The organism is Hymenobacter sp. R533113 (assembly GCF_056835965.1).
Genome location: NZ_JAKWBD010000013.1, coordinates 166,828 through 223,087, shown reverse-complemented (window position 1 = coordinate 223,087; position 56,260 = coordinate 166,828). Strand labels below are relative to the sequence as shown.

Sequence of the window (56,260 nt, the reverse complement as noted above, 5' to 3'; positions counted from 1 at the left end):
AAGACGAGCTAAGCGGTGTCATCTTCTATGGTCGGGTAAAGCTGTTTCTGGGCGATTTATATAAAATCGCACGGGGCCGGCAGAAGCTTTTATCGCAGGAAGCTTTGCGCCGGGAGGAGTGGGAAAAGTAGCTGCCTCAACCCCTAGCCCCTTCTCCGGGGGAGAAGGGGAACTAGCTCTAATTCTAAAGGACTAAAATGAATTAGCAGTTAGAGATGCTAAAGACTAGTTCCCCTTCTCCCCTAGGACTTCGCGCATCAAGCGAACCGGGGTTAAGGGTTGAGGCCACTCGTTGAAGAAGCCCGCATGGTGCCGCGCCGGTCCAGCTTGCCGGAGGCCGTCGTCTTGAATTGAGGCACGTATACCAGCTCACGGGGTCGCTCGTAGCGGCCCAGCCGCTCAGCGAGGAGGGCCAGCAGCTGCTCTTCCTGCGTTGCAGATAGCGGTTCACCTTCCAGAAAAGCCGTTACCTGCTCGCCCAGCCGCTCATCGGGCCGGGCGGCCACGAAGGTGCGTCTGGGGGGCAAATTGAGTTCGGCCAAGGCTACTTCCAGCACCAGCTCTACCTTTTCGGCCTGCACCTTCACGCCCCCGGAGTTAATTACGAAATCGACGCGCCCCAGCCACTCAAACGCGTGCTCTTCGGGCAGCAGGCGCACCTGGTCATTGGTCGTGATGAGCTGGTCGTTGGTAATGTCGGCGCGCACGGTGAGGCAGCCGCGCTCGTCCTGGTCTATGTGAATGCCGGGCAGCACCTTGTATGTTGATGAAGCGTCAGGGCCGTTTAAGCGACGTAGCGCAATGTGCGAGGCCGTTTCGGTCATGCCGTAGGTGTGGTACACGGGCACCGTGAGGGCCTGAGTAGCCTGTTGCAAACTGCTTTCCACAGCCGCGCCGCCTACCAGAATAGCCTTCATGGTATTCAGCCGCGCCGCGTGCCCGTTGTCCAGCACCGTGCGTAGCTGCAACGGCACGAACGAAGCGAAGTCAAACGCCGCCTCAGCCGGCACCAAGGCCAGCGGGTCGGCGTGGGGCTCCACGATAGTCAGATGCAGATTCAGCTCCAGGCCGCGCACCAGCATCATCAGCCCGCCCACGTACTCGCAGTTCAAACACACCAGCACTCGGTCGCCGGGGCCCAGGTCGAAGTAGTCACCAGTACGGTGGGCACTAGCCGCAAGCTGCTGCCGCCGCAGTGTTATCCGCTGGGGCTCCCCCGTCGAGCCGGAAGTTTGCAGACCAAATTCCAACGTCCCATTCAGCCACTGCCGGCAGAAATCCAGCACCTTGGCCTCGTAGCCATTCAGGTCCACAGGACTGTTGGCGGGGTATTGCTTGATGTCGGCGTAGCGAAACTCGCGGCCGTTGAGCAGGAGGGAATCGGGGAGGAGAGGGGAAGCAGCCATGCAGACGGAACAGGTGAGTGGGCCAGGATTCTACGCAGTCGCTCGGCTGCGCCGAGTGACTGTTGCGCTCAAGTAGCTATGCTACGTGCGTCTGCGTCGTTGGGCTGTGTTAGTGCAGACGGCGCGCACGGTTCGCAGCACAGCTGCTCAGGCATAAGCGTCACTCGGCACAGCCGAGCGACTGCGGGGGAAGCTCGCATTAGCAGAATTTGTGTAGCTGCTAGTCTACCTTAAACATAAAAACTAGCTTATTATCTATTTGCTCCTCGGTGTGCCCTTTCACGGATTCTCCTCTTTTGTGTGAGGGGATAGCCAGATACACATCCTTGTTACCATCTGATACATTAAATCGATACTCAATTGAGGAAAGCGGAAAGCCGGTAATCCGGTTCGGGCAGGCGCTAACTTCTCTTGGAAAAGGTAAATCAAGACTGTAGACACCTTTGATCTTCGGCACTACCCCAATTTTGAAGCTGTAGCTGTTGTGTATGCTACACCCAAATTCCAGAAAAGTCCCTGTACCGAAATGACTGGTATAACCAGTAATACTCTCTCCTTTTGCCGTAACAAAATCGCAAAAACCACCTACTGGACTAACAGGTGCATCATATCTACTATTATAAGAAAGTTGAAACTGAACGGATACCGAATCTACCGCAATCGGTTGGTTTGTCCGTTGGTCTAACAACGTTTTGTTTGGGTTTCGATATTCTAACCAAATTGTGTCTCCTACAGTGTAGCTCTTTTGCGCCGGAAATAGATTCACCTGTTCCTTAAAATTGTATTCATAATTTATCTCTACGTCCTCACCACATTGAAAGGCGGTACACAGTAAAAACAAATACAAAGAGGCTATTGGTATAGAAAGTCTAGTTCTCATAAAAGTGGCACAGAACAGATTACAACTTTGTAGTGTGGTGTCTTTCCACGTTTTGTTAGTCAAGATATGACTACAAAACTCAATAAAATTTCGTAGCCAAGAGAATATAAATGATTTTTAGTGAAGTAATCTCTCACCCAATCAGCCACCGCTGATACGTCTTCGCCGACGGTGCCATCACCATGCAAAGCGTTAGTAGCAAGCACCCAAAAAACACCAGATCAACCGGGCTTTTGGTAACCGTATACGTGACCAGCGGCGGCAGCCCCGCCAAGCCCAGCAGGCTATTACGCAGAAAAACACGGCTCTTATACAGTCGAAAATTCTCGGCTTCTGGCCGGCGCAGGTTCGGTTTTATCTGCGAAGAAACCAGGTAAACGAGTACGCCAACCAGCAGCAATAAGCCCCCCAGCAACAGGAGCGCCGGCCACGTAGCCAACTGCGGATTCACGGCTCCCGATCCGGCGGTGCGGCGGCCAGCGGCCAGCACCAGCGCGGCCATTACCGCCGCCTGTATGGGGTAGTGCAGCCAGTGCAGGCGCCGAATTTGCCGGATAGCTTCTTCGTATGTGGGGTCTGCCATGCGGTAGGCTACGTGGCAATTTTTGGTTAGTGTATCAACTGCTACTACTTGCTAGCTACCGATACGGGTTTATATAAAAGCAGTTGTTTTATGATTATACAAATAATTAATTGTATATTTTATATGTATTAATAGTGGTATACATATATGAAAAAACTACTACTACTACTACTACTACTGCTACTGTTATTAATAACTTCAAGGGCTCTGCTGGCACAGGAGCGCCCACATGAGGTTTATACTGCTTATGGCTTGGGTTCGCCACTGGCTTTTGAGTTCGATAGTGATCTTGGGTGGGGCAGTGGTGGTAGCCCCAGCCTCAAGCCCGATAAATCGGTGCTAGGACCCATCAGTGTAGGATACCGCTACTTCTTTAGTCGGGTTATTGCTGTTAGCGGACAAGCTTCCTACACTAAAGTGACTTGGGACTATCGGGCTACTTCAGCTATGTCGCCAGCTTATCGCAGAGAGACTCAAGGAATGGCGCTGCTCCTGCGGACCGATATATACTATGTGCGCCGCCCAACCGTAAAAGTTTATTCCGGCCTCGGGGCTGGTTGGCGGTGGGAAAAGAATTCACATTCGCAGTATCCACCTAGTCAGGAGCGAGGCCCAACCTTCCATGTGACGGTTATAGGAGCACGGGTTGGTGAACGAGTAGCTGGTTTTGCTGAATTAGGTGTGAGTATAAATGGCTTGTTGCAAGTTGGATTAGTCATCAGGCCTTGAATAGATAATTATTGCCGTTTAGCAGGCTCCGGCAGAAGCTTAAAATAAGTTGCCTTGAAGCGGTTATTTACTACTTCGCCCTGCACCTCCGCCTTGCGGATAGAATTGCAGAAGCCGTCTTTGGCGTGGGCGTCGCCGTGGGCGTCGATGTGTGATCCATCCACGTAATACGATTTGCCATCCATTCGAACCGCCAAATCACATTCCTTGCCCGGCAGCCCCAACTTGCACTGCCCGCACGCGGCATCTACGATCATCACTTCCTTCGCTTTGTCGGGAGTGGCGGCCACATCGGCAACCGCTTTGGTCGTCTGGGCTTGGGCAGTCGAGGCTGCGAAAAAGCTGAAAGCAAGGAGCACAAACAAATATTTCATAGAGCTGCTGGTTATAGAGCGAGAAGCATCGGCGGTGATAAGTTGCTAGGTGTAAGTAACAAAAAAACTGCCTGCTCTACTATGAACAGGCAGTTTTGCATTAGGCAAAATAGACGGCCATGCCCTATGGAAACTTCGGAAACTTGTCGAAGTCGGGTTTGCGCTTCTCGACAAAGGCGTTGCGGCCTTCTTTGGCTTCTTCACTCAGGTAATAGAGCAACGTGGCATTGCCGGCCAGCTCCTGAATACCGGCCTGCCCGTCGAGCTCGGCGTTGAAGCTGGACTTGAGCATCCGTAGTGCCAGGGGGCTTTTTTCGAGAATTTTGCGGCACCAGGCAACGGTCGTTTCTTCGAGCTGCTCCAGCGGCACTACTTTATTTACGAGGCCCATGTCGAGGGCTTCCTGGGCGTCGTACTGGTCGCAGAGAAACCAGATTTCGCGGGCTTTTTTCTGGCCTACTACGCGGGCCAAATAGCTTGCGCCAAAGCCACCGTCGAAGGAGCCTACTTTGGGGCCAGTCTGGCCGAAGCGGGCATTTTCGGCGGCAATGCTCAGGTCGCAGACGACGTGCAGGACGTGGCCGCCGCCGATGGCCCAACCGGCCACCATGGCAATAACGGGCTTGGGAATGGAGCGGATCTGCTTCTGCAAATCGAGCACGTTGAGGCGGGGCACGGTGTCCTCGCCCACGTAGCCGCCGTGGCCGCGCACGCTCTGGTCGCCGCCCGAGCAAAAGGCCTTGCCGCCCTCGCCAGTGATGATAATGACACCAATATCCGTGCGGTTGCGGCAGATATCCATGGCCTCAATCATCTCCTGCACCGTAAGCGGCGTGAAGGCATTGTGCACGTGCGGGCGGTTGATGCTGATTTTGGCGATACCCTCGTGAAAAGTGAAGAGAATCTCGCGGAATTCCTTAATCGGAGTCCAAGTAATAGCCATAGTGCGAATGATTTTTCTGCGAACCTCAGCGAACCCTCTGCGTGCCTCTGCGGGAAATGCCATTGTTAGGTTCCCGCAGAGGCACGCAGAGGGTTCGCTGAGGTTCGCAGTGTTTTAAGAAAAAGATGTTCTGACGGAAGTACGATACTGCTCGAAGAAGGCGGCGTTGGTGGCGCTGTCGGTGGTGATTTCCAGCAGGGCCGCGCCGCCTTCGGGTGCAAAGAAAACCGGTAAAGCCGATTCTAGTTCGGCGAAAGTGTTAGCCGTGAAATAACGCAGATTGAAATCGCGCGCCGTATTCTCAGCCGTAAGGGCTTGGTGGGTTTCAAAAAACTCCTCTAGCTCCGGTTGCTGGCGTGGCCCGTCGATCAGCCGAAAAATGCCCCCCGCGTGATTATTGAACAACACAATACGCAGATTTGGCAATGGGTAATTGTGCCAGAGCGCGTTGCGGTCGTAGAAAAACGCCACGTCGCCGGTGAGCAAAACCACGGGCCGCTCGGGTTGCGCCAGCGCCGCGCCAACCGCAGTGGAGGTGCAGCCATCGATGCCGCTGGTGCCGCGGTTGGCAAAAACCTCCGTAAAGCGGTTGGCCAGGCCCAGAATATTAGCGTAGCGCACAGCCATGCTATTGGCGAGGTGCAGAGCGGTGTTTTTAGGAAGAAGCCGCAGGGTGTGATGAAAGGCCGAAAACTCGTTGAAAGGCTGATTTGTAGCAGTAAAAAAATCAGTTAAGAAGTCATTAGCCCACTGCTCAGCCCGCTGCCAATGCGAGACATAAGAAGCATCGGCCGCACCAGCATCTTCGGATTCTGACGCGTTGGCGTGCGTCGAAATACCTAATGGCACGGGAGCGGAAACAACTCGGGTAGCATCCGCCACTGCTATAAGCCTACTTGCTTCGGCTGCTATCAGCTCGGAGCTAGCAACCGGCTGTTCATCAAGCAGAAGCAACTGCTCGAAAAAGGTGGTCGGTTCCAGCCGAATAATGCGCGTCAGAGATTTAAACGTATCGGCTACCGAACCGGCGGCTTGCACGTGCCAGTGCTGCTGGGGGGCAAATTCGCGCAGGTACAGCTTTAGGGCCTTGGAAATAAGCGACTGACCAAAAGTAATGAGCAGTCCCGGCCGCAGGTCGGTTTTAAGCTCTGAATCCGGCACGGCCAAAAACACGTCCTGATGGCCTATAAGCACGGCGGCCTCAGAATTACCCCCTACCGGCTGATGCAAATTGGCAATCACATCGCCCACCACCGGCACCTGATAGACTGCCGCAAACTCCCGAAGACTTCGCACCAGCTGCTCATCAAAAGTGTGTTGTCCGGCTACCACGAGCACCCGCGAAGTTTGGCGCAGTGCTTGGGCCAAGCTCGCCAGCTCGCTGGGGGGCAAATTTGGCGTGCCCGCTTGCTCACGGATTATTTTCACTTCCTCAAACCGCAACTCCTGGCCAGCTTTCGGGTAAAAAGGCTCCCGCAAGGGAATATTTACCTGCACCGGTCCAGCCGGAAACTGCTGAGCCGTATTGATTGCCTCCGACACGATGCGGGCCGAATGCCACTTGGCATCAGCGTGGCTGGTATCGGCGGGGAAGGTGAACGTGCCTTTGGCGTGCGCGCCGTAGAGGTCGGTTTGGCGAATGGTCTGGCCGTCGAGCTGGTCGATCCACTCCGGGGGACGGTCGGCAGTAAAGATAACGAGCGGAATCTGCTGAAAATAGGCCTCCGCCACGGCCGGCGCGTAGTTCAGGCCCGCCGTGCCGGAGGTGCACACCAGCGCTACCGCCCGCCGTTGGCTTTGCGCCAGTCCCAGCCCAATAAAGGCGGCTGCCCGCTCATCGGGCACCGTGCGCACCCGAATCTCCGGGTGGCGGGCAAAGGCAATAGTCAGGGGCGCACACCGCGAGCCCGGCGACAGCACCACATCCGTAATGCCGTGGCGGGCGCAAATTTCCGCGATGTTATAAACTGCCTGCATGATATTGAGTGAGAATTATTTTGAAAGCTAGACTACGAAAAAAGGCGGTCATGCAGAGGCGGAGCCGAAGCATGACCGCCTTTTGATATGACTACCATTATTGTTGTTTAAGCGGATTCACCCATCTAAAACTGCTCCCGCGGTCTGGAGTTTCAGCTCCGTTTCCTCCCACTCACGTTCTGGGTCAGAATCGATGGTGAGTCCGGTGCCAGCGTACAGAATTGCTTCAGTAGGGCGGAGCTGCATGCAGCGCAGATTGACAAACAAGCGCGCGACGCCCGCCTGCGGCAGATTTACCGGGCCCAGAAACCCGCTGTAATACGCCCGGTCGTAGCCCTCATATTGCTGTAAAAAGTTGAGGGCAGCTTGCCGGGGCATCCCGCCCACCGCCGAAGTTGGGTGCAGCAGGCGGAGCATATCGGTGCCCAACGACGGAAACGGCACCTGCCGCAAATGCACCGCAAAATCGGTACGCAAGTGTAGCAGCTCGCCCGCAACGACGGTGCGGGGGCCAATTTCGTCGTATTCGCGGAGGCGCAACTGCTTAAAGCAGCTCACGATGTAGCGGGCCACCAACGCCTGCTCCTCTATTTCCTTCTGCCGCCAAATAGCTTTTTGGGGCGTCAGGCCGGGCGTGAGCGGCTGCGTACCGGCCAGCGCCATCGTCCGAAAAGTGCCTTCTGGCGTAACCTCCGCCAATACCTCGGGGGTGGCGCCCAGCCAGGTGCCCGCGCCCGGCGCACTCACCAGCGACACAAATGCCTGCGGATACCGGGCTTGCAATTCCTCAAAAGCCAGCAGCGCATCAAAGCCGGGGGGCAAAAGCTGGCGCATGGCTCGCGACGACACTACCTTTTGTACCTCCCCTTGCTCAATAGCCGCCACACCCCGCCGTACCAGCGCGGTGTACTCAGCGAATGAAGCAGTTGCGGGAGCCGGTTGCGGACTCTGGTGCCAACGCAACGAAGTAGTGTCCGGGGTGGCTTCCAGAAACTGCCGCAGCTCGGTCAGGCGGAAGTCAGCTGTGCCGGTTTTATTTACCCAAAACTGGCCAGCATGCTTCGTGTCAAAAAAAACGTTGGCGGGCAGAAATAAGGCCGGATTGTGGTCGGAGTCGCGAAAGGGAAAGAATGCGAAGCCCGCCGGGGCGCTTGCTTCGAGGTTGGGGGGCAAACCCGTCAGCGCTTCTTCCCAAGAGAAGCTTAAGCAAAGCTGTGCGTGGGTCATGCCGGGCAGCCGCCACAATGCTACCGGCAAATCTGCCTGGAGGGCATACGCCACCAGCTGCCGCAGCTGCTCCGTAGGCGCTAGCTGCTCACTGCCGGGGTACGGTACTAGCGTAGGCCGGGAGCGCTGGCTCATGCGGCCTCGCCCGCTCTGGGGGGCAAATCAATGACGGCCATGGTAATGCGGCTGACACAAACCAGGGCCTCCGTTTCTTCGTGCGTGATGCGGATTTCCCACACTTGCGTAGTGCGCCCCACATGCAAGGCCACCGCCCGACCCACCACAAAGCCCGAGCGGACTCCTTTCAGGTGGTTCGCGTTGATTTCTAACCCTACACAAGCTTTTTTGGTTCTATCAACCTGTAAGGCGGCGCCTATGCTACCCAGGGTTTCGGCCAGCGCCACAGAAGCGCCACCGTGCAACAGGCCCATAGGCTGGTGCGTACGGTGATCAACGGGCATGCGGCCAACCAACAGTTTATCACCGATTTCGATCAGTTCCATGCCGAGGTGTTCGCCCATCGTATTGCGGCACCAGGCATTGAGCTGCGCGAGGGTAGGGGCGGGTGGTATCATAGAGGGAAATGAAAAAGCTGGGTCAGCGGCCTGAAAAACCACTACTTTCGGACCCGTCACAACAAAGCTAGGGGTAAAGTGAGCGTCAAAAAAATATACCTCATTCGGCACGGGCAAACCGATTTTAACGTGCAGGGCATTGTGCAGGGCAGCGGCGTCGACTCTTCCCTGAACGCGGCCGGCTACGAACAGGCTAGCCGTTTCTTCGCCGCTTATAAACATCTGGCTTTCGATAAAGTCTACACTTCTACTTTGCAGCGCACCCACCAGTCGGTGCAGAGCTTCCTCGACTTGGGCTTGCCTCACGAAGCGCATCCGGGCCTGAATGAGATTAGCTGGGGCGTGCGCGAGGGCACCCGCATCACGCCTGAAGAAGATGCTGAGTATCAGGGTGTGCTGCACCAGTGGGAGCGGGGCGAAACTCATGCTCGGCTCAGTGGCGGCGAAAGCCCGGATGAGGTAGCGGCTCGCCAGCGGGCCTTTATTGAGCTTATAATCAGCCGCCCAGAGGAAGAAACCATCTTGGTGTGCATGCACGGCCGGGCCATGCGGGTGCTGTTGTGCCAGCTGCTCAACTATAATTTAAGCCACATGGATGCTTTTGAGCACCGCAACCTGTGTCTATACAAGTTGCACTACACGGGCTCCATGTTTTCGGTGCGTAATTTTCTGGATACAGCTCATTTGCAGTAACGCCAAATTCCAGCTTCGCTTTCCTGGGGCCTGAGAATCGTTGGGCGATGTACGCATCAGCTGGGGGTATTTTTGCTGCCCCTGCCAAACGGGAGCTTAGAATTATATACCCGGTTTTGCTCTGGCTAGCTGCCACTTATCAGCGTCCATCACCACCGTAACCAGCAGCGCGTGGGGTAGCGTGACCACGGCCGCCACCACCAAGCCCAGGCTCAACAGCGCCAGACCATCGGGCAGATAAGGCGTCAGATACCAATAGAGTGCCCCCAGCGCCACTAGGCTTACCAGCAACAAGGGCAAGGAGCGAAGGGTAAAAAAGCGGGTTTCGCGCAAAAGCTGCCGCCACCCGGCCGGTGCGCCCTCGTAGCCCATCAGCCGGTTCATGCGCAACACGTGGCGCAGGCTATGCCAGAACACGAAGTACACCCCGCTCGACAACACAGGGGGCAGGGCCGCAAACAGGGCGCCGAGTAAACTCAATTCCAGCAGCTCCGTACGCAGCAGGCCCCACTGCTTTTGGCTAATAAAAATGCCCCCCAGCGCCACGTGCCCAAGGGCAACTACCCAGCCCAGGCAAGTAGCTGCCCAAGTGAAAGCCGGTGCCGTAACCAGCTCAGCGCCCACAAACTCCAGTAAGGCATTCACTATCTGACGGGTTTCGAGGGGCCAGCATAAGGCAGGAATGGCAAAAATTAGCCCCCACGAAGTACGCTGTGCAGTAGCCATTGGCCCCGATCCTGACTGCTGCGGGGCTCGGCGGCGTCGGCGGAGCCCCAGTGCCACACGGTAAGCATAAAAAACAGCGCCACCATTGCGGCCGGAAACAAGCGCCACAAAACAAGGACCACGGCCGCCAGTCCTAAATAACCTGCCAAAAACCGAAGCATATAGCCTATAGATTGGCTTTGGGGGTGGGCGGCGGGCACTACCCAATGGTCGCAGGCACCGTGGGCTATGCCAAACAGCACGAGGCCCAACACCAGCGGCATCCTTAGCACCGTGGGTGCGGCCGTCGGAAACAGGGCTCCCAGCAGAGCCGCGCTGGCCACAATAGCGTAAGAATAGCTGGCGGAGCGGAGCTGCACAGTGATATGTGGTTAGTGTACAGACAGAGGAATGAGGTGAGCGCGCACAGGATCGAATACGTATTTATCTACCTCCATTAACTTAACACCTAGGGTCGTTTTGCTATGGAATAACATATTGACGTACAAGTCAATTAATCAGATTACTAAGGCCGCCTTGCAGCAATATTTTCTGATGATTTGCCGTGCGGCTTAGCTCATCGTTATCAACCCGCAGAACACAGGATAGTTTGCCGCGTTAAGAAGAGCTGCACTTCCAGCTGCGCAAGTACATTTGCCAGCGCGGAATTTCAGGCTAATTTTGACCCTTCACAACCCAAGCCCAAAAAGCAGATGGCCGAAATCATAAAAATGCCCAAAATGAGCGACACGATGACCGAAGGCGTCATTGCGGCTTGGCTCAAAAAGGTAGGCGATAAAGTGAAGTCCGGGGACATCCTGGCCGAAGTGGAAACCGACAAAGCCACAATGGAGCTGGAAAACTATGAGGATGGCACTCTGCTCTACATTGGTCCCAAAGAAAAAGAAGCCGTGCCCGTGGATGGCGTACTGGCGATTGTAGGCAAAGAGGGCGAGGATATTTCGGCTTTGCTGGCCGGAATAGAAAGTGGCAATGGCGCCGCTGCCCCCGCTCCCGAAGCACCCAAAGCCGAAGCTGCTCCTGTCGCGGAGGCACCCAAGGAAGCACCGAAGCCCGCTCCTGCTCCTGCACCTGCTGCCCCGGCCGCCGCGCCGCAAGCCGCCGCGCCCGCTGCTGCTGGCAACGGCAAAAAAGCCACCGTGGTGCGTATGCCCAAAATGAGCGACACGATGACGGAAGGCGTCATTGCTGGCTGGCTCAAGAAAGTAGGCGACAAAGTAAAATCAGGCGATGTGCTGGCTGAAGTGGAAACCGATAAGGCGACCATGGAGCTGGAAAACTACGAGGATGGCACCCTGCTGTATATCGGCCCAAAAGACGGCGAAGCAGTAGCTGTTGATGGCGTACTGGCCATCATCGGGGAAGAAGGCGCTGACATAGAAGCCCTGCTGGGGGGCAAATCTGGTGGCGCTGCGGCCGCGCCAGAAGCTGCTGCACCTGCTGCTGAAACCCCGGCTGCTCCGGCCACCGCTGAAGCTGCCGCACCTGCCTCGGCAACTACTTCAGCTCCGACTGAAGCTGCCGCGCCAAGTGGCGGCCGTGTGCTGGCCTCGCCCCTGGCTAAGCGCATCGCGCAGGAAAAAGGCATCGACATCAGCCAAGTAAAAGGCTCCGGCGACAATGGCCGCATCGTGCAGCGCGACGTGGAAAACTTCCAGCCCGGTGTTGCCCCGGCTGTCCCGGCCGCAAAGCCCGTTGCCGCACCGCTTCCCGAATACCTCGCGCCGGTCGAAGCGCCCCAAGCAGCGCCCACCGCGCAGCCGAGCACTCCGGCTGCCGCGCCCACCAGCGCCCAGCCCGAAGGCACCTACACCGACACCCCCGTTTCGCAGATGCGCCGCGTCATTGCGCGCCGCCTCGCGGAAAGCAAGTTCTCGGCTCCGCATTTCTATCTGACGATGGAAATCACGATGGACCGCGCCATGGAAGTTCGCACCCAGCTCAATGCGCTGTCACCCATCAAGCTGTCGTTCAACGATCTGGTAATTAAGGCTGCCGCCGTGGCGCTGAAGCAGCACCCGACTATCAATTCCTCGTGGCTTGGCGACAAAATTCGCCAAAACCACATGGTAAACATTGGGGTAGCAGTAGCCGTGGATGAAGGCCTGCTGGTGCCCGTAGTGCGCAACGCCGACGGCAAAGGCCTGTCTACCATCGCTACCGAAGTGAAAGAGCTGGCTGGCAAAGCCAAGAGTAAGAAGCTGCAGCCGGCTGAGTGGGAGGGTAGCACCTTCACCATCTCGAACCTGGGCATGTTCGGCATCGAGGAATTTACCGCCATCATCAACCCGCCGGATGCCTGTATTCTGGCCGTGGGGGGCATTAAGCAGACTGCCGTGGTACGCGACGGGCAGCTGGCCGTGGGTAACCTCATGAAAGTGACCCTAAGCTGCGACCACCGCGTGGTAGACGGTGCTTCCGGCGCCGCCTTCCTCCAGACCTTGAAAGCCTTGCTGGAAGACCCCATGCGTATGCTGATTTAATAATCAGATTTGCCCCCCAGCTTCAAAAAGCCAGCCTTCACGGGCTGGTTTTTTTATTTATTCGCTTTATTGTAAAATCAATATGTTTTTGCCCCGCCCATCTAGCCCCAAGCATCCATTCACTTTTCTTTCTAAGTCATGAAACAGCTAGTACCGATTACAATTATGTGCCTGACAAGTGTCATGGCTATGGGTCAGGATCAAACGCTGACGGGCCAGGTTTTGGATGCGGCGGGTCGGCCGGTAGTGGGAGCCACGGTGCTGGAAAAAGGAACCAACAACGGGACCGGTACCGACGGCGGTGGCCGGTTTACGCTGCGCGCGCGCTCCCAGTCGCCCACGCTGGTTATTAGCTCCATTGGGTTTGCCCCCCAGGAAGTAAGTGCAGGCGCAGGGCCCATAAGCGTGCGCTTGGCGGAAGCTACTACCAGCCTGGATGCGGTGCAGGTTGTCGGCTCGCGCAGCCAGAACCGCTCTGTCACCGATTCGCCCTCGCCGGTTGATATAATTGACATCCGGGAAGTAACGGCCAAAACCGGGCAGCTGGACGTGAATCAGCTCCTGCAATTTGTGGCCCCGTCGTTCAACTCCAACCGCCAGACAGGCTCCGACGGTGCCGACCACGTAGACCCCGCCTCGTTGCGCGGCCTCGGCCCCGACCAGACGCTGGTGTTGGTGAACGGAAAGCGGCAGCATCAGTCAGCGCTGGTCAACTTGTTCGGCTCGCGCGGCCGGGGCAATACGGGCACCGATCTGAACGTGATTCCGGCGGCTTCTATCCAGCGAATTGAGATTCTGCGCGATGGCGCGGCCGCCCAGTACGGCTCCGACGCTATTGCCGGCGTGATCAACATTGTACTGAAAAACAGCGTGGATGAGCTGACGGTAAGCGCCAACTACGGTGCCTACGACGCGAAATACCGCTTCGACAATGAGACGTTTGACGGCGGTAACTTCAATGCCAATGTCAACTACGGTATAGGAGTGGGAAGCAAAGGCGGCTTCGTGAATGCCACGCTCGATTATAATAAGCGCGAGCACACGCAGCGCGCCAACGTGCCCTCACCCGATGGCATAGCCCGGCGGCAGTACGGCGACCCGGAAGTGTCGAACGCGGCGGCTTACGTCAACGCCAAATTTCCGCTCAGCGACAAAGCCCATATCTATACGTTTGGGGGCATGAACAAGCGCGGCGGCGACGCCTACGCCTGGACGCGCTTCCCCGATGATGAGCGCAACGTGCCCGCCATCTACCCCAACGGCTTCGACCCAATCATTACCAGCGACATTGTGGACGGCTCGGCCGTGGTTGGCGCGCGGGTGCTGGCCGGCGGGTGGGACCTGGACCTGAGCAACAATTTCGGCTCCAACCGTTTTGAGTACGGTCTGCGCAACACGCTCAACGCGACGCTGGGCGCAAGCTCGCCCACTACTTTTGATGCGGGGGGCTTTCAGCTCCAACAGAACGTCGTGGGTTTGAGCGCCACGCGTAACTACAAAACGGTACTGCAAGGCTTCAACCTGGCGGCCGGGGCCGAATATCGGCGCGAGTGGTATTCGCTCTTTGCCGGCGAAGAAGCCTCTTACCGCAACTATGCCCCCGGCTCCGACATAGCGGGCGGCTCGCAGGGCTTTCCTGGCTATCAGCCCAGCGACGCCATCAAGGCCGACCGCGACAACGTGGGGGCGTATGTAGATGCCGAGCTGAACGTGACCCAGCGCTGGCTGCTGGCCGCCGCCCTGCGCTACGAGAACTACAGCGACTTCGGCAGCACCCTCAACTACAAAGCCGCCACGCGCTACAACCTGACTGAGTTCCTGACCCTGCGCGGCACGTTTAGCACGGGCTTCCGGGCGCCCTCGCTGGCTCAGATCAACTTCAATTCCACGTTTACCAACTTCATTGGCGGCGAGGCCGTGGAAGTGCTGCTGGCCCGCAACAACAGCGCCGTCACCCAGAAGCTGGGCATTCCGAGTCTGAAGCAGGAAACCTCTACCAGCGCCAACGTGGGGCTGACCAGCCGGCTGGGCTCATCACTGAGCCTGACCCTGGACGGCTACTACATCAAAGTAAACGACCGGGTAGTGCTTACCAGCCAGTTTTCCGCCGATGACCCGGTTATCGGGGCCGATTTGCAGGCCTTGAACGTAGGTCAGGCGCAGTTCTTTGCCAATGCTGCTTCTACCTCCTCGCTGGGCCTTGATGCCGTGCTTAGCCATACGCTGACGCTGAGCGGCGGCCGCCTGAACTCCACGCTGGCCGCCAACTTCAACCGCCTGCGCATTGACCGGGTGACGACCTCCGGCCGGCTGGCCGGGCGCGAAGACGAATTCTTTGGCCCCCGCGAGCAGGCTTTTGTGAAGGCCTCGGCACCGCCCTCCAAAATCAACCTCACCTTCGATTACCAGCTGGGCCGCCTTGGGGCGCTGCTGCGCTTTGTGCGCTTCGCGGAGATTGAGCTGATTGATTACGACGATAACACGCAGGTGTACGAGCCGCGCACCACCACCGATCTGTCGCTCAGCTACGCCCTCACCGACCACTTGCAGCTCTCAGTGGGCAGCTCCAACCTGTTTAACGTCTACCCCAACCGCTTCGATCCGCAGCTCACCGAAACCGGTGGTGCCTGGGACCCGGTGCAGATGGGTTCGAACGGCCGGTTTTACTTTGCTAAATTGCAGGCCCGTTTCTAATTCATTTAACAATCAACATTTACCATTTAACAATGGGCTGGTACTAGGCTTATCCTGTGCCAGCCCGACTTTTGTTAGCTGATACTTGCTTGTTAAGTGGTAAATGTTAATTGATACAATGACCAAAATAAGATCAACTACTGTCCTGGGCGTGCGCCACAACGGGCAGATTGCCGTTGGCGCCGATGGGCAGGCCACCATGGATAAGCATGTGGCCAAGAGCAACGTGCGCAAGATCCGTAAGCTGCACGATGGTAAAATAGTAACCGGGTTTGCTGGCTCCACCGCCGACGCCTTTATGCTGCTCGATAAGTTTGAGGAGAAGCTAGGTAGCTACAACGGGCAGCTGCGCCGCGCCGCCATTGAGTTGGCCAAAGAGTGGCGCAAAGACCAGTATCTGCGCAAGCTCGAAGCCATGATGGTGGTAGCCGACAAAGACGAGCTGCTCATCGTGGCCGGCACCGGCGACGTGCTGGAGCCTGACTCCGACGTAGCTGCCATTGGTTCGGGTGCCATGTACGCTCAGGCCGCCGCCTTAGCTTTGAAGAAGCACGCGCCCCATCTCACAGCCCGCCAAATGGTAGAAGATGCCCTGCACATTGCCGCCGATATCTGCATCTATACCAATCATAACCTCATGATTGAGGAACCGGTATAGATTCTTCTGGGGGGGCATTTGATAAGCAAAAAGTCCCCGCCGCGAAAAACTGCCGTCATTAGCTGAGCACTAAACAATAACTCTATGGAAGCACAGGTATCATTCACGGCCGTATTCGAGGCAGCACCGGAGGGCGGCTACGTGGCGTACATCGAGGAGATTCCGGGGGCGAATACCCAGGGCGAAACGCTGGAAGAAGCGCGCCGGAATCTGCGTGAGGCACTGGAACTGGTACTGGACGTGCGCCGTGAGCTGGCGGAGGAGCAACTAGCCGGCCGAACAGTTATTCGGGAAGCTATACGTTTAGTGGCTTAACTATCCGGGCTAATGAAGCGGCGTGATTTGGTGCGGCATCTCGAACAAAATGGCTGCGTATTGAAGCGGGAGGGCGGCAATCATTCCGTCTTTATGCATCCGGAAAAGAAAACCCTAACGGCCGTGCCGCGCCACAACGAAATCAAAGATTTTCTGGTTGTTAAAATCTGCCGCGACCTGGAGATTACGGGGCCTTTCGGCCGGTAACGCCGCAAACGAATAACAAAAAACTAACTACGAACAACAAACAATGCAAGTCACTAATTTCCTTAAGCACCACTACCGCCATTTCAACGCTGCTGCCCTGATTGATGCCGCCGAAGGCTACAACAAGCATCTCGCGGAAGGTGGTAAAATGATGATTACGCTGGCCGGCGCCATGAGCACGGCCGAAATGGGCATCCAACTGGCTGAGCTTATTCGCCAGGATAAGGTGCAGATCATCAGCTGTACCGGTGCCAACCTGGAGGAGGATATCTTCAACCTGGTAGCCCACGACTTCTACGAGCGGGTGCCCAATTACCGCGACCTAACGGCGGCCGACGAGCAGGCTCTGCTGGAGCGCCACATGAACCGCGTAACCGATACCTGCATTCCCGAGGAGGAGGCCATGCGCCGCCTCGAGCACTCAGTATTGAAGTTCTGGGAGCAGGCCGATAAGGCCGGCGAGCGGTATTTCCCTCATGAGTTCTTCTACCAAATCCTGAAGTCGGGCGAGCTGGAGCAGTACTACCAGATTGACCCCAAAGACTCCTGGATGCTGGCCGCTGCTGAGAAAAACCTGCCCATCATCTGCCCCGGTTGGGAAGATTCCACCCTGGGCAACATCTTCGCTGGCCACGTTATTAGCGGTGATATCCAGAATGTACATACCGTGCGCACCGGCATCGAGTACATGATTTATCTGGCTGAGTGGTACACCAAGCAGGCCACGGACGAGAGCAAAGTAGGCTTCTTTCAGATTGGCGGCGGCATTGCCGGCGACTTCCCCATCTGCGTGGTGCCGATGCTGCACCAGGACCTGGGCCGCACCAGCGTGCCGCTGTGGGGCTACTTCTGCCAGATTTCGGACTCCACTACTTCCTACGGTTCGTACTCCGGTGCTGTGCCCAACGAGAAAATTACCTGGGGCAAGCTGGGCCAGGACACGCCTAAGTTCATCATCGAGTCGGATGCTACGATTGTGGCACCGCTGGTGTTTGCCATGGTGCTGGGGCAGTAGTTGTCCTCCTATGTTATTCATATAAAAAGCCCCTCGCTGTATTCAGCGGGGGGCTTTTTTACGTCGGTTGATGAGCATGCAAGCCTAGCGGGGTCGGGGCGCAACGGCTGGCTTAGTAGTACTGGCCTGCTTAGCAGCCCTGGCCTGTTGCTCCATCTGCTGCTTCAGGGCTTCCTTGAAAGTAGACCAGTTTACGGCGTAGGTAGTAATCACAATCACCAGCACGCAGACTATGTAGCCCAGCATGTAGGTCATGAAGCCGCACCACAGGCGGCGGGCCAGGCTTAGGGTAGTGTGCTTGAGCAAGCTGCCATAAGCCCAGGTGGCGTAGGCAACCACCGGCAGCATGAACAACATACTGGCGGTACCAATCTGTGGCGTGCCGCTATACGTGTACGTAACCGGCAGGTACAGCAAGGCAAAGAAGTTGATGATGGCCGTGATGAAGGCCGCAATGATCAGGCACTCGGCATAGTTGTAGCCGCCGCGCCGCAGAAACCACCGTGCAAACAGCGCCCATACCGGTACCATGGCCACGTAGCACCAGCTCATGTACTTCATGAGGAAGCCAGTGGAGGCTTGCTGCATCTTCCACACGGCCTCGGGCATAGTGGGGTCGCGGGGCGGCAGCATCTGAATGTGCAGCACCGACGACAGCAGCGCGTAAAGCCCCGTTATCATAAACAGCAGCGACAGCGGCCGGAAATGGTCGACACGCTTACCAGCTAGATACGCCCGAATGGTAAGCCCAGGGCGCCGTACCATCGTTTTCAGCGTGTACAGGATGCCCTTATCGACGTGCCAGATGGAGTGCAGGATGTCGTGCGGCATGTCGGTCATGGTGAGGCGGTGCGTATGGTGCGCATCCTGGCTGCAGCGGCCGCAGAACCTATCGGGTACCTCGTGGCCGCAGTTGAGGCAGTCCTTCGAGTGCTGGGTGGCAGTCGAAACGGTAGAAGCGGGGCTAATAGTAACTGTGGAGTGCATAGACAGAGTGTATGTATCTTGGAATAAGCGACATCAGAAATGAAATATATATAGTTAACCTGAGAATTTCTGCTTTTTCAGGTTGATTTGTTTCGTAAGCGCGCTACCTGTTTTCTGCTTAATTTGAATTTATGCTAACCACGCCCCTTCCCAAGAAAGTCCTGGCTCGCCAGCACGAGATAACCGCCGACTTGCTGCGTCTGATCGATGTGCACCTGGCCGATGTAGTAGCGGGGCGGGCTACTGAAATGCTGGAAATCAGAGACTTTGCCGATCAGCTGCACATTCATCCCACGCACCTGAGCAATACCATTAAGCTCACTACCGGCCACTCGCCTTGCTACTACTTCGAGGCACGTATCATGGACGTGGCCCGTGAGCAGCTCCGCGACCCTGGCCGCTCCGTGGCCGACATTGCCGCCGGCCTGACCTTTGATGCCTCCAACTTCACCAAGTTCTTTAAGCGCTTCGAGGGCTGCACGCCTAAGCAGTACCGGGAGCAAGTGTGGGCCGAGCAGCGCGCCGAAAAAACGGAAACACTCACCATTTAAACTGAAACTGTCACCATACTTCCGGCCGCAAGACAGGTCACCTTTGTGTTATTAACCTAGCAACACAAAGTAATGAGCACAAATAAGATAGCCCTCGTAACCGGCGGCAGCCGGGGCCTCGGCCGCAATACCGCCCTCCAACTCGCCCACGCCGGCCACGACCTGATCCTTACTTATCGTAGCAAAGAAACGGAAGCTAGCGAAGTAGTAAGCCAAATAGAAGCCCTGGGCCGTAAGGCCGTTGCCCTACAACTCGACACCAGCATTACCGCTTCTTTTCCAGCATTTACTCAGGCCATCACCCAGCACCTACAGCAGCACTGGAACCGCAGTAACTTCGATTTTCTGATTAACAACGCCGGCATCGATGCTTCGTCGCTCTTCGCCGAAACAACCGAGGAAGACTTTGATAACCTGCTGAATGTGCACTTCAAAGGCGTATACTTCCTTACGCAAAAGCTCCTGCCGCTCCTGGCGGATGGGGGCGGTATCGTGAATTTTTCGACGGGCTTAGCGCGCTTCACTACACGGGGCTACGCGGCCTATGCCTCCATGAAAGGCGCCGTCGAAACCCTGACCAAGTACATGGCCAAAGAGCTGGGCAGCCGCGGCATCCGGGCCAACGTGGTGGCGCCCGGCATCATCAAAACCGACTTTACGGCTGCCGTTCGGGAGGCATACCCGCAGCTGGAGCAGTACATGTCGGCTAACACAGCTCTGGGTCGCATTGGGGAGCCCGACGATGTCGGCGGCGTAGTAGCCTTTCTGTGCTCCGACGCAGCCCGCTGGGTGAATGCCCAACGCATTGAAGCCTCGGGCGGCTACTCGCTGTAACTCATAAAACCACGTAAAAAAGCCCCCCAGAATATTTCTGGGGGGCTTTTTTGTTGGTAGTATCTTGTCTGGACATGGGTTGACACTTTCTCTGAAGTCATCATGTAAGTATCCGAGGAAAAACGAGTTGGGCATAGTTAGCGCGACTACAGCCTGGCCTTTAAGTTAGCCGTGATGGGTGGGCGAAGTCGGCCGTGAGGAGTGGAGTTGCAAGCAAACTCAGCGGCGCTACGGTATTTAGGGCCACAGCATGGTCGCGACCTGGTGCCGCAAACACGCCACGCACTTTCTTACCTTGCAGCCGGCGGAGCACATTTTCCTGGGCCTACCCGCCGCCGTGGAGCAGGCCCCAGCACTACGTATCAAGGAATTGAAATTGAGTTGCGCGACCTCAAACGCCAGGACGAAACTCGGTTAAAAGACGAGCAGGAGAAGAAGTTCTTGTTGCATACGATGCGGTAGGTGGGGGGAGGATCAGAAGGACCTCTCATTGCCAAAAAAGCATTGCCCACGGCCGTCCAAAATGTGGTAGATGCCTATTTGAACAAAAGCAGAACCCCAGCCAAGTACATTCCTACGCCCCCGTATACTATGTTGCTCCCCGATTTGCCAGTGCCTGCCGAAGAACTTGATTTTTTCACAGCTCACGCCCATCAACTCGTACTCAAGAAGGGCGAATTTTTTCTGCAGCCTGGCACTGTGTGCGACAAAATTGGGTGGATCGAGGCCGGGCTGCTGCGCTCCTACGTCGCGGCTGATGCCAAGGAGTACAACGTCGAATTTTACTCCGAAGCCCAGTTCGCCTCGGCCTTCACGAGCTTTCTCACTCAACTACCTACCGAATGGGCCATTCAGGCGCTGGAGGATACGCACGTACGGGTAATTTCGGCCCGCTTGCTGGCGCAACTGTACCAGCGGCATCCGGGTTGGGTGGAGTTTGGCAAACACATCTTCGAGCTGCAAACCCTTAAGAAATGCCAGCGCGAAAAGTCGCTGATCCGCGACAACGCCACCGTGCGCTATGCGCTGTTCCGGGAAGAGTACGCCGCTGTCGAGAACCGCTTGCCGCTGCTGCACGTGGCCTCTTACCTCGGCATCGAGCCCGAAACACTGAGCCGCCTCCGCAAAAAGTACTTTCTTGATGTACATCAAGGTGCGGGCAGATAAGGTAGCGGACCTTTGGCTCAACGAAAGCACCCAAGGGGTGCTGCCATTCTTAGCCTGTCAATTATGACCCCACTCTCCGTCCCCACGCGCGACCAGGTGTCCGCGCCCAATCAAGCCTTATTCGATACGCTGCAGCAAGGAATGGGTTTTGTGCCCAACATGTACGCGTTCATGGCTCACTCCCCCACCGCCCTGGCCGATTATCTGGCTCTGCAAAACCGCAAAAGCTCCCTGCGCGGCAAAGAGCGGGAAGTCATCAACCTAGTGGTAAGCCAGCTGAACGGGTGCCGCTACTGTCAGGCAGCCCACACCGTGGTAGGCAAGATGCAGGGATTTACCGACGCGCAAATCCTGGAAATCCGCACCGGGACAGCGGCTTTCGATGGGAAGTTGGACGCGCTGCTTCAGTTGGTGAAAGCCACCGTGGTCAGCCACGGCCACCCCAATGCAGCCGTGGTGGAAACCTTTTTCGCGGTGGGGTATACAGCGGAAAGCCTGGTGGACGTCGTCATGGTCATCGGCGACAAAACCATCACGAACTACTTGCACGGCCTTGCCAACGTGCCCATCGATTTCCCGCTGGTTTCAGAAATTACCGCCTAGCATCATGCAGCCGATTACGATTCCCATCACCGGCACAGAAACCTCGGCTACCCTGGCCCAAGAAGAGCTGCAAGCCTTGGTGCGCTTTTACAAAGCTTTCAACGAGCGTAGCCTGCCGCTGATGCAGGATGTCTGGCTCACGACCGAGGGATGCTCCATGGATAACCCCATCGGCGGTATTCGCCGGGGCTGGGCCGACATTGCCAGTGGCTACGAGAAAATATTTCATGGCTCGGCGGAGATGTACGTAGAGTTCTACGATTACTCCCTGCACGTCACCGAGCAGATGTTTTTCGCCACCGGGCGCGAACGGGGCCACTTCCGACTCGGCGCCACCCAACTCGACTTGGCCATCCGAACCTCGCGCGTCTTTATCCGGCACGCCGGCCACTGGAAGCAGATTCACCACCACGGCTCCATCGATGACCCAGCGCTGCTACAGGCGTACCAGTCCGCCGTATATCGTTAGAGAAGCCCGTGGCTCCCAACCTCAAGCCCACGATCCTGACGGCCGCCGTAGTGACGTCCTACATTACGTTTGTGCTGATTAGCGTGAATATTGGCTGGACGGAGCATTTCTGGTGGCTCTGGCTGCGCTCCTGGCTGATAGCTTGTACCTTGGCCGTACCGTCGTTGCGGTACGTAGCCCCACTCATTCGCAAATACATGAAATAGCTATGCCGTACGTCAATATCAAAATCACCAAAGACGGCGCTACTGCCGAACAAAAAAGCGCCCTAATAGTCGGGGTGACGAAGCTGCTCCAGGAAGTACTTAATAAAAACCCAGCAACAACATTCGTCATCATCGACGAGGTGGAAACCGACAACTGGGGCATCGCCGGCGAATCGGTGACGAGGCGCCGGAGCAAAGCGCAGTAGCATAAAGGGCTGCGCGGTAGTTAATGCTTTCTACCGAATACGCATGGCGGCAAACGCGGCGGTGCGGTAGCGAAATAAGGTAGGCTGCCATTGTCCGGTGCGTCGCTTGGGCAGGTTCGCCTTTCTCTTATGATCAATCAAAAACCACAAGTCCCCGACTACATCAATAGCCGGGGACTTGTGGTTTTAGAGGCGGCCACATTAGATGCGGAACAGTGGCCGCTCGGGGTTCCAGATGCCCCACGGAATCATGAGCAGTACGAGCACCAGGGCCACAGCAAACCAGATGAACGCCTTCTTATGCTTGGATACCGGATTGATAGTCTTTTTGGAAAGTGAGCGACCTACTTGCGCAATAATGACCGCCAGAATCATGGTAGTGATGTGCTCGACGCCCCAAAAGCGCAGCTCCGGATTCTTCATGGCAGCGCCCATATTCTGGGTAGCGGCTTGGGCTACCGGGCTCAGTCCGAAGTATAGAATCAGGCCCAGCAGCAGCTGCAAGTGCATGGAGCCCACGAAGGCGGCAGCCATGCCATTATCGGCACCAAGGTAAGGGCGACGGTTCTGCCAGCCCACGAAGGCCCGATACAGGGCAATGAGTCCGAAAATAACCACCAGCCAGCGCGACCAGGAGTGCAGTGCAAGTACAGCAGGATACATAGCGAAAAGGGAATGTGAAGCGGTAAAGGTCGGCAGTGGGAGCGAAAATGCCGCGCTGGGGGGCAAATTGTTGGTTGGTGCTCTTTCTTAAATGGTTGCTAAAAAGCACAAGCTAAAAAAGCAGAGGTGCTTTCTCATTTTTATGCCCCTCAAATCCGAAGACTTTTTCCTGCACGAACTGCTCGCCTTCCTGCCGCAGAATAGCGATGTTGTTGATATTGAGACGTAGGTTAAACGTCTCTTCGTTGAGGTGTTGCAGCACCGGCCCGAGTAAGTCCGGCGAGGTATCGTGCAAGGCCAGGGAAATATGCGGCATCCAGCAGTCGGGGCCGCTGAACTTGTCGGTGCGCAGGCAAAGCGGGGCGGTGGCGTTCACGATGCGCATATGCAGCTGGTTGAGGGCATCGGAGCGCAGCACCGGAATGTAGATAACCGGATTGGGGCCCGGAAACACGCCCAGGCCCGTGGTAAAGGCCGGAAACGGCTTGGTAGTACGGGCCACATCGCGCAGCACGGCCTTGAGCAACGACAGCTTGCGCACCCCCGCCAGCTGGTAGGTGATGTGCGGATCGGCGGTGGCCTGCACGTCGTCGAGGCCAAATTCCGTTTCCAGCCCTTTAATGATGCGGTTGATGCGCGCCGCGTTGGGCGGACTGAGCAGGGTAGTTATTGCGAGCATACGTCCCTAAACTAGAGAATCTTGCGTAGGGTTTGCACGGGCCCGCACTTGCTGCGTGAAGTTTTCGCTTTGCCCGCGTGGCACACTCAAGTTTTGCCACTCTGTTCCCCGAATTATCTTGGCTAACTGCACCAGCTGACCCACGTGCGAGCTATAGTGCGCCACCTGCCGCTGCAAAGCCGCCAGCACTGAGTGCGCCTCCCCCGAATAGTAACGGTGCGCAGCAAATCGCTGGGCTGCAAGGTAGTCAGCAGATCAAGCAGGAGTTGCCAGGCCTCGTCCCATTGCTGCCGCAGAGCCGGAACATAGATGGCTGCGGGCGTGGTTGGCTCCTCAAATTCCTGGTCTCGGCTCCGGAAAGGCTTTTCGCCATCGGTAGTCAGGAAGTCGGTGAAGCGGGAGCGCAGGTTGCCTACCATGTGCTGCACAATGACGGCGGCACTATTGGAGCCGGGAGCGGGGCAGTAAAGCCATTCAGCAGGCGTAAGCTGCGCCAAAGCGCGGTCAGCCAGCGTTTTATACTGAACAAAGTTGTGGCGCATATTGGCCAGCACAGCTTGGCCCAGCGTATCATTTGGCAGCAGCGACATAGTGGTAGAAGTCAGAGTATAATGACTACTAGATTACAAAAAAGGCAGCCTATAAGCACGGCAAGCCTTTTAGTTTTTTGTTGGAAAAGGAGAAGTAGCTAAATATTGTTGCCGAGGCGAGTGAGAGCGGGGGTGAGAAGCCTGCTAAGGGCTGAAATGCCCCCTATAGCCTTTGATTGCGCTGGTCCGCCTTTAACTATTCAGTTGGCTTCGGTGTTGCTTCACCACATTTTACTTTCATCTCATGCTGCCGGCCAAACTTACCAAAGGCAATCTGCCTACGAAGATCTGTGCCACCTGTGGGCGGCCTTTCGAGTACCGCAAAAAGTGGCGCAACTGCTGGGACGAAGTGAAATACTGTGGTGAGAAATGCCAGCGCAATAAGCACAGGAACTAGGCGTAGAAAGAAAGCCAAACCCGCAGGCGCTATTATTTGTGCTTGTGGCCGGGCTCGTAGATGAGGCGCACAAAGGAGCTGAGTCGTTGCTCCTCCCGCCGTACCGGAATGCCCCCCACAATACCTATGAGCAGATTATCGGCAATACCCACGCGCATCTGGGGCCGGATGGTCATGTCAAAGTCGCCGTGCCGCCATTCTTTGTTAACCTCGACGCCCAGAAAGTTGCGGGTGCCTGGTATCATGTAATGAAAGCTGGAGTTGAGCTGATACGACCATTCGGTGCGGCCCGTGGCAAAGTGCTGGTCGGCGATGGGGCCGGTATAAATCAGGGAGTGATAATTGTCGCCCCAGCGCTTAGCCGCGACAAAAAAGGGACTGTACACATTGCCCGTGATAAACTTACGATTCAGCTCCCGAAACTCATTCATGGTCAGCTCATTAATATAGCCCACTGCCATCGACGTCTTCAGCTTCTCCGACACGAAAAATGAGTACTGAAAAGCGGTTTTCAGACCATTGATTCTGTTGCGGGGCTGCCCCACATCAGCCTCTTGAGTGCCGGAGTAGAAAGTCATGGGCACTTCTACTTCCAGCCCTAAGCGGTTGAGAGGCGCCCACTCGTATTCTACCAACAATTCGTAGCTGTCATAACGCAGGTTATCGGTCAGGCCCGCGCCCACATTCCACTCACTTTCCCCTTTTCTGGCGCCCAGGTCGCGGATAAGGTCAACGAACAGAGGCTCGGCGTGCAGCACTTTGTCTGGCTCCTGCGCATCTTCTATTTCCTGCACGTAGAGGCTGTCGAGCGAGTTGCTGGTAGGTTCGATGGGCTCGATTTGCTGAGCCAAAGCCGAAGGCGCAATCAGGAAGAAAACCGACAAAAGCAGACAAAGGAATTTCATAAGAGTAGTAGATTGACAAAGCCGCCGGCGCACAAAAACGTTGCCGCTGACCTGACAAGCCACTATTTTTAATCGCCTTTTAACAAGAAGCTGCCATAACCATTTCTACTCAAGTACGAGCTGACGGCGAAAGTAGCGTGCGCCTTAATAGCTAATGAGTCAAGACTTACTCTATACCAGCAGCGATACTTATTCCCACCCTTATTCCTTTGAAAAATAACCGCCGCGCCGTGGCGCTTTTGTTTACGGCCAACGCTATTTCCGGCTTTGCCCAAGGCATCACGATGCTGGCCGTGCCTTGGTTTTTTGCTCGCCAGGGCGCTTCCAGCACCTTCAACTTATTGTACGGCCTGGTCACGTTTGCCTCCTTGTTCTGGGGCATGTACGCCGGCGCTTTAGTGGACCGTTTCGACCGTAAGCGGGTTTTTCTGGCCTCGAACGTGGTGGAAGGAGTTGTGCTGCTGTCCGTGGCCAGCTATGGCTTTGCCACGGGTGGGGTGCCGCTGGGGGGCATTTTGCTGGCTTTTACTACCACCGTTTTTGGCTACGGTATTCACTACCCCAACCTCTACGCTTTTGCCCAGGAAATCAGTCTGCCCAAAGACTACCCGCGCATTACTTCCGTCATCGAAATTGTGGGACAGTCTACGTCGGTGGTGAGTGGCGCGTTGGCGGCCCTGTTGCTGGAGGGCTTGCCCGTGGGCCAGACGTACAATCTGTTTGGGATGCAGTTGGCCTTGCCTTTCTCCCTGGAAGCCTGGCCTTTGCACCAGATATTTCTGCTCGATGGCATTACCTACGCCGTGGCCGTTGGGCTCATTGCCTTCATTCGCCACCAGCCCGTTATTCACACCCAGGTAGAATTGGGCACACTCTGGAAACGCTTGCGCACCGGCGTTACCTATTTGCGGGAGCACCGCGCCGTGTGGGTTTTCGGCTTGTTCTCCTTTTCAGTATTCGTGGGGTTGCTGGTAAGCCTGAACGCGCTGATGCCCTTGTATGTACACAACCATCTGAAAGCCGGCGCGGCCGTGTTTGGCGCCGCCGAGGTGGCTTATGCCGCCGGTGCCCTGAGCGCGGGTCTTTTCGTACGGCGGGTGTTCCTGCGCCACCCCACGCTGCGCTCCGTCATCGTGCTGATGCTGATAGCTGGCGTTAGCTTCGGCGTGGCCGCGGCTACGCGGTCGGTGGGACTGTTTTTGGCGTTTTCGCTGGTTCTGGGCTTTACCAATGCCGGCACGCGTATTCTGCGGGTGAGCTACCTATTCGTGCATGTACCCAATGAGGTAATCGGGCGGGTAAACAGCATTTTCAACGTCGTGAACGTGCTGCTGCGGACCGGTTTTATCCTGCTATTTTCTCTGCGGTTTTTCACGCTGGGCTCCAATATAGCCTGGGGCTATGCCTTGCTGGGGGGCTTTATTGTGGCTTCCGCTGCCGTGCTGCTGGTGCGCTACCGCGAACTGATTTAACGTTTATCAATTAACATTTAACAATGAGCACAATGCCCCCCAAGATGCTTCATAAGCGTCTAGGAGCATTTCGCGTAATTGCTCATTGTTAAATGGTGGTTGTTAATTGATAAATGTTCTTTATGCCGCTTACCCAGGGTGCCCGCTATCTGTTGCTCTCCACACTGTTTTTCGCGCTCATGAATGTGTGCGTGAAGCTGCTGCCCCACTTGCCCGCCCTCGAAATCATCTTGTTTCGGTCGGTTATCTCTATTGTTATCAGCTATACAACCCTCCGCCTGCTGCATGTTTCGCCCTGGGGTTCCAACCACTTCTTTCTCATTGCGCGAGGTACTACCGGGGCGCTGGCCCTCATTCTTTACTTTTGTACACTCCAGCAAATGCCCCTGGCTACGGCCGTCACCATTCAGTATCTGGCGCCCATTTTTACCACGATGCTGGGCATTTTCATTGTGAAGGAGAAGGTGAAGGCCTGGCAGTGGGCGTTCTTCCTGCTGTCGTTTGCCGGCGTGCTGGTAGTGGAGGGAGTGGATACGCGCGTCGATCCGCTGTACTTGGCGCTAGGCGTAGCCTCGGCGATTTTCTCGGGCTTTTCCTACAACTCTATTCGGCGCTTGAAAGGCCGGGAGCATCCGTTGGTCGTGGTATTCTACTTCCCTATGGTGGCTTTGCCCATTGCCGCCGTGTACTGCCTGTTCAATTGGGTGCCGCCCCAGGGCCTCGACTGGCTGTGGCTGGGTCTCACCGGTGTATTGACCCAGGGCGCCCAGGTATTTATGACCAAAGCCTACCAGGCCGAAAAGCTCTCCAACGTAGCCAATCTCAACTACATAGGTATTCTGTATGCGTTGGGCTTAGGCTTCGTGTTCTTTGGCGAGGCATTCCGCCCTGAAGTTTACCTGGGCATGGGCCTGGTACTGTTGGGCGTGGTACTCAATACGTGGTACGTCCGTCGCCATCGTTCCGTGCTGGAAGCTCCGGTAGCCGAACCTGTGGTCTGAAGCTTGCTGGGGGGCATTTTTCAGGTTATAGTACAGGTCGACACGTTATAGAATTGTAAGTCAATCGCTTAGGCTGTTTATAAAATCAGTTTTCTGAAATAAGGCAATTGGTTTTATACTATCTGTGGTATTATACCGTAGCGTACACCGGGCTCTTGTTGGCGTGTAGCAGCATATATCAGGAGCCAAGGAAAGTAATAGGTTGGCTTTTACACATACACTTTTTTTAAACTAAGTTTTGCACACTTAGAATGCAAACGTTATAGAAATAGTATCATGTTTTAACGTAATAAATACTTATTTGAATGATATTAGTACGCATTATTAGGATTTGCTAAATACGAATGCAATCTTGACTACGTATAGAGATAATCAAAACTTTTCACCCATTAATCCAAAACACTATGTCCAAACTCACCCACAAGACCCCCGAAGCAGAAAATGCTCAGGAGGAAGTAATGGTGCCTTTGCAGCGCCGTTCATTTTTGCGTTATTCTGGGGCTGGCTTAGCCTTGACTGGTCTTGTGCTGGCCGGTTGCGACGACGACAGACTCAATGACATTTTCAAGCAGGTTGACAAACGGAGTGGCCTTGTCAATGTAGGCACTGGCGATTTTGGTATTTTAAACTATGCCTACGCTCTGGAGCAGCTAGAAGCTGCTTTCTACGCTAAAGTATTGGAGGGGTATTACTATCTCAACACATCGAAAGGCGAAAGAGTAATTCTTAAGGACATAGCTGACCACGAAAGAATTCATAAGGATTTTTTCAAAGCCGCTATCAAAGCTGCTGGTGGCATGCCCATCAAAGATCTGACTCCTAACTTTTCTTCTGTCAACTTTTCTAGCCGGGCTAGTGTGCTAGGCACTGCCAAGGCTTTCGAAGATCTAGGCGTATCGGCTTACAATGGCGCTGGTAAGCTCATCAGCAACCCTGCCTATCTGACTATTGCCGGTAAAATTGTTTCGGTTGAAGCTCGCCACGCGGCCCTCATTCGTGATATGATACAGAATGGCACCTTCGTTGGTCCCGATGTAGTAGACCCTTCCAATGGCCTGGAAAGATCGAAGTCGCCTGCTGAAGTTGCGGCCATCGCCAATACTTTCTTGGTGGAAGGCTCGAAGATCGACGTTAGCAATCTGCCCAAAGACTAAGCTGGGCTAAGCTGAGTCTACACATCCATTCTTTGTATCGCCAAAAAATCTTACTCCATGAATATTCTTAAAATCATTACCGAAATCGAGAAAGTAGATCCAGAAGTCTACGAGCGCCTCGACCAACGCCGCCAAATGTTCAAGCATTTTGCTGGTTTCGGCAAAAAGCTCGCCGTGGCCGCCGTGCCGCTGGCTATGGGCTCCATGTTCCAGAAGGCTTACGGCCAATCTGGTGGGCTCAGCACGCAAGTTCGGGACGTTCTGAACTTCGCTCTTAGCCTGGAGTATCTGGAATTCTACTTCTACGATATGGGCCTGAAATCAGCGGGTCTGAACGCTGGTCTCACCGGACAGAACCGGGCCGACATCAACACCATTCTTGTTGACGAGCGTGCTCACGTCAATTTCCTGCGCACCGTACTCGGTAGCTCGGCCATTGCCGACCCAACTGCCAATGCTTACGACTTTACTGGAGCTAAGGGTGGCACACGCGCTGCGCTGTTTCCTGATGTATTCAGCAATGTTGGTACCTTCTTAGCGGTATCGCAGGCGCTTGAAGACACGGGCGTACGCGCTTACAAAGGCGGTGCTCCGCTGCTGATGAGCAACAATACGGTACTGGAAGCCGCACTGAACATTCACTCCGTAGAAGCCCGTCACGCATCTCATCTGCGCACCATGCGGCGCGGCGGCCCACAGGCCGAGCCCGGAATAGGAACTCTCAATGCTATGCCCGCCAGCTGGATTGAAGGCACTGACAACGGCGGTCCGGCACCCGCGGCAACGGCGGCCGTCTACGGAGCCGGCAACCCAGCCAGCTTATACCCCAGCGAAGCCAACGTTGTTCACGCCGGCATCAATGTTCAGGGGCTTAGCCAGGTATCACCATCGGAAGCCTCTGAGGCCTTCGACGAGCCTCTGGATATGGGAACAGTACTTGCCATTGCTGGCAACTTTATCAAATAAGCGAGAATATATTTCGCTTACTTTAGCAAAGGACAGCCCATTGGGCTGTCCTTTTTTGTTTTAAACGAGGCAAACTTTAGCGAAACCATACCCTACTCCGGTGGATTGTAAAAGCTCTGGGCAACCTTATTACTCCAGAATCTATCTACCTTGACGAAGTCTGAACTATTCGCCCAATGCGCCCCTATCTACTTTTTGCTGTAGTCTTATGTAAGGCTATCCTGTTAACTTCAATAAGCAGCTACGCCGGTATCATCCGGGGCCGGGTGACGGATGCGCAGGGAAGCGCGCTGGCGTATGCCAACGTGGCGGTACGCACCACCGCTACCAGCACCGCCACCAACGAGCAGGGCGATTATCAGCTAAAATTGCCCCCCGGTCGCTATGAGCTAGTGTTTCAGTACGTGGGCTACAAGCCCCGCACTGAAGCCGTGCAGGTAGCCGGCGGCGACACGCTGACGGTGCTCAACGTGAGCTTGCAAACCGAGACGTATAAAGTGGGCGAAGTGCTGGTGCGCTCCACCGACCGCGACCCGGCGTATGCGCTGGTGCAGCACGCCATTCAGTGGCGGCGCTACCACCGCTCGGAGGTGGCTGCTTTTTCGGCTCGCACGTACATTAAAGCCATCATTCGGCTTACCGATGTGCCCGGTAAAATTTTGGGCATTATCAAGACTGATCCTAGCCTGAAGCCAGGCGTGGTGTACTTGTCGGAGTCGGTGTCGGAGCTGTCGTTTCGCCAGCCGGGCCAGGTTCGGGAGCGCATGATTTCCTCGCGGGTGAGCGGGAGCAGCAAGGGCTTTAGCTTCAACCGAGCGTCGGGGCGCAGCTTTAATTTCTACGATAATCTCATTCAGTCGGGATTTTCAGAGCGGGGCTTTGTATCGCCTATTGCCCAGAATGCTATGCTATTCTACCGCTACGAGCTAGTGGGCACCAGCACCCAGGATGGGCGGCAAATTCACAAAATCCGCGTTACGCCCCGGCGCCGAAACGATCCGGCTTTCTCGGGCTTTATGTATCTGGTCGATGGTACTTGGCGTTTGCATAGCCTGGAGTTAAGCTTAAGCCAAAACTCGGGCATTGAGTACGTGGAGAGCATTCGCATCGCTCAGCAGTTTGCGCCCGCACCGGGGCCATCGGATGTGTGGGTAATGCAGTCGCAAAAAGTAAACTTGGTGGGGGAGGGCTTCGGGTTTAAAGGCAACGGCTCCTTCAACGCCATCCTGTCCAACTACCGCGTTACGCCTACTTACCCCAACCGCCCGGATGAGAAAGTAGTAGCCGCCGCGCCCGCGGCGCCCGACGCCACGCCCGCGCCCGTGGGCCGCGAAACCGTAGCCGAGGTCAAGAAGCAGCGCCCCGAATTGGGGGGCATTTCGCGCCAGTTGCGCAAGCAAACCAAGCTGGCCGACCAGCAACTGGAGCAGCAGGCCCGCGAAGCCGGTATTGAGCCGTTGGCCAAAGGAGAGGTGATGCGCGTGGAAGAAGGAGCCAACGAGCGCGACTCAGCCTATTGGGCCCAAATCAGACCCATTCCGCTCACCGACGAAGAATCCCGCGACTACCAGGTAAAGGACAGCACGGAAGTCATAAAAAGGTCGCGGCCCTACCAGGATTCGCTGGACCGCAAGCGCAATGAAATAGAGCCGGCCGAAATACTCCTGACGGGCTACGAGTATTCCAACTCGTTCCGGCGGCGCACCGTGCGCCTGGAGCCTATCTTCAACACCTTGCAGTACAGCACCGTGGAGGGCGTTATTGTGAATGCGCAAGCCACCTACACCCAGCGCTTCGAGGACCGCCGCAATTACTCTTTCACGCCAACCTTGCGCTATGGCTTCGCGGCCAAGTTGTTCAGTCCGAGCCTATCGGGCGGCTATACCTATAAGCCGCTTTCGTTTAGCCGCATAGGCTTTATCGTCGGCCGCACCATTGAGAATTTTGACCCCGCCAGCCAACTTACCCCGTTCATTAACACCCAGTACACGCTGGTGCGCAACACCAACTACGCCAAATACTACCAGCGCGACGGGGGCGAAATCAACTTCCGCACCGAGCTGGTCAATGGCCTCACATTGCGCACCGCCCTCGGCTACGCCGACCGCCACGAGCTGCAAAACGCCACCATAAAAACCATCGTGGACGTGCCCGGCCGCGCCTTCACGCCCAATGATCCGATAAACGAAGAATTGTCCAGCGGCACCAGCTTCGGCCGCAACCAGTCGCTAACGGCCTTTGCCGAGCTGCTCTGGCAGCCGGGGCAGCAGTACATTGTTCGGCCGACGGGCAAGTTCAACCTGGGCTCCAAGTACCCAACCTTCCGGCTGGGGCTACGTCAGGGTTTCAGTGGCATACTTGGCTCCGATGTGCGCTACTCGCGCCTGGAAGGCGGCCTGCGCAAGACCCTGGAGCTGGGGCTTTTTGGCGAAAGCAACCTCGACCTGACCGTGGGGGGCTTTTTGGGTCGGCCCCAGCTCTCGTTTATGGACTACCGCCACTTCGCCGGCAACCAAACCATTTTCGCCGCCGACTTCAGCCAGTTTCAGCTGCTCGACTACTACAATTTCAGCACGCGCCGCAGCTACATTGAGGGCCACTACAACCACCATTTCAACGGCTTCTTCCTCAACAAAATACCCCTGCTGCGTCGCCTGAGATGGCAGGAGGTTGCTACGTTAAACTACCTGCGTACGCCCAACGTGGGCCACTACGTAGAGCTCGGCGCGGGCATCGAGCACATCTTTAAACTGTTCCGGGTGGATGTGTATACCGCCCTACGCTCGGGCCAGAAGCTCGATACCGGCATTCGGATTGGGGCTGGTTTTTAGAGCTCTTCATGTTAATATAGCCGGTCATGCAGCGCGCAGCGCAGCATATCGCTCGCGGTCATTGCCACAACTATATGTCATGCTGAGCTTGTCGAAGCATCTCTACTGCTTCGTTGCTGCATCATTGATTACTAACCAGTAGAGATGCTTCGACAAGCTCAGCATGACATATAGTGTGGAGGAGATATATGGGTATTGGCCAATTCAGTGCAGATAGTAGGCTAATTACTTTCGCGACCACCGCTGGCGAGATGCTTTGCTTTGCTCTGCATGACGTGTCAACATCCAAAGCACAAATGATTCACGCCTTTCCACCTACGTCGGGCTAGCTACACACGTCAACTCATCTTATCTTGACAAGAAAAAAGATAAGATGAACCGAAGAGTATTTCTGCGTAATAGCACCTTAGCTGGCGTCGCCCTTTCCACGCTTTCCCTCGACGCCTGCACCGCCGATACGACAACTGCCAAAACTGCTGCCGCTACCGCTGCTGATACCGATGATACCTTTGCCCTCAATGAAGTTACCGTAGCCGAGCTTCAGGAGAAAATGAGCGGTGGCCAGTACACCTCCCGCAGCATTACGGAGCTGTACCTGCGGCGCATTGCGGGCATAGACAAAAAAGGCCCCCAGCTGCATTCTATTATCGAACTGAATCCTGATGCGCTCAGCATTGCGGAGGAGATGGACAACGAGCGCAGAGCAGGCAAGGTGCGCGGCCCGTTGCACGGTATTCCCGTCCTTATCAAAGACAACATCAACTCCGCCGACCAGATGCAAACCACTGCCGGCGCACTGGCGCTGGCCGGCAACAAAGCCTCGCAGGATGCATTTATTGTCAAGAAGCTGCGCGAGGCCGGGGCGGTGCTGCTGGGCAAAACCAACCTGAGCGAGTGGGCCAATTTCCGCTCTACGCGCTCGACCAGCGGCTGGAGCAGTCGTGGGGGGCAAACCAAGAACGCCTACATCCTCGACCGCACACCCAGCGGTTCCAGCTCCGGATCGGGTACGGCGGTGGCGGCCAACCTCTGCGCCCTGGCCATCGGTACTGAAACAGATGGCTCCATCGTGTCGCCGGCCTCGTGCAATGGGCTGGTAGGCTTCAAGCCGACCGTAGGCCTGCTCAGCCGAACCGGTATTATCCCCATTTCGGCTTCTCAGGACACAGCCGGCCCCATGACGCGCACCGTCCGCGACGCGGCCATCCTGCTCTCCGCCCTCGCCGGCCCCGATCCCGCCGACCCCGTGACCCAGCAAAGCGCCGGCAAAACGGCTCCCGATTACACCAAATTCCTGTATCCACAGGCGCTGGGGGGCAAAATTATCGGCGTGGAAAAGTCGCACCTGGAAGGAACTTCCGATGCTATTCCGCTTTTCAAAAAAGCCATCGAAGTGCTCAAAGCCCAGGGCGCGACCATCGTAGAAGTAGAGGTGCTCAAACAGATCAACCCATTGGGCGAAGCCGAGTACGAGGTGCTGCTCTATGAGTTCAAGGACGGCGTGAACAAGTACCTGGCCACGGCCAACGCCCAGGTGAAAACCCTGGCCGACGTTATTGCCTTCAACAAGCAAAACGAACCGAAAGCCATGCCCTTCTTCAAGCAGGAAATTCTGGAAGCCTCCGAGAAGCTAGGCGACCTGAGCAGCCCCAAATACCTGGCGGCCCTGCGCAAATCGCAAGCCGGCGCCCGCAAGACCCTCGACTCGACGCTGCGCAACAACAAGCTCGCCGCCATTATCGGCATCACCAACAGCCCCGCCCCCGGCATCGACCTGATCAACGGCGACTCCTGGCCCGGCCCCGGCTTCTCGTCGCCCGCCGCCATGGCCGGCTACCCGCATATCACGGTGCCCATGGGCCAGGCCCACGGCCTGCCTGTGGGCTTGTCCTTCGTCGGCCCGGCGTACGGGGAAGCAGGGTTACTAAGCGTGGCCTACGCCTACGAGCAAGCCTCGAAGCAGCGTAAGGCCCCGGAGTTTCGGGGGCCTTTTGTGGGGTAAGGTTATTACTCTTAAATTTTGACTCATAGTTTAAACTCCTGTGTTCTGAATAATATGTACTCCTCTCTGCATTACTACTTTAGTGACTCTAAGTTTGCTTTCGGAAAGCACAAGGGCAAAAACTTAGGAGAAGTTGCAATATTAAACCCATCTTATATTAACTTTTGCTGTATTGAAATACCTCGATTTTGTATTACAAAATATACACTTGACTGTTTAAAGGAGTTAAATCCAAATTTTTGGCTTAACAATGAAGCGGTAGAATCATTAATGTTTAAAAATTCCGCCTTGATTAATAGTTCTATCAACCAGTTCTATAATTATCCACTCAATGAATTAAAAATAATTAACTCCAATGGAGAAGCAATGGATGTGTATCAGATGCCAATGGCTATTGATCAGCTATTTGCGAGGAATCTGCGATTGGCTTCACTCGATAATTTGAATGAATATGAATTATTTGTTGATAGGATCAGGCGTACTACTTCAGATAAAGTTCATTACCAAGGAATAGTTGCTTACGCTATACTGATAAAGGATGATGAAGTGCCATATATGTTTAAATGGATGAGCGAAAGTATTCATTGTCAGAATGACGACACTGCTATAGTAAGACACAAATATTGGTCTAATCTAGCGGATAGGTACTCTACACGAGTCGTCTTGTATATTGGAACACCTAATTCTAGATATTATGATGGAATATTAATGCTTATTGAATACTGTAATTCTGATTATTCGCCTGAAAGAAAAATATTATTGACAAAAGAGGCTGGAGAAAAATATGAGCGTGAGCATTGGCGTACTCCTAAATTTGAATTTGATTATATGGTTCACCGTGAAATTCATATTTCCTATCCCAATATAAATCCATTCACAAAAGAAAAAGAAAGAGAGCTAACTGAAGAAGAGCACGTTCAATTTGCTTCTTTGAAAGAAACAGATAAAATAAAAACTGATAAAGCTAATATACATAATAATTGCATAATATCAAAATATCAAAATTATAAAATGGGTCAAATGATTTATGTAAATGTATCTAAATCTTATTTAATGCTGACAGAATCGCTATGGTTAAAGGTGGTTTCAGATTGTGTTAAGTCTTCTAATAATACCTCTAATGAGTTGTTATTAGAAGAAAAAAATAAAAATGTTATTGAAAATAAATATACTTATTTAAATGATTCAAATAGTTATCTAATCAGAATAACTAACGACGAAATAGAGGCTTTTTGTAAAAAAATGCCAATTGACAAAGAGAAGTCACTAAGTGACATTATTAATGAGGAATATGATGATTCTATGAGAAGAGAATTCTTTTTTTCAATAGGAAAAAAAGAAGTAGTAAATCTCAACTACCATTATGATAGTGACCCCTGGAAGGATTCATGGGATGCTATGACTGATGGACAATATGGAGATTATAGAGGCTCCAATGATTTTGAGGGAATTGGTTTCTAGAGGCACGGTAGTCTCCCGCCAACGTGGGCACCTTAAAAAGGCGAACCCCCGGCTATTGGCGCAACCGAGGGTTCAAGAAGTGGGTGAAACAAGCACCCTTACTTCTAGACACAATGAAGAAGGCAAGTGCAAGAGCGAAACACACCGGCAAGGCCGGTTGGTTTCGTATTTCCCTGGAGCTGATTAAAGCAGCGCTAGGGGGAGCAATTCGAGCCGTGGTGAGCCACTGGCTGGAACATCCGTAGGATGGCAGCGGTCAAGGCTTCGGCTTTGGCCGCCGTTTGTGCTTAACAGACCGATTGTCTGCATTGTACAGTGCAAACATACGAGTTTTAGAAAATAAGGTGCTAATTATTTAGCAACTAGGTGCTTGCGGAAGGTCAACGGCTTGGTTGGCTAGGATTTCACTTTCTCCTCCACCAACAACTTGATACATCGTACCTTTGCAGCTTCATAGCAAAGTAGGATGATTTCCATTAACGACCTAGATTTCCATTTTGGCTCGCGTACGCTCTACGACAAGGCCAGCCTCCACATAAAGCCCAAAGACAAAATCGGCCTGATTGGGCTGAATGGAACGGGCAAATCCACGCTGCTGCGCATTCTGGTGGGCGAGTACAAGCCTGATGGTGGCAGCATTCAGATGGGTAAAGAGGTGTCATTGGGCTTCCTGAATCAGGATTTGCTCAGCTACGACACCCACGAAAGCATCCTCAACGTGGCCATGCAGGCCTTTGAGGAAGCCCTGAACGTGCAGAAGAAAATTGACCAGATTCTGGTCGAGTTTGAGCATAACTACCACGACGACCTCGTGCAGAAGCTCGCCGATTTGCAGGAGCGCTTCGAGGCCCTGGGCGGCTACACCATGCAGGCCGAGGCCGAGGAGATTCTGGAAGGTCTGGGCTTCACAACCGAGGAGCTGCAAAAGCCCCTCAAAACCTTCAGCGGTGGCTGGCGGATGCGGGTAATGCTGGCCAAAATCCTGCTCCAGAAACCCTCGCTGCTCCTGCTCGACGAACCGACCAACCACCTGGACCTGCCCAGTATCAAGTGGATCGAGAACTACCTGGCTGACTATCTGGGGGCCGTTATCATTGTATCGCACGACCGCGAGTTTCTGGACCGTACCAGCAATACGACGGTGGAGGTGACGGGGGGCAAATTGGTGCAATACGCCGGCAACTACACGTATTATCTGGAGGAAAAGGAAGAGCGCAACGCCATCCAGAAAGGCGCTTTCGAGAACCAACAGGCCCAAATCAAGCAGGCGGAGAAGTTCATTGAGCGCTTCAAAGCCAAAGCCTCCAAAGCCAAGCAGGCTCAAAGCCGCGTGAAAATGCTCGACAAGCTGGAGCGCATCGATGACGTGGCCAACGACGCGGCCCGCGTGAATATCAAGTTCAACTTCACGGTGCAGCCCGGCCGCCACATCCTGCGCATGGAGCATGTGGGCAAGAAGTACGGCGAAAAAATCATCTTCCGCGACACCAACCTGCACATCGAGCGCGGCGACAAAATTGCGCTCGTTGGGGCCAACGGCAAGGGCAAATCTACGCTCATGCGCCTGGTGGCAGGTCAGGAGGCGCCTTCCAACGGCAACCACCAGCTCGGCCACAACGTGATTATGTCGTTCTACGCCCAGCACCAGCTGGAAAGCTTGAACGTGAACAACGAGATTTTGCAGGAGATGAACGAGGCCGGCTCCAAGCGCAACGAGATGGAGCTGCGCTCGGTGCTGGGCTCCTTCCTCTTCACTGGCGAGCAAGTCTACAAGAAGATCAAGGTGCTGTCGGGGGGCGAAAAAAGCCGCGTGGCCCTGGCCAAAACCCTGATTTCGGAAGCCAACTTCCTCCTGCTCGACGAGCCGACCAACCACCTGGACATGCAATCGGTGAACATCCTGATTCAGGCCCTGGAGCAGTACGAAGGCACCTACATCGTCATCAGCCACGACCGGTTCTTCGTGGAGAACGTGGCCAACAAGATCTGGTTTATCGAGGATTTCCAGCTCAAGGAATACCCCGGCACCTACTCCGAGTTTGAGCAGTGGATGGAAGACCGCGACAAAGCCGCCAAAAAAGCGGCTCTAAATGCCCCCCAGCCCTCCGCCAAAGCGGCATCCAACCAAAAGTCAGCGCCCGCTAAAGCCGAGCCGGCCAAACCAACCAGCAACGGCAGCGCCAAAAGCAGCCGGGAGCTACAGGAAGTAGAAAGCCGCATCACCACCCTGGAAAAAGAGCTGGCCCAGTACGAAGCCCAACTCGCCGACCCCGGCATCTACAGCAACGCCGCCCAACTGAAAGACGCCACGCTGAAATTTGAGCAGGTGCAAAAAGAGCTGACCGCCCAGACTAAGCGCTGGGAAGAATTAGTGTGAGGAAAGTTAAAGCAGCCTTTTAGACACAAAAAAGCCCCCCAGAAGTAGTTCTGGGGGGCTTTTTTGTGCTTATAGCCAAATAAATTCTTTTGCTTTTTGACTTTCGGGATCAAACCATTCTTCAGCAATTTCCTGATAGAGCGGCTCTCTATCTTTATCAACTATTATCTGTATCAAGTCGCCAACTGGGGCTCCATGTAAGTATCTTAAACGTCCTTTTGAATCAAATTTTATTTTTCCATCATTAAATAACGTCTCAAATTTTGGCCAGTACTTAATATTGTCTTTTGTTATTCTTATTCTACTCATTCTTGATAAGTATTTCTTAAATTGGGTTAATATTTAGATTTTTTCGATACTGCATAATGCTGAAATATATTTCCAAATTAATAACCCTTAGAATCCCAATTTTTTACACTTTTTGGATAATTTAGGAAACTTAATTTGTAAACTATCATCTTCTTCTTTCCAATCAAATATCATTTCTGGCAAAGGCAGGGAAATTGTTTTATCTTGAAAATCATCTTTATTTGTCTTCTGCTCATATGCTGTACTTGCAGAATACATTAAACTTTCAACTTCACATTCGCCTATATTATCCTCATTTATATATTTCATTAAACTTTCAGGGTTCTCCAATGCCTCATAGTATGCTTTTTGACCTCTTGAAATAACCCAGGATCTGAAATAATCAAAGCCGTCATCAGAACAACCTCCATTTATTAAATATGCTACTCCCCACCAGTCTGACCGGTATGACTTGCGGTGGAGTTCACTAAATATATTATCAAATTCAATAATTTCAGAAACTGGACGATTTTCAAGTAGTTCTGTTACTAAGTCAGCTTGATAATCAGAGTCTCCTTCTGACGATTTTTTTGCACGTTCTATAATATTCCAAAAATCAGCCTCTCCAAAATTGATGCTGTTATCTTCTTTATAGCCCTTCTTTAGTTTGTCAGCAATTAACTTATTTGCTTCTTTCTCAGCTTCAGTGTTGGATTGAAATGTTTTTGAATCGGAGCGACCAGCCGTTCCAATTCTTCCATAAATTACCGTTAAAGTTGAGTCTTCAACTGATACACGCCAAAACTTGTTTGAGGAATCGTCTTGGAAAATTAGGTTTTTAGTCATACCTGTTTTATTGTTCTATTTTTAATAAAAAATGCAAGAATCGTGAAAGTGTTTCTCAAATTCGCTTAATTGCTGATAAAGTGTCTACTGGTATTTTTTATGCTTACCAGTGACATCTGAACTGCTACTACTCCGCAGCGCCACTCAGTTGCGTAACCCGTATCAAATTAGGTGTGATTACGCAACTTATCGTGTCAGCCTAAGGAATAATTCAAATTGTAGATATTTAAACGCCTATCGTTTCAGCGCCCTCTCACGGATACAGCAGACACTTCAGGCGCCGCTGCTTGTACTGGCTGAGCTGCGGCTCCCAGGAAGCGCGGATTTCCTGGGCCGACTTGCCGGCTTCTATCTGTTGGCGAGACTCGGCCACGCCAGCCAGCTTATTGATGTCGCCCGGCTCAAAGACGCGACGGTGAGGTTTGAGCAGGTAAAGAGGGAACTGGAAAGGGTGAACACGCGGTGGGAGGAGTTAGCGGCTAAAGTTGCGCAATTAGAACGAATGTAGCGCGAAGCTTCCGCTTCGCGCATCGTTGAACGACTCGCGTTGGGGGCATTCTTAACACCTAAGCAACGACGCGCGAAGCAGAAGCTTCGCGCTACATTCCTCTGGGTCGTGCTACAGTTCGTGCCAATAGGTGTAGGGCCACTGCTGCCAATCATTCGTCAAGCCTGCTTTGACTGGATTCTCCAGCACATAGCTGATGATGCGCTCCATCTCGCCCGCGTCACGGACGATGTGGTCGTAGCTTTCGCGTTGCCAGAACTGCCCTGTTCGATCTAGCAGCGCGTTGCCTTTGCAGCCGGTATACCCTTTGATCTTTTGCAGCGTCCGCGCTAGTGGTGGGGCATCATCTGGCAGTGTTACGACGAGGTGAACGTGATTGGCCATCAGACAGTAGCATACCAAGGTGTACGCTTTATCATCATAATAATGCAGCGCCTCCTGCACCAGATTGGCAATAACGGGCAGCTCCAACCAAGTCGGACCCGTGTCAGCTTTATCGAGAAGTTGGTCGAAGCGGCCGAAGTAGCGCTTCTGACGAGCGTAGCTCTCCTCACAATCGGGGTGGCGTTGCGGCGCGTTTTCTAGCTCTGCCCGCAGTTTTTCAACGACGATTCGAGGCAAGGAATTAGCCAAGCGGAAAGTGATAAATAAATTTTCACCGGGTGGCAGGCGGTGAGGGAGATTGCGCTGATAGTAGGTTAAATGTGTATCAAACATACGGGTGGATGTAGCGCGAACCGAAGGAAGGCAGAGCCAAGCTTTCGCTTCGCGTATCGTTGAACGACTGGAATTAGCTTTAAAATGCTAAAATGGTGCTACGATTGCCGTTCAACGACACGCGAAGCGAAAGCTGCGCGCTACATTCGCTTATGCTTCGATACCTCTTCCTGCTTCTCCTGGCCACCGCCTGCGTACCCCTAGGTACGCCCATCACTGACCCGAACGCGGCCCGCTCGCCCGGCCAGCAACGGCCCCCGGAGTATTATGCCGACAAAACCCTACGCTATCAGGACTTTATTTATAATCCCGATGTAAAATCGGTGCAGTGCTATGTGGCCACGGGCCAGCCGACGGAGGTGTTCCAGCCGCCGGTAGCGCCGTTGCAGGGGCAGGGCTTCACGCTGGAGTTTGATTTGCTGGGCGGTAAGTCGGAGCGGCTGACGGCCAAGCTCGTGCACTGCGATGTAGACTGGAAGCCCTCCGTGCTCACGGATATGCAGTTTTTGAATGAGATAAACGAGTTTCTCCTCACCGATTACCGCACCGGTGTCGGTACCAAGGTGCCGTTCTACCACTACCGTTTACGGGTGCCGCCGGTCAAAATCAGCGGTAATTATCTGCTCGTGGTGCAAAGTGCGGGCCGGGTGCCGCTGCTGAGTCGGCGGCTGCTGGTATACCAGAACGAGGTGGAAGTAGACCTGCGCCAGGGCATTCCGGTAGCCGGCGCTGAGCGCTACACCTTGCAGCAAGTAGACTTTGCCATCCGCTACGGCGCCATGAATCTGGTGAATCCGGCCCAGGAAGTGAAGGTGATGCTGCGCCAGAACTTCCGGTGGGACAACGCCAAAATCAACCTGCGGCCCACCTTCGTGCGCGATGCTGAGCGCCTGCTTCAGTATCAGTATTTCAACTTCGAAAACACCTTTCCGGGCCTGAGCGAGTTCCGCTTTTTCGATACCCGCTCCCTGCGCGTACTCGGTCAGGGCATGGCCAAGCTAGACCTCGAAGCCACGCCCCGCACCGTGCTGCTCACCCTGGAAGGCAGCCGCAACGGCCAGGGCTACACTCAATATGAGGACGTCAACGGCCAGCGCGTATTCGAAAACCGCGAGTACGGCAACGGCGACTCCAACGCCGACTACGCCGACGTGACCTTCCAGCTGAAGGCGGAGGAACCCGCACCCGGCCCCGTGTATGTAATCGGCGCCCTCACCGATTGGCAGCTCAAGGATGAGTTCAAGCTCACCTACGACGCCGAAAACCAGATATACAGCACCACGGCCCTGCTCAAACAGGGCTACTACAACTACTACTACGCCACCCAAACGCCTCAGGGCCCGAACAGCGTACCGTGGGAAGGCAGCCACCAGGAAACCGAAAACCAGTATGATCTGCTGGTGTATTATCGTCCGCCTGGCACCCGCGCCGACCTGCTGATTGGGTATCAGGCGATAACCGTGAACGGTCGCCGGCCCTAAGCAAATAATAGTTCGCTTAGTAAGCCTTTCCCAAAAAGCCCCCCAGCGCATCAGTACAATTCTGTTCCAGGTTACAGGAATAGGGTACTGATGCGCTGGGGGGCTTTTTTAATGCCTATACTCTTGGATCAAGAGCGGCTATGCTCGTTAGAAAGCATTTTTTAGGCGCATCTTGGTTTCGGTAGTTTACTGAAACGTAAGGGGTAAACACCAAAACGAATCACCGTTTTGTGCTGTCCGCAGCGGGAAACGCAACCATTCACCAACGGTATCGTTGCAGGAAAACTTCCTCTCTTCCCGCCTCTACGCCCCGAAACCAACGTTGGGGGGCTTTTTCGTCATTCCTATGAAACGACATTTTCTTTTCGCCTGCAATGCAGCTTTCCTGTTACTGCTGACTGCCTGTGCCACAAACCCCGTTACGGGCAAAAAGCAAGTTAGCTTGGTTTCTGAGGGCCAGGAAGTAGCCATTGGTCAGCAGTCCGATCCGCAGGTGATTGCGCAGTTTGGCTTGGTAGAAAACCCAGCCCTACAGCGCTTTATTCAGGATAAAGGTCAGAAAATGGCTACCGTATCACACCGGCCTAATCTGAAATACGAGTTCAAAATCGTTGATTCGCCGGTGATAAATGCGTTTGCTGTGCCTGGTGGCTACGTGTACTTCACGCGGGGTATTATGGCTCATTTCAACAATGAAGCGCAGTTCGCCGGTGTTTTGGGTCATGAGATTGGCCACATTACCGCCCGCCACTCGGCCCAGCAGCAAACCAAGGCTACGCTCGGCCAGGTCCTGCTTATCGGTGGTATGATTGCCTCGCCCCAGCTGGCCCAGTACGGCCAACAGGCCATGCAGGGCTTGCAGGTGTTATTTCTCAAGTTTGGCCGCGACGATGAGCGTGAATCCGACCGCCTGGGTGTGGAGTATTCCACCAAAATCGGCTACGACGCCAAGCAGATGGCCGACTTCTTCCTGACCCTCCAGCGCGAGCAGGAGAAAGCCGCCACTGCTAGCGGAGCCGAGGCCATTCCCGATTTTCTCTCCTCTCACCCCAACCCCGAAGACCGCTATAACACGGTAAAGCAGCTCGCCGCCGAGACCCAGCAACAAATTAATGCCACCAACCTTACCGTAGGGCGCGACTCCTACCTGCGCATGATTGAGGGCCTCGTGTATGGCGAAGACCCCAAGCAGGGCTTTGTGGAAAACAACAGCTTCTACCACCCCGAGCTAAAGTTTCAGTTTCCCGTGCCCGCAGGCTGGAAGCACCAAAACTCCCCTCAGCAGTTCCAGATGGCTGCCCCCGACGGCAAAGCCATCATGGTGCTGACCCTGGCGCCGGGCGAAAGCCTGGAAGCCGCCGCTCAGCAGATGGTGCAGCAGTTCAAGCTGCAGCCCGTCGAGTCCAAGCAGGTGACTGTTAATAGTTTTCCGGCTTTGGCTATCGTGGCCGACCAGGTAGCCGAGCAGCAGCAGGGGCAACCCCAACAGCAGCAACAGGCGCCGGCCGTACGCACGCTTATCTACCTGATTCAGGACGGAAAATCCATCTACGCGATGTTCGGAGCCAGCAGCGGCCCGGATTTTGCCACCTACTTCCCGACGTTTAGCAGCTCGATGCAAAACTTTCGCCGACTCACCGACGCCGACAAACTTAACCGCCAGCCTGAACGCGTCCGAATAAAGTCGGTAACCAGCGCCACCACCTTGTCGCAGGCCCTGACCCGTTTCCAGGTACCTAATGCCCGTCTGGAAGAAATGGCTATCCTGAACGGCATGCAGCTCACCGACCGCCTGACGGCCGGACAGCTGATCAAGGTGGTAGCAAAATAACCTATAGCAGCCTCGCTGATTTGCTGCTTTTCGCCTCCCCCGGCGGTTACCCTACTCACTACTTTTGCCTATGCAATCCACCCACTTTCGTCGTTTGAGTGCCGCCGCCTTGCTGATCGCACTTCTGCCCCTAACCAGTGCTAGCAGCCTGAACCCAGACCCCAAAAAAGCCCCCCAGCCCGTGCAAGGCGCGCAGCCCGATCCGCAGATTGTGGCCCAGTTTGGTCTCCTTGATAATGCCAAGCTACAGAGCTACATCGACAGCAAAGGCATGCAGATGGGCAAAATCTCCGACCGGCCCGCTGACGTCAAGGGCTTTACCGTCGTCGATTCGCCGGTTATCAACGCCTTCGCCACGCCCGATGGTCATGTGTATTTCACCCGTGGCATCATGGCGCACTTCAACAATGAGGCGCAGTTTGCGGGCGTGCTGGGCCACGAAATCGGCCACATCACCGCCCGCCACGGCCAGAAGCAGCAAACGCGTTCCACCGTTGCCAATGGGGCTATTCTGCTGGGCTCTATCTTCTCGCGGCGTATTGCCTCTATTGCGCAGCCAGCCCAGCAAGTGGTCGGGCTGGGCCTGCTCAAGTATGGTCGCGACGACGAAAACGAATCTGACCAGCTGGGTGTCAAGTATTCCAGCAAAATCGGCTACGACCCGGCCTCCATGGCCGACTTCTTCCTAACTCTGCAGCGCACCGAGCAAAGCAGTGGTGCGTCCCCCATACCTACCTTTCTCTCCTCGCACCCCAACTCCGCCGATCGCTACCAGAACGTGAAAAAGCTGGCCCAGCAGGCCGAACAGCAAGCCGGTCGCCAGCTGGCCGTAAACCGCGAGCAGTATCTACGCCTCATCGAAGGCTTGCCTTATGGCGAAGATCCGCGCCAGGGCTACGTGGAAGCCGGCACATTTTATCACCCTGATCTGAAGTTTCGCTTTCCCATTCCGTCGGGCTGGAAGTCGCAGAACTCGCCTTCCCAGTTTCAGATGGGCGAGCCCAATGGCAAAGCAATCCTAGTGTTGCTGCCCGCTCCTGGCAACTCCCTGGATGCCGCCGCCGAAGCGCTGGTGAAGCAGCTGAGCCTCCAGTCGCCCCAGGCGCAGCGCACGACTATTAACAGCTTTCCCGCCATTGCTATCCAAGCCGACCAGGTGAAGCAGGCCCAGAACGGGCAGCAGGCAGTAAGCGCCCGGACGCTTACCTACCTCATTCAGGATGGCCAAACCATCTACGCCTTGGTGGGCCTCACTTCCCCCAACGATTTCAACACATTTGCCCCCCAGTTTCAGCGCAGCGCCCAAGGTTTCGCCCGCCTCACCGATGCTAGCAAGCTGAACCGTCAATCCGAGAAAATCCGCATCAAAACGGCCGCCAAAGCTACTACGCTGGCTCAGGCTTTAGCAGCCAACGGTATACCTGCCGCCCGCCGCGAAGAACTGGCCGTACTAAACGGCATGAAGCTGACGGACCTGCTAAGCGCGGGGAGTTTGTATAAGGTGGTGGGAAAGTAAATATCAAATGATATAAATAAGCAGTAAATACGGGTATCTTCTCATTGTTAGTTTTAAATACTGTAACGGCAGAGTACCTTTTAATCTATCGTTACAGTACCAATTAATATATATTCCGATTCACCGGAGTTTTCCTTAAGCAAAGCTCCCCTAACGGTTACAGAGCCATATTGGAGTAGATGTTTAAATTTCCCCTTTTCGTATATGTTTCTAACTTCAAGTAAGCTGCTCGTTAGTAATCCGTTTACCTCGTTTGTTAGTCTGATTAGGAGGCTTTTTCCACCTCTGTCACTTTCGATTACGCCGAATAAGTTATTTAGTCCCCAGTCACAAGGCTCACTAACGATGATTCTTACTGTTATTCCTTTCAGACTCATTTCCCGTTAGGTATATATAGGACTGACGCAAAAGGGGGCGTAGGCTTGTAGCGCGAAGCTTCCGCTTCGCGTCTCGTTGAACGGAATCAGTTGATAGTCAGCAACGAGACGCGAAGCGGAAGATTCGCGTTACATCCTTAGTGCGTAAGTCCTAATATAATTACAATGCAGTTGAATGTATAAAGCCTAAACGCCCCGGCCAAATACTGGTTGGGGCGTTTAAGTTACGGAACTGCCGCTACTGAAGAAACTGCAGCTTTTCTCTCGTCTGTCATGCAGAGCGGTAGCGAAGCATCTCGCGTGCTGATGTGGGATTACTCAAGGCGGTCATGCTGAGCCTGTCGAAGCATCTCTACTGCTTCGTTGAACGAAGCTGACGGAGCGGTAGAGATGCTTCGACAAGCTCAGCATGACTGCCTTTTATTGATTATTAAGCCTTCTTCAAAAACTCGGTTTTTAGCACCATCGTGCTGCCACCGGCGCGGCCTTCGATTTCCTTATCGCTATTGGTGAAGCGGATGTTTTTGACCATTGTGCCGCGCTTAAGGGTGAGCGAGGAGCCTTTCACCTTTAAGTCTTTGATGATAGTCACTGAGTCGCCTTCGTTGAGCAGGGTGCCGTTGCTGTCTTTTACTTCCATAGGGGGCTTTTTTTGGACAAAGGAATGCGGAAGCCAACGCTCCGTTCAACGATAGTGGTCCTACGACTTTGGAGTCGCAGGACCACTGTGGGCGTCCACAAAATCTGCGTAATCAACGCAAAATCAGCGTTATCCGTGATTTAGACGTTGAAGCGGAAGTGCATGATGTCGCCGTCCTGCACCACGTATTCCTTGCCTTCCACGGCCATCTTGCCGGCCTCTTTGATCTTGACTTCCGTTTTATAGTTCTGATAATCAGGGAGCTTGATTACCTCGGCGCGGATAAAGCCCTTTTCGAAGTCGGAGTGGATGACGCCGGCGGCCTGGGGGGCTTTATCGCCGCGGTGAATGGTCCAGGCGCGTACTTCTTTTACGCCGGCGGTGAAGTAGGTAATCAGGTTCAGTAGTTCGTAGCTGGCGCGGATCAGGCGGCTCAGGCCCGACTCTTTCAGGCCATACTCGCCCAGAAACATTTCCTTTTCCTCAGGGTCTTCCATCTCGGCAATCTGCGACTCGATGGCGGCCGAAATCGGCACCACCTCGGCGTTTTCGCTTTTCACGTATTCGCGCAGCGCATCCAGGTGGTTATTGGTGGAGCGGATGGTGGCTTCATCCACGTTGGCCACGTAGATGACGGGCTTAATGGTAAGCAACTGCAAATCCTCTACGGCTTCCAGCTCATCCGCATCAACTTGCAGCGAGCGGGCATTCTGACCAGCTTCCAAGTGCGTTTTAAAACGCTGTAGGGCAGCTGCTTCCTTCTTGGCCTTGGCATCGCCGGCCTTAGCCGAACGCTCCGACTTAATAAGCTTCTTATCGATGCCTTCCAGGTCTTTAAGCTGCAATTCGGTATCGATAACCTCCTTGTCGAACACAGGATCAACGGAACCGGCGACGTGCACGATGTTGGGGTCGTCGAAGCAGCGGACGACGTGAATAATGGCGTCAACCTCGCGGATATTGGCCAGAAATTTATTGCCCAAACCTTCGCCTTTGCTGGCACCTTTTACCAGGCCGGCAATGTCCACGAACTCAATAACCGTGGGCAGCACGCGCTCCGGGCTTACCAGCGCTTCCAGAATCTGGAGGCGCTCATCGGGCACAGTGATGATGCCCACATTGGGCTCGATGGTGCAGAAAGGATAGTTGGCCGATTCGGCCTTGGCATTCGAGAGGGCGTTGAATAGCGTGGACTTACCCACGTTCGGCAAACCGACGATTCCGCAGCGGAGACCCATTCTTTTGAGATTTTGAGGGATGAATAGTAAGGGAGAAATCGGCCCTGGGGGGCAAATTTGAGGGGCAAAGGTACGGGTTGTTCACCGGGAGAGCACGGTGGGGGTTCAACAACAAAACGGCGCGCTTTGGCCGAAACCAAAGCGCGCCGCGCACTAAATGAATACCAGAGTAAAAGCTTGTTTCGTTAGGCTTGCTTAGTAAGTAGTGTCGGTAGTGTTGCCGTTGCTGTTGTAAGGCTCATCGTTGTAGGTGGGGCGAGGACGGTCCAGCTCGGCTACTTCTTCCTCCGTCAGCAGTTCTTCGCGCACATAATCCACGGCGTCCTGCAGAGCATCTACGAACTTGGCGAAATCTTCCTTGTAGAGAAAAATTTTATGCTTCTCGTAGGAGAAGGTGTCGTCATCGCGGAGCTTGCGCTTACTCTCGGTGATGGTGAGGTAGTAGTCCTGGCCGCGCGTGGCTTTCACGTCGAAGAAGTACGTGCGTTTTCCGGCTTTAATGCGCTGTGAATAAATTTCTTCCTGATCGTGACGGTCTTCCACGGTTCCTACGGTAAAGTTTTCTTGTTAAATAAGTTGAATGGCCGACCAAAGTACTCTACTCGAATGGGATATAAAAATTTTAATGTTACGTTTTTGAATAGAAAAGCCCCCAGAGGAGGCACAGTTCGGCAGTGGGTGTTAGCGACGGTTATTATCATCAAGGGAAGTTCACCACGTATATTTACTCTTGCTCTAATAACCTGTACAAGATTTAACCGCCTATTACGGACCGTCATGCAGAGCGGCAGCGAAGCATCTCGCGTGCTGATGCAAGGTTACTAATCCAGCTAAACACGCGAGATGCTTCGCTGTCGTTCTGCATGACGGTCCATTTGCTAAGCAATCTTTAAACGCTTTATATTCCTGTTCTATATGCCTCAACCTCTTGATTTAGCTGCCGTCCGTTCGTTTGAGAACTTAGAGTTTTTGGCTCGTCAGTTGGTCGAGGGCTTCATTACGGGCTTGCATCAGTCGCCCTACCACGGGTTTTCGGTCGAGTTTTCAGAGCACCGCCTTTACAACCCCGGCGAAAGCACCCGCCACCTCGACTGGAAAGTGTTTGCCCGCACGGATAAGCTGTTTGTGAAGCGCTACGAGGAAGAAACCAATCTGCGCTGTCACCTGCTGCTCGACGTATCGCCGAGTATGTATTACCCGGCGCCGGGCAATGATAAGCTGCGTTTTTCCATCCTGTGCGCAGCGGCCCTCATTACCTTGCTCCAGAAGCAGCGCGACGCCGTGGGCCTGGTCACCTTCGCCGACCAGGTGGAATTGCAAACGCCCGTTCGCTCTACCAGCACCCACCGCCACACGCTGCTGCTGACGCTGCAACAGCTACTGGAAAGACCCCCCACACGGCGCGTGACCGACGTGTCACACGTTATTCATCAGATTGCCCAGCAGATTCCGAAGCGCTCCTTGGTTGTGCTGTTCAGTGATATGCTGGGCCGCGCCCCCCAGGAGCAAACGGCGACGCTGGCGGCTTTACAACACCTTCGTCATCAGCATCACGAGGTGCTTTTGTTCCACGTAATGGATCGCGCCACGGAGTCGGAGTTCGCCTTCGCCGATCGGCCTTACTTATTTGAGGACATCGAAACCGGCGAGCAGATCAAGCTGCAACCCAATCAGGTGCGCGACCAGTATCGGGCCGCTATGCAGCGCTACGAGCAGGAACTGGCCTTACGCTGCGGACAGTATAAAATTGATTTTGTACCGGTCGATATCCGCGAGCCGTTTGATAAGGCGCTGTACGCGTACTTGGTGAAGCGGGGAAAAGTGCGGTAAAAAAGCCCCCCAGAGAGAAAAATGCAGGTCACGCTTCTGGTTTTGGAGTCGTCGGCAACGACTGCCACAAGTACTTGCAGGCCAGTGTTCTGTAAGGGCGCCAGTTTTCCGCTATGTGCGTGATGCGGCGTAGCAGAGGCCGGCCGGTTTCTTCCAGCTGATACAGGCGGCGCATCGCGTTTTGAATGCCTAAATCACCTTCGGGAAATACGTCGGGCTGATCTAACGCAAACATTTGCAGCATCTGCGCCGTCCAGCGGCCCACGCCGCGAATGGCGGTAAGGTGGTGGGTAAGCGCTTCTTCATCTAGCCCAACGATGAACTCATAGTCGAGCTTGTGAGCGAGATAATACTCGGCGATAGCGCGCAGGTAGCTCGCTTTCTGGCGCGACAGGCCGGCAGCACGCAACTCATCATCGCTCATGAGTACCAGCACGCTGGGTTCGGGGTAGCCATCGGGCCTGAATAAGGCTTCCACCTTTTTCCAGATGGCGGCGGCGGCCTTGGTCGAAATCTGCTGGCTGACGATGGCTTTCAGCAACGCCAGATAAATATCCTCGTGGGGGCGGGGCTGAACGGGGCGGCAACTATCGATAACGGCGGCCAGCGCCGGGTCGCGGCGCAGGTGCGCTAAGGCTGCTTCGTGGGAAAATTCAGTAAGCATAGGAGCGAAAGCTGGCTCAACGAAAGCTGATGTCGGTGCGGTGCGTGTCTACGGCAATGTATTCTAGTACTTCGCCGGCCGCGGTCAGCTTCACGCCAGTCAGGCAGTTGCCCATATAGGCGCCCGTATCAAGGTAAAGAGCCTGGTGAGCTGCATCGAAGGCCGGCCGACAATCCTGAGTAGGCGTGTGGCCAACTACCTGCAGGCGGCCGATGTTGCGCAAGGGCCCACGGCGCCAGAGCACGCCATCATGGTCGTCTTCATCAAGCGGGTTGGGCGTATTGGCCAGACCCGCGTGACTCACAAACATTGCTTCATTTTCCCAATATAAAGGCCGCTGAGCCAGCCAGATAAGGTGGGGCAATTGCAAGTGGGCCTGTACCGTGTACTGCTCAACTGTTTCGCGGCCGCCCCATTCCAGCCAACTCGGGTACGGGCCTTGGGGCCATAATACTTGAGCATACCAGCTTCGTGGTTGCCTTTCAAAAAGACAGTCTGCTTAGGGTGCTTCAGGTTGAGAGAAATGGCGGCGGCTACCGTTTCGGGCGAGAAGTTGCCCCGGTCAACAAGGTCGCCGACCTGGATGAGCATTTCCCGTGCTGGGTTCCAGTGCTGCAACAGCTCCAGAAAGGTGAAATAACAGCCATGCACATCACCAACAATAAACAGGTTCATACGGAAGCAATCAAGCTAGAAGCCGGAGGGCAAAAATACGCCTCCGTGGTGGCCGCCCGCATACGCGCTGGTGAACCACAGGGGAGCTTTGCGGAATGGGTAAGCAAAAGTAGCACAAACCCTAGTTGTTGCCTTGTTCTTCTGCCGCCACTTCGGCAATACTTAGGCCCAGCCGTTTTACCAGTGGCCCAATGGTGAGGCCCTGCACGATAATGGAGAAAATAACCACCACATAAGTAATACCCACTATAAGGTCCGAGCCGGACTGGGCGGCAAAGAGAGCGCCAAAGCCACGGAAATGCCCCCCGCAACCCACCCCAGGTCAGAATCTTGACGGAGTGCTCCGTGAAGCTGCGGCGGAAGCGCAATATGCCCAAGGGCAAGGCCACTGCCACCAAGCGCGCCAGCAGTACCACCACAATGGCTACCGCGCCCACCAGCAAATCTGTAAGGCCAATTTGCACCACCAGTATCTCCAAGCCAATGAGTACGAAAAGCACCGCGTTGAGAATCTCATCAATAATTTCCCAGAATTTATCCACGTACTCGCGGGTCGTGTCCGACATGCCCAGCGAGCGGCCCTGCTGCCCAACAATAAGGCCCGCCACTACAATAGCCAGCGGCCCGGAGGTGTGCAGGGCCGCCGCTAAGGCCGTGCCGCCCGTTACCAGAGCCAGGGTAATCAGCACCTCCACTTTGTAGTTGTCGATGGACCGGAGCAGGCGGTAACCACCGTAGCCGAGTAGGGCGCCCAGCAAAATGCCCCCCACGGCCTCCCGCAGAAACAAGATGGCTACGCCGCTCGGCCCAAGCTTCTCCCAGCCCACCTGAGCAATCTGAAACAAGCTCACGAATACCACTACCGCAATGCCATCGTTAAACAGCGATTCGCCCACTACTTTGATTTCCAGGTTTTTGGGAATGCGCGCCTGTTTTAAGATGCCCAGCACGGCAATAGGGTCGGTGGGGGAGATAAGTGCCCCAAATAGCAGGCAATAGATAAAATTGGTGGGCAGCCCAAATACAGGCAGCAGAAAATACATCGTCGTGGCTACCAGCAGGGTAGAGGTGAGTGTTCCGATGGTAGCCAAGGCAAACACCGGCACTCGCTCCTCGCCCAGACTGCGGGCATCCACGTGAATGGCCCCCGCAAAAAGCAGAAAGCTCAACATCACCTGCATGAGAATGGTGTTGAAATCGACGCTGCGCACCAACTCCACTATGGTAAGCACGCTGCTCACTCCCAGGCGCCCCAGCACAACAACCAGCAGCGACGAAACCAGGGCCAATACCATCAGGCCAATCGTGGAAGGCAGCCGCAGAAACCGGTGATTGAGGTAGCCAAAAGAGGCGGCCACCACCATTAAAACGGCAAATACAGTATATAGCTTCATGCGCAACAACAAAATAAAATAGAAGGCAGGTATCTGGCCCAACCGTGCCCAAGGTCGCCTATTTTTTAGTTATCGTTGGTAAGAGCCGTAAATTTGCCCCCCCACCCGTACTATTCTTTTGCCTGCGCCCCTACACTACTCTGATGCCTATATTGTTTCGAATAATTATTAGTCCTATCCGCGAATTATCAAGCAGTGGTAAGCTCTCGGGCTTGCTGTTGCTGCTGGCTACGGTATTTTCGCTGGCAATCAGTAATTCGGCGTTTGGCGAAAGTTATTTGCGCCTTTGGGAGACGCATGTAGGCGTTGCTCCGCTCGAGAAAACCCTGTCTCATTGGATAAATGATGGGCTAATGGTGATCTTCTTCTTCTTAGTAGGGTTGGAAATAAAGCGGGAAGTCCTCTACGGTGAGCTAACTAATCTGCGGGCCGCTCTATTGCCAGTAATAGCGGCTGTGGGTGGTGTTACGGTGCCGGCCGTGATCTACCTGCTGTGTACAACAGGCACGGGTCTGACGCACGGCTGGGCGGTGCCCACGGCCACCGACATTGCTTTTTCGCTCGGTATTCTTTCTCTGCTCGGTGACCGGGTGCCGTTCAGCCTGCGCATTTTTCTGACGGCACTGGCTATTATTGATGACTTGCTGGCCGTCGTGATTATTGCCATCTTCTATACCGCCGATCTGAACACAACTTATTTACTAGCTAGCACGGGTTTGCTGGCGGTTCTGGTTGCACTGAACCGGCTGAAAATAGGCTGGTTGCCCCTGTACTTTTTGCTGGGTCTGGCCTTATGGTACTGCGTACTGAAATCGGGCGTGCACGCTACCATCGCAGGGGTACTACTGGCACTCACCATCCCCACTGACGCTATCGAACGAATTGAGCACGCCCTGCAAAAGCCTGTCAGCTATATCATTCTGCCCTTATTTGCCTTGGCTAATACGGCCATTATCCTCTCCATGGATACGCTGCGGGAGTTGACTACGCCGTTGAGTTTAGGTATCGTGCTGGGGCTGTTGCTGGGCAAGCCCATCGGCATTTTTGGCACTTCGTGGCTAATGATCAAAACTGGGATGGCTTCCTTACCGGCCAACGTGAACTGGCGGCGCTTGTTGGGGCTAGGCTTTACGGCTGGTATCGGCTTCACGATGGCAATATTTATCGCCAACCTTTCCTTCTCCGATGCCAGCCGCATTGACCTGGCCAAGCTAGCTGTTATTTTAGGCTCTATCCTTTCTGCCCTGGTCGGCATCTTTCTGCTGCGTCCGCGCCCGGATATGGTTGCCGCAGCGTCTGAAAAGCCCGAACTGGTGAAGGAAGCCTAAGCGCTTACCGCAGCCACGGGCACCGACGTTAGCGCCGCTTCTACGCGGGCCAGCATCGCGTCATCGATGTCGAGGTGAGTTACGAAGCGAATCATCTGAGGTCCAAATGAGGATGCCCGAATGCCTTGCTCTTCCAGATGCTCCAGGAAAGCTTTGGGGGGCATTTCTTCGGCTAAGCGGAAGATAACCAAGTTGGTCTCGACCGGCAGCACCTCGGCTACATACGGCTGATTTTGGAGTACTGCACTCAGCTGCTGTGCGCGGCGGTGGTCGTCGGCTAGGCGCGCCACGTTGTTCTCCAGCGCGTACAGACCAGCTGCCGCCAGATAGCCAGCCTGCCGCATGCCGCCGCCCATCACCTTCCGAATACGCTTCGACTTCTGAATTAAAGCCTTGCTGCCCAGCAGCACGGAGCCAACCGGCGCCCCCAAGCCTTTCGATAAGCACACCGAGATGGAATCGAAGTACTCGCCGTATTCTTGGGCCGGCTGGCCCGTGGCTACCAACGCGTTGTAGACACGGGCGCCGTCAAGATGCAGACTCAGGCCGTGGCGGCGCGTTACTTCCGCTATTTGCTGAATGCTTTCCAGCGAGTAGCAACTGCCGCCGCCGCGGTTACTCGTGTTTTCGAGGCACACAAGGCGGGTATCCGGGTAGTGCACGTTGTTGGCGGGCCGAATAGCCGCTTCCACTTGGGCGGCCGAAATACGGCCCCGGTCGCCGGGGAGCAGCGCCGTAGAAGCTCCTGAGTGAAAGGCAATGCCACCCACTTCCCAGAGATAGACGTGGGCGGTCTGCTCACAAATGACCTCAGCCAGAGGCTCCGTCTGCGCTTTGATGGCAATCTGGTTGGTCATGGTGCCGGAAGGGCAAAACAAGCCCGCCTCCAGCCCGAACTGGGCGGCGGCAGTGGCTTCCAGCTCCCGCACGGTGGGGTCCTCTTCGTACACATCGTCGCCGACTGGGGCGCGGAACATGGCCTCCAGCATGGCGGCCGTAGGACGGGTGACGGTATCGGAGCGCAAATCGATAATAGGTTCAGACATAGGGCTTGGGCGTAAGAGGACAGATATACAAACGATGGTTTCAGGATTCAAAAATAAGACTTACTTTTGCCCCTCCTTTACAAATCGACTTTAACCGACCCGGATATGAGCGTCACCCGATTGAAGCGCAAGCACCGCAAGAACATTGCGCGCCAAAATAACAAGCAGCGTGTCATTAAGCAGCTACTCCTCACGCCCGTTCTGAAGAACGTGGACATCGAAGAGCTGAAAGCCAGCTTCAACGGCGGCGCTGCTCCTGCCCAATCCGCAACGAAGGCTGAGAAAGCCGCCGCCCGCTCGCAGAAGCAAGCTGATGATAACGCTGCCAAAGCGACTGAGACCTCACCTCTTGAGTCGGCTCCTACCCAGGCGGTAGAAGTTAACCAGACTGGTACGGAAGGCTTCGACGAGGCTGAAGCTGTAACCAAGCCAGTAAACGAAGACGGCCAGGAAGGCGACAAGCCTAAGCCTGAAATCGCCCTCTAAATCGGCCTGCCACCGGTGTCGGTTGGCTCAATAAGTTAGAAAAAGCGTCTTTCTCGCAAGAGAAAGACGCTTTTTTGTTACAGATTTAGTCAAAAGGAGTACTCATTTCGGCCCTAATTCCACCACCTGCAGCTTTTGAATTTTGCCCCCCAGTACCTCAAATAACAGCAGCGTACGCACTTTGTGAAAGCCGTGCCGGCCGGCAGCTCCCGGATTCAGGTGTAATAATCCCAGCTTCGGGTCGGGCATTACTTTGAGAATATGCGAATGACCGCTGATAAACAAGCCGGGACGCTCCTGGGCAAGTAATTGTCTAGCCGCTGGGCTGTAGTGACCTGGGTATCCACCGATGTGCGTTATGAGCACGCGCAGGCCTTCTATCTCAAATG

The 56,260-nt window shown here is 54.6% G+C and carries 55 protein-coding genes and 3 pseudogenes (2 of these 58 running past the window's edge); 31 read left to right on the top strand and 27 right to left on the bottom strand.

The genetic code is table 11. The annotated features are described in order from the left end of the window. On the top strand, nt 1-131 hold the final stretch of the coding sequence (locus tag MKZ35_RS09930; protein WP_482513115.1) for a hypothetical protein. 559 nt of this gene lie to the left of the window's left edge; only the last 131 of its 690 coding nucleotides appear in the window; the start codon falls outside the window, past its left edge; it ends in the stop codon at nt 129-131. 141 nt (nt 132-272) lie between these two features. Here MKZ35_RS09930 and MKZ35_RS09925 read toward each other — a convergent pair whose 3' ends face one another. The 8 genes from MKZ35_RS09925 to MKZ35_RS09890 all read right to left on the bottom strand — a co-directional run bounded on the left by MKZ35_RS09925 (nt 273) and on the right by MKZ35_RS09890 (nt 8,694). Beyond that, complete coding sequence (locus MKZ35_RS09925) at nt 273-1,406, bottom strand: AMP-binding protein (protein WP_482513113.1); 1,134 nt, start codon at nt 1,404-1,406, stop codon at nt 273-275. A gap of 220 nt (nt 1,407-1,626) precedes the next feature. Then, a complete protein-coding gene (locus MKZ35_RS09920) occupies nt 1,627-2,247 on the bottom strand; it encodes a hypothetical protein (protein ID WP_482513112.1) in 621 nt (206 codons plus the stop codon). A gap of 172 nt (nt 2,248-2,419) precedes the next feature. After that, nucleotides 2,420-2,869: a hypothetical protein gene (locus MKZ35_RS09915; protein WP_482513111.1), complete on the bottom strand. Its 450-nt coding sequence runs from the start codon at nt 2,867-2,869 to the stop codon at nt 2,420-2,422. 737 nt (nt 2,870-3,606) lie between these two features. After that, nucleotides 3,607-3,972, bottom strand: coding sequence for a DUF6370 family protein (locus tag MKZ35_RS09910; RefSeq protein WP_482513109.1), 366 nt, complete (start codon nt 3,970-3,972; stop codon nt 3,607-3,609). Between the two features lie 124 nt (nt 3,973-4,096). Beyond that, on the bottom strand, nt 4,097-4,915 hold the full coding sequence (gene menB, locus MKZ35_RS09905; protein ID WP_482513108.1) for a 1,4-dihydroxy-2-naphthoyl-CoA synthase: 819 nt from the start codon (nt 4,913-4,915) through the stop codon (nt 4,097-4,099). Between the two features lie 114 nt (nt 4,916-5,029). Further along, entirely contained in the window at nt 5,030-6,892 is a 1,863-nt protein-coding gene (gene menD, locus MKZ35_RS09900; RefSeq protein WP_482513107.1) for a 2-succinyl-5-enolpyruvyl-6-hydroxy-3-cyclohexene-1-carboxylic-acid synthase, read from the bottom strand. A gap of 117 nt (nt 6,893-7,009) precedes the next feature. Beyond that, on the bottom strand, nt 7,010-8,254 hold the full coding sequence (locus MKZ35_RS09895) for a chorismate-binding protein (RefSeq protein ID WP_482513105.1): 1,245 nt from the start codon (nt 8,252-8,254) through the stop codon (nt 7,010-7,012). Then, nucleotides 8,251-8,694 carry a hotdog fold thioesterase gene (locus tag MKZ35_RS09890; RefSeq protein ID WP_482513103.1) on the bottom strand — a complete coding sequence of 148 codons (444 nt, stop codon included), beginning with the start codon at nt 8,692-8,694 and terminating at the stop codon, nt 8,251-8,253. The genes MKZ35_RS09895 and MKZ35_RS09890 overlap by 4 nt, the downstream gene beginning before the upstream one ends. Before the next feature lie 78 nt (nt 8,695-8,772). On the opposite strand from MKZ35_RS09890, the gene MKZ35_RS09885 reads away from it, so the two are divergent. Continuing rightward, on the top strand, nt 8,773-9,387 hold the full coding sequence (locus tag MKZ35_RS09885; RefSeq protein ID WP_482513102.1) for a histidine phosphatase family protein: 615 nt from the start codon (nt 8,773-8,775) through the stop codon (nt 9,385-9,387). Nucleotides 9,388-9,489: 102 nt separating this feature from the next. Here the strand turns inward: MKZ35_RS09885 and MKZ35_RS09880 are convergent. Then, nucleotides 9,490-10,376: pseudogene (locus tag MKZ35_RS09880) on the bottom strand (Brp/Blh family beta-carotene 15,15'-dioxygenase). Between the two features lie 429 nt (nt 10,377-10,805). Here MKZ35_RS09880 and MKZ35_RS09875 point away from each other — a divergent pair. The 6 genes from MKZ35_RS09875 (at nt 10,806) to MKZ35_RS09850 (ending at nt 17,485) form a co-directional block, all read left to right on the top strand. After that, the gene (locus MKZ35_RS09875) at nt 10,806-12,596 is read left to right on the top strand and encodes a pyruvate dehydrogenase complex dihydrolipoamide acetyltransferase (protein ID WP_482513100.1); all 1,791 of its coding nucleotides are present in this window, start codon (nt 10,806-10,808) and stop codon (nt 12,594-12,596) included. Nucleotides 12,597-12,734: 138 nt separating this feature from the next. Further along, a complete protein-coding gene (locus MKZ35_RS09870) occupies nt 12,735-15,290 on the top strand; it encodes a TonB-dependent receptor (RefSeq protein ID WP_482513098.1) in 2,556 nt (851 codons plus the stop codon). A 118-nt stretch (nt 15,291-15,408) separates the two neighbouring features. Next, nucleotides 15,409-15,948 carry an ATP-dependent protease subunit HslV gene (hslV, locus tag MKZ35_RS09865; RefSeq protein WP_482513096.1) on the top strand — a complete coding sequence of 180 codons (540 nt, stop codon included), beginning with the start codon at nt 15,409-15,411 and terminating at the stop codon, nt 15,946-15,948. Between the two features lie 84 nt (nt 15,949-16,032). After that, complete coding sequence (locus tag MKZ35_RS09860; RefSeq protein WP_482513095.1) at nt 16,033-16,263, top strand: type II toxin-antitoxin system HicB family antitoxin; 231 nt, start codon at nt 16,033-16,035, stop codon at nt 16,261-16,263. 12 nt (nt 16,264-16,275) lie between these two features. Then, nucleotides 16,276-16,470: a type II toxin-antitoxin system HicA family toxin gene (locus MKZ35_RS09855; protein WP_482513093.1), complete on the top strand. Its 195-nt coding sequence runs from the start codon at nt 16,276-16,278 to the stop codon at nt 16,468-16,470. A 43-nt stretch (nt 16,471-16,513) separates the two neighbouring features. Continuing rightward, nucleotides 16,514-17,485 carry a deoxyhypusine synthase family protein gene (locus tag MKZ35_RS09850; RefSeq protein ID WP_482513092.1) on the top strand — a complete coding sequence of 324 codons (972 nt, stop codon included), beginning with the start codon at nt 16,514-16,516 and terminating at the stop codon, nt 17,483-17,485. Between the two features lie 84 nt (nt 17,486-17,569). On the opposite strand, the gene MKZ35_RS09845 is transcribed toward MKZ35_RS09850, so the two are convergent. Then, nucleotides 17,570-18,472 carry a DUF3667 domain-containing protein gene (locus MKZ35_RS09845; RefSeq protein ID WP_482513090.1) on the bottom strand — a complete coding sequence of 301 codons (903 nt, stop codon included), beginning with the start codon at nt 18,470-18,472 and terminating at the stop codon, nt 17,570-17,572. 131 nt (nt 18,473-18,603) lie between these two features. On the opposite strand from MKZ35_RS09845, the gene MKZ35_RS09840 reads away from it, so the two are divergent. From MKZ35_RS09840 to MKZ35_RS09805, 8 genes are all read left to right on the top strand, one after another. Beyond that, complete coding sequence (locus MKZ35_RS09840; RefSeq protein WP_482513089.1) at nt 18,604-19,023, top strand: helix-turn-helix domain-containing protein; 420 nt, start codon at nt 18,604-18,606, stop codon at nt 19,021-19,023. A gap of 72 nt (nt 19,024-19,095) precedes the next feature. After that, entirely contained in the window at nt 19,096-19,857 is a 762-nt protein-coding gene (locus MKZ35_RS09835) for an SDR family NAD(P)-dependent oxidoreductase (protein WP_482513088.1), read from the top strand. Between the two features lie 201 nt (nt 19,858-20,058). Further along, a complete protein-coding gene (locus MKZ35_RS09830; RefSeq protein ID WP_482513086.1) occupies nt 20,059-20,319 on the top strand; it encodes a hypothetical protein in 261 nt (86 codons plus the stop codon). A gap of 129 nt (nt 20,320-20,448) precedes the next feature. Next, nucleotides 20,449-21,024, top strand: a complete 576-nt coding sequence (locus MKZ35_RS09825) for a Crp/Fnr family transcriptional regulator (protein ID WP_482513085.1) — start codon at nt 20,449-20,451, stop codon at nt 21,022-21,024. 63 nt (nt 21,025-21,087) lie between these two features. Next, nucleotides 21,088-21,627 (top strand): carboxymuconolactone decarboxylase family protein, encoded by a 540-nt coding sequence (locus tag MKZ35_RS09820; protein ID WP_482513084.1) that lies wholly within the window; start codon nt 21,088-21,090, stop codon nt 21,625-21,627. A gap of 4 nt (nt 21,628-21,631) precedes the next feature. Beyond that, the gene (locus MKZ35_RS09815; protein WP_482513082.1) at nt 21,632-22,096 is read left to right on the top strand and encodes a YybH family protein; all 465 of its coding nucleotides are present in this window, start codon (nt 21,632-21,634) and stop codon (nt 22,094-22,096) included. 8 nt (nt 22,097-22,104) lie between these two features. After that, entirely contained in the window at nt 22,105-22,302 is a 198-nt protein-coding gene (locus tag MKZ35_RS09810; protein WP_482513081.1) for a DUF2798 domain-containing protein, read from the top strand. A 2-nt stretch (nt 22,303-22,304) separates the two neighbouring features. After that, the gene (locus MKZ35_RS09805) at nt 22,305-22,508 is read left to right on the top strand and encodes a 2-hydroxymuconate tautomerase family protein (protein ID WP_482513080.1); all 204 of its coding nucleotides are present in this window, start codon (nt 22,305-22,307) and stop codon (nt 22,506-22,508) included. Nucleotides 22,509-22,709: 201 nt separating this feature from the next. Here MKZ35_RS09805 and MKZ35_RS09800 read toward each other — a convergent pair whose 3' ends face one another. The 3 genes from MKZ35_RS09800 to MKZ35_RS09790 all read right to left on the bottom strand — a co-directional run bounded on the left by MKZ35_RS09800 (nt 22,710) and on the right by MKZ35_RS09790 (nt 24,440). Then, nucleotides 22,710-23,171 carry a hypothetical protein gene (locus tag MKZ35_RS09800; RefSeq protein ID WP_482513079.1) on the bottom strand — a complete coding sequence of 154 codons (462 nt, stop codon included), beginning with the start codon at nt 23,169-23,171 and terminating at the stop codon, nt 22,710-22,712. 112 nt (nt 23,172-23,283) lie between these two features. Then, nucleotides 23,284-23,850, bottom strand: a complete 567-nt coding sequence (locus tag MKZ35_RS09795; RefSeq protein WP_482513078.1) for a 2'-5' RNA ligase family protein — start codon at nt 23,848-23,850, stop codon at nt 23,284-23,286. 122 nt (nt 23,851-23,972) lie between these two features. Further along, nucleotides 23,973-24,440, bottom strand: a complete 468-nt coding sequence (locus MKZ35_RS09790; protein ID WP_482513076.1) for a DUF1572 family protein — start codon at nt 24,438-24,440, stop codon at nt 23,973-23,975. A 244-nt stretch (nt 24,441-24,684) separates the two neighbouring features. Here MKZ35_RS09790 and MKZ35_RS09785 point away from each other — a divergent pair, with 244 nt between their 5' ends. Beyond that, nucleotides 24,685-24,837: a DUF2256 domain-containing protein gene (locus tag MKZ35_RS09785; RefSeq protein WP_482513075.1), complete on the top strand. Its 153-nt coding sequence runs from the start codon at nt 24,685-24,687 to the stop codon at nt 24,835-24,837. A gap of 32 nt (nt 24,838-24,869) precedes the next feature. On the opposite strand, the gene MKZ35_RS09780 is transcribed toward MKZ35_RS09785, so the two are convergent. Next, nucleotides 24,870-25,742 (bottom strand): HAEPLYID family protein, encoded by an 873-nt coding sequence (locus MKZ35_RS09780; protein WP_482513073.1) that lies wholly within the window; start codon nt 25,740-25,742, stop codon nt 24,870-24,872. Nucleotides 25,743-25,951: 209 nt separating this feature from the next. Here MKZ35_RS09780 and MKZ35_RS09775 point away from each other — a divergent pair, with 209 nt between their 5' ends. The 8 genes from MKZ35_RS09775 (at nt 25,952) to MKZ35_RS09740 (ending at nt 39,006) form a co-directional block, all read left to right on the top strand. Next, a complete protein-coding gene (locus tag MKZ35_RS09775) occupies nt 25,952-27,214 on the top strand; it encodes an MFS transporter (RefSeq protein WP_482513072.1) in 1,263 nt (420 codons plus the stop codon). 122 nt (nt 27,215-27,336) lie between these two features. Continuing rightward, the gene (locus MKZ35_RS09770; protein ID WP_482513071.1) at nt 27,337-28,215 is read left to right on the top strand and encodes a DMT family transporter; all 879 of its coding nucleotides are present in this window, start codon (nt 27,337-27,339) and stop codon (nt 28,213-28,215) included. A 404-nt stretch (nt 28,216-28,619) separates the two neighbouring features. Continuing rightward, nucleotides 28,620-29,369, top strand: coding sequence for a ferritin-like domain-containing protein (locus MKZ35_RS09765; RefSeq protein WP_482513070.1), 750 nt, complete (start codon nt 28,620-28,622; stop codon nt 29,367-29,369). A 57-nt stretch (nt 29,370-29,426) separates the two neighbouring features. Further along, on the top strand, nt 29,427-30,335 hold the full coding sequence (locus MKZ35_RS09760) for a ferritin-like domain-containing protein (protein WP_482513069.1): 909 nt from the start codon (nt 29,427-29,429) through the stop codon (nt 30,333-30,335). 176 nt (nt 30,336-30,511) lie between these two features. Next, nucleotides 30,512-33,166 (top strand): DUF5686 and carboxypeptidase regulatory-like domain-containing protein, encoded by a 2,655-nt coding sequence (locus MKZ35_RS09755; RefSeq protein ID WP_482513068.1) that lies wholly within the window; start codon nt 30,512-30,514, stop codon nt 33,164-33,166. 373 nt (nt 33,167-33,539) lie between these two features. Beyond that, nucleotides 33,540-35,168: an amidase gene (locus MKZ35_RS09750; RefSeq protein WP_482513067.1), complete on the top strand. Its 1,629-nt coding sequence runs from the start codon at nt 33,540-33,542 to the stop codon at nt 35,166-35,168. Nucleotides 35,169-35,222: 54 nt separating this feature from the next. Beyond that, entirely contained in the window at nt 35,223-36,629 is a 1,407-nt protein-coding gene (locus tag MKZ35_RS09745; protein WP_482513065.1) for an exodeoxyribonuclease X C-terminal domain-containing protein, read from the top strand. Nucleotides 36,630-37,095: 466 nt separating this feature from the next. Then, complete coding sequence (locus MKZ35_RS09740; RefSeq protein ID WP_482513064.1) at nt 37,096-39,006, top strand: ABC-F family ATP-binding cassette domain-containing protein; 1,911 nt, start codon at nt 37,096-37,098, stop codon at nt 39,004-39,006. A gap of 69 nt (nt 39,007-39,075) precedes the next feature. Here MKZ35_RS09740 and MKZ35_RS09735 read toward each other — a convergent pair whose 3' ends face one another. The 4 genes and pseudogenes from MKZ35_RS09735 to MKZ35_RS09720 all read right to left on the bottom strand — a co-directional run bounded on the left by MKZ35_RS09735 (nt 39,076) and on the right by MKZ35_RS09720 (nt 41,365). Further along, the gene (locus MKZ35_RS09735; protein ID WP_482513062.1) at nt 39,076-39,315 is read right to left on the bottom strand and encodes a hypothetical protein; all 240 of its coding nucleotides are present in this window, start codon (nt 39,313-39,315) and stop codon (nt 39,076-39,078) included. An 87-nt stretch (nt 39,316-39,402) separates the two neighbouring features. Continuing rightward, nucleotides 39,403-40,140: a DUF4240 domain-containing protein gene (locus tag MKZ35_RS09730; RefSeq protein WP_482513060.1), complete on the bottom strand. Its 738-nt coding sequence runs from the start codon at nt 40,138-40,140 to the stop codon at nt 39,403-39,405. 253 nt (nt 40,141-40,393) lie between these two features. Then, nucleotides 40,394-40,582 (bottom strand): annotated as a pseudogene (locus tag MKZ35_RS09725) (DUF1343 domain-containing protein); the annotation flags it as partial. A gap of 177 nt (nt 40,583-40,759) precedes the next feature. After that, the gene (locus tag MKZ35_RS09720; protein ID WP_482513058.1) at nt 40,760-41,365 is read right to left on the bottom strand and encodes a transposase; all 606 of its coding nucleotides are present in this window, start codon (nt 41,363-41,365) and stop codon (nt 40,760-40,762) included. Nucleotides 41,366-41,517: 152 nt separating this feature from the next. Between MKZ35_RS09720 and MKZ35_RS09715 the strand changes: the two genes are divergently transcribed. The 3 genes from MKZ35_RS09715 to MKZ35_RS09705 all read left to right on the top strand — a co-directional run bounded on the left by MKZ35_RS09715 (nt 41,518) and on the right by MKZ35_RS09705 (nt 46,193). Next, nucleotides 41,518-42,846 (top strand): type IX secretion system plug protein, encoded by a 1,329-nt coding sequence (locus MKZ35_RS09715; RefSeq protein WP_482513056.1) that lies wholly within the window; start codon nt 41,518-41,520, stop codon nt 42,844-42,846. 346 nt (nt 42,847-43,192) lie between these two features. Continuing rightward, nucleotides 43,193-44,677: a M48 family metalloprotease gene (locus MKZ35_RS09710; protein WP_482513054.1), complete on the top strand. Its 1,485-nt coding sequence runs from the start codon at nt 43,193-43,195 to the stop codon at nt 44,675-44,677. 70 nt (nt 44,678-44,747) lie between these two features. After that, nucleotides 44,748-46,193 carry a M48 family metalloprotease gene (locus tag MKZ35_RS09705; protein ID WP_482513052.1) on the top strand — a complete coding sequence of 482 codons (1,446 nt, stop codon included), beginning with the start codon at nt 44,748-44,750 and terminating at the stop codon, nt 46,191-46,193. Nucleotides 46,194-47,000: 807 nt separating this feature from the next. Here the strand turns inward: MKZ35_RS09705 and MKZ35_RS09700 are convergent. From MKZ35_RS09700 to MKZ35_RS09690, 3 genes are all read right to left on the bottom strand, one after another. Next, complete coding sequence (locus MKZ35_RS09700) at nt 47,001-47,210, bottom strand: zinc ribbon domain-containing protein YjdM (protein WP_482513050.1); 210 nt, start codon at nt 47,208-47,210, stop codon at nt 47,001-47,003. Nucleotides 47,211-47,350: 140 nt separating this feature from the next. Beyond that, a complete protein-coding gene (ychF, locus tag MKZ35_RS09695) occupies nt 47,351-48,448 on the bottom strand; it encodes a redox-regulated ATPase YchF (RefSeq protein WP_482513048.1) in 1,098 nt (365 codons plus the stop codon). 195 nt (nt 48,449-48,643) lie between these two features. Next, complete coding sequence (locus MKZ35_RS09690; RefSeq protein ID WP_482513047.1) at nt 48,644-48,991, bottom strand: DUF3276 family protein; 348 nt, start codon at nt 48,989-48,991, stop codon at nt 48,644-48,646. A gap of 372 nt (nt 48,992-49,363) precedes the next feature. Here MKZ35_RS09690 and MKZ35_RS09685 point away from each other — a divergent pair, with 372 nt between their 5' ends. After that, nucleotides 49,364-50,278, top strand: coding sequence for a DUF58 domain-containing protein (locus MKZ35_RS09685; RefSeq protein ID WP_482513046.1), 915 nt, complete (start codon nt 49,364-49,366; stop codon nt 50,276-50,278). A gap of 28 nt (nt 50,279-50,306) precedes the next feature. Here MKZ35_RS09685 and MKZ35_RS09680 read toward each other — a convergent pair whose 3' ends face one another. The 4 genes from MKZ35_RS09680 to MKZ35_RS09665 are packed head-to-tail and all read right to left on the bottom strand — an operon-like array spanning nt 50,307 to nt 53,011. After that, nucleotides 50,307-50,942, bottom strand: a complete 636-nt coding sequence (locus MKZ35_RS09680; RefSeq protein ID WP_482513045.1) for a DNA-3-methyladenine glycosylase family protein — start codon at nt 50,940-50,942, stop codon at nt 50,307-50,309. A 16-nt stretch (nt 50,943-50,958) separates the two neighbouring features. After that, a complete protein-coding gene (locus tag MKZ35_RS09675) occupies nt 50,959-51,246 on the bottom strand; it encodes a hypothetical protein (protein ID WP_482513044.1) in 288 nt (95 codons plus the stop codon). After that, complete coding sequence (locus MKZ35_RS09670; protein WP_482513043.1) at nt 51,243-51,617, bottom strand: metallophosphoesterase; 375 nt, start codon at nt 51,615-51,617, stop codon at nt 51,243-51,245. Before MKZ35_RS09670 ends, MKZ35_RS09675 begins: the two co-directional genes overlap by 4 nt. Further along, entirely contained in the window at nt 51,614-53,011 is a 1,398-nt protein-coding gene (locus MKZ35_RS09665; protein ID WP_482513042.1) for a cation:proton antiporter, read from the bottom strand. Before MKZ35_RS09665 ends, MKZ35_RS09670 begins: the two co-directional genes overlap by 4 nt. A gap of 143 nt (nt 53,012-53,154) precedes the next feature. Here MKZ35_RS09665 and nhaA point away from each other — a divergent pair, with 143 nt between their 5' ends. Continuing rightward, on the top strand, nt 53,155-54,339 hold the full coding sequence (gene nhaA / locus MKZ35_RS09660; RefSeq protein ID WP_482513041.1) for a Na+/H+ antiporter NhaA: 1,185 nt from the start codon (nt 53,155-53,157) through the stop codon (nt 54,337-54,339). Here the strand turns inward: nhaA and MKZ35_RS09655 are convergent. Next, nucleotides 54,336-55,385: a threonine aldolase family protein gene (locus tag MKZ35_RS09655; RefSeq protein WP_482513040.1), complete on the bottom strand. Its 1,050-nt coding sequence runs from the start codon at nt 55,383-55,385 to the stop codon at nt 54,336-54,338. The genes nhaA and MKZ35_RS09655 overlap by 4 nt on opposite strands. A 105-nt stretch (nt 55,386-55,490) precedes the next feature. Between MKZ35_RS09655 and MKZ35_RS09650 the strand changes: the two genes are divergently transcribed. Then, nucleotides 55,491-55,871: a hypothetical protein gene (locus tag MKZ35_RS09650; protein WP_482513039.1), complete on the top strand. Its 381-nt coding sequence runs from the start codon at nt 55,491-55,493 to the stop codon at nt 55,869-55,871. A 102-nt stretch (nt 55,872-55,973) separates the two neighbouring features. Here MKZ35_RS09650 and MKZ35_RS09645 read toward each other — a convergent pair. After that, a pseudogene (locus MKZ35_RS09645) lies at nt 55,974-56,260 on the bottom strand (metallophosphoesterase family protein); it runs 207 nt beyond the window's last position.

Coding starts and splice junctions, on each gene's coding strand:
- MKZ35_RS09735 (WP_482513062.1), bottom strand. CDS start 39,315: ATGAGTAGAATAAGAATAACAAAAGACAATATTAAGTACTGGCCAAAA.
- MKZ35_RS09650 (WP_482513039.1), top strand. CDS start 55,491: ATGAGCGTCACCCGATTGAAGCGCAAGCACCGCAAGAACATTGCGCGC.
- MKZ35_RS09715 (WP_482513056.1), top strand. CDS start 41,518: ATGCTTCGATACCTCTTCCTGCTTCTCCTGGCCACCGCCTGCGTACCC.
- MKZ35_RS09805 (WP_482513080.1), top strand. CDS start 22,305: ATGCCGTACGTCAATATCAAAATCACCAAAGACGGCGCTACTGCCGAA.
- MKZ35_RS09855 (WP_482513093.1), top strand. CDS start 16,276: ATGAAGCGGCGTGATTTGGTGCGGCATCTCGAACAAAATGGCTGCGTA.
- MKZ35_RS09745 (WP_482513065.1), top strand. CDS start 35,223: ATGTACTCCTCTCTGCATTACTACTTTAGTGACTCTAAGTTTGCTTTC.
- MKZ35_RS09710 (WP_482513054.1), top strand. CDS start 43,193: ATGAAACGACATTTTCTTTTCGCCTGCAATGCAGCTTTCCTGTTACTG.
- MKZ35_RS09840 (WP_482513089.1), top strand. CDS start 18,604: ATGCTAACCACGCCCCTTCCCAAGAAAGTCCTGGCTCGCCAGCACGAG.
- MKZ35_RS09760 (WP_482513069.1), top strand. CDS start 29,427: ATGAATATTCTTAAAATCATTACCGAAATCGAGAAAGTAGATCCAGAA.
- MKZ35_RS09740 (WP_482513064.1), top strand. CDS start 37,096: ATGATTTCCATTAACGACCTAGATTTCCATTTTGGCTCGCGTACGCTC.
- MKZ35_RS09845 (WP_482513090.1), bottom strand. CDS start 18,472: ATGCACTCCACAGTTACTATTAGCCCCGCTTCTACCGTTTCGACTGCC.
- MKZ35_RS09890 (WP_482513103.1), bottom strand. CDS start 8,694: ATGATACCACCCGCCCCTACCCTCGCGCAGCTCAATGCCTGGTGCCGC.
- MKZ35_RS09825 (WP_482513085.1), top strand. CDS start 20,449: ATGTTGCTCCCCGATTTGCCAGTGCCTGCCGAAGAACTTGATTTTTTC.
- MKZ35_RS09815 (WP_482513082.1), top strand. CDS start 21,632: ATGCAGCCGATTACGATTCCCATCACCGGCACAGAAACCTCGGCTACC.
- menB (WP_482513108.1), bottom strand. CDS start 4,915: ATGGCTATTACTTGGACTCCGATTAAGGAATTCCGCGAGATTCTCTTC.
- nhaA (WP_482513041.1), top strand. CDS start 53,155: ATGCCTATATTGTTTCGAATAATTATTAGTCCTATCCGCGAATTATCA.
- MKZ35_RS09850 (WP_482513092.1), top strand. CDS start 16,514: ATGCAAGTCACTAATTTCCTTAAGCACCACTACCGCCATTTCAACGCT.
- MKZ35_RS09795 (WP_482513078.1), bottom strand. CDS start 23,850: ATGCTCGCAATAACTACCCTGCTCAGTCCGCCCAACGCGGCGCGCATC.
- MKZ35_RS09790 (WP_482513076.1), bottom strand. CDS start 24,440: ATGTCGCTGCTGCCAAATGATACGCTGGGCCAAGCTGTGCTGGCCAAT.
- MKZ35_RS09720 (WP_482513058.1), bottom strand. CDS start 41,365: ATGTTTGATACACATTTAACCTACTATCAGCGCAATCTCCCTCACCGC.
- MKZ35_RS09835 (WP_482513088.1), top strand. CDS start 19,096: ATGAGCACAAATAAGATAGCCCTCGTAACCGGCGGCAGCCGGGGCCTC.
- ychF (WP_482513048.1), bottom strand. CDS start 48,448: ATGGGTCTCCGCTGCGGAATCGTCGGTTTGCCGAACGTGGGTAAGTCC.
- MKZ35_RS09915 (WP_482513111.1), bottom strand. CDS start 2,869: ATGGCAGACCCCACATACGAAGAAGCTATCCGGCAAATTCGGCGCCTG.
- hslV (WP_482513096.1), top strand. CDS start 15,409: ATGACCAAAATAAGATCAACTACTGTCCTGGGCGTGCGCCACAACGGG.
- MKZ35_RS09670 (WP_482513043.1), bottom strand. CDS start 51,617: ATGAACCTGTTTATTGTTGGTGATGTGCATGGCTGTTATTTCACCTTT.
- MKZ35_RS09780 (WP_482513073.1), bottom strand. CDS start 25,742: ATGAAATTCCTTTGTCTGCTTTTGTCGGTTTTCTTCCTGATTGCGCCT.
- MKZ35_RS09755 (WP_482513068.1), top strand. CDS start 30,512: ATGCGCCCCTATCTACTTTTTGCTGTAGTCTTATGTAAGGCTATCCTG.
- MKZ35_RS09700 (WP_482513050.1), bottom strand. CDS start 47,210: ATGGAAGTAAAAGACAGCAACGGCACCCTGCTCAACGAAGGCGACTCA.
- MKZ35_RS09870 (WP_482513098.1), top strand. CDS start 12,735: ATGAAACAGCTAGTACCGATTACAATTATGTGCCTGACAAGTGTCATG.
- MKZ35_RS09925 (WP_482513113.1), bottom strand. CDS start 1,406: ATGGCTGCTTCCCCTCTCCTCCCCGATTCCCTCCTGCTCAACGGCCGC.
- MKZ35_RS09705 (WP_482513052.1), top strand. CDS start 44,748: ATGCAATCCACCCACTTTCGTCGTTTGAGTGCCGCCGCCTTGCTGATC.
- MKZ35_RS09680 (WP_482513045.1), bottom strand. CDS start 50,942: ATGCTTACTGAATTTTCCCACGAAGCAGCCTTAGCGCACCTGCGCCGC.
- MKZ35_RS09655 (WP_482513040.1), bottom strand. CDS start 55,385: ATGTCTGAACCTATTATCGATTTGCGCTCCGATACCGTCACCCGTCCT.
- MKZ35_RS09730 (WP_482513060.1), bottom strand. CDS start 40,140: ATGACTAAAAACCTAATTTTCCAAGACGATTCCTCAAACAAGTTTTGG.
- MKZ35_RS09750 (WP_482513067.1), top strand. CDS start 33,540: ATGAACCGAAGAGTATTTCTGCGTAATAGCACCTTAGCTGGCGTCGCC.
- MKZ35_RS09895 (WP_482513105.1), bottom strand. CDS start 8,254: ATGAGCCAGCGCTCCCGGCCTACGCTAGTACCGTACCCCGGCAGTGAG.
- MKZ35_RS09765 (WP_482513070.1), top strand. CDS start 28,620: ATGTCCAAACTCACCCACAAGACCCCCGAAGCAGAAAATGCTCAGGAG.
- MKZ35_RS09665 (WP_482513042.1), bottom strand. CDS start 53,011: ATGAAGCTATATACTGTATTTGCCGTTTTAATGGTGGTGGCCGCCTCT.
- MKZ35_RS09910 (WP_482513109.1), bottom strand. CDS start 3,972: ATGAAATATTTGTTTGTGCTCCTTGCTTTCAGCTTTTTCGCAGCCTCG.
- MKZ35_RS09785 (WP_482513075.1), top strand. CDS start 24,685: ATGCTGCCGGCCAAACTTACCAAAGGCAATCTGCCTACGAAGATCTGT.
- MKZ35_RS09860 (WP_482513095.1), top strand. CDS start 16,033: ATGGAAGCACAGGTATCATTCACGGCCGTATTCGAGGCAGCACCGGAG.
- MKZ35_RS09820 (WP_482513084.1), top strand. CDS start 21,088: ATGACCCCACTCTCCGTCCCCACGCGCGACCAGGTGTCCGCGCCCAAT.
- menD (WP_482513107.1), bottom strand. CDS start 6,892: ATGCAGGCAGTTTATAACATCGCGGAAATTTGCGCCCGCCACGGCATT.
- MKZ35_RS09800 (WP_482513079.1), bottom strand. CDS start 23,171: ATGTATCCTGCTGTACTTGCACTGCACTCCTGGTCGCGCTGGCTGGTG.
- MKZ35_RS09770 (WP_482513071.1), top strand. CDS start 27,337: ATGCCGCTTACCCAGGGTGCCCGCTATCTGTTGCTCTCCACACTGTTT.
- MKZ35_RS09875 (WP_482513100.1), top strand. CDS start 10,806: ATGGCCGAAATCATAAAAATGCCCAAAATGAGCGACACGATGACCGAA.
- MKZ35_RS09685 (WP_482513046.1), top strand. CDS start 49,364: ATGCCTCAACCTCTTGATTTAGCTGCCGTCCGTTCGTTTGAGAACTTA.